We start from the raw sequence: 54,714 nt of genomic DNA on the forward strand, positions 1-54,714 counted from the left end.
ACGGGCGCCGACCGGGTCACCTGGTCGGCGCCCGTCGCGCTTGGCTTCGCGACCACCGCCACATAGTGTCAGTGGCTGTTGGCCGCCCGGCCCGGTCGGTACAGGAGACCCGGCCGGCACAGGAGACAGGCGAATCGGCGAGGCAATGACGCAAGCGGCGCTCACGCACCCCCCGGCGGCCCAGGCCCCGGCCCCCGCCGCCCCGGCACCGGCCCGGGGCCGGCTGCTCCGCCTGTCGGCCGACTGGTCCGGCTGGCTCGGGCCGATCGGCGTCGCGCTCTTCGCGGGCCTGCTGCGGTTCTGGAACCTCGGCTACCCCAACGCCTTCGTCTTCGACGAGACGTACTACCCCAAGGACGCCTGGTCGCTGCTGCGGCAGGGCTACGAGGGCAGCTGGCCGGACCACGCCAACGCCGACGTCCTGGCCGTCCCGCAGCACATCCCGCTCACCTCCGCGCCCGAGTTCATCGCCCACCCGCCGCTCGGCAAATGGGTGATGGCGATCGGCGAACAGCTGTTCGGCCTGCACCCCTTCGGCTGGCGGTTCATGACCGCCCTGCTCGGCACCGTCACCGTGCTGATGCTCGCCCGGATCGGCCGCCGGCTCTTCGGCTCCACCCTGATCGGCTGCACGGCGGCCCTGCTGATGGCGGTCGACGGCCTCCAGCTGGTGATGAGCCGGGTCGGGCTGCTCGACGGCATCCAGATGTTCTTCGTGCTCGCCGCCTTCGGCAGCCTCCTGATCGACCGCGACCACGTCCGCGCCCGGCTGGCCGGCATCACCGACGGCGACGGCGACGGCGACCGCGTCCGGCTCGGCCTGCGGCCCTGGCGGATCGCCGCCGGGGTGCTCCTCGGCGCCGCCTGCGCCGTCAAGTGGAACGGCGCGATGATCCTCGCCGCCTTCGGCCTGCTGACCGTCCTGTGGGACCAGTCCGGCCGACGCGGGGCCGGCGCCCGCCGCCCCTGGCGCTCGATGCTGCGCCGCGACGCCGTCCCCGCCTTCCTCGCCATGGTCGGCTCCGCCCTGGTGGTGTACGTCGGCGCCTGGGCCGGCTGGCTCGCCGGCGGCGGCAACGGCGAGGGCGGGTACGACCGGCACTGGGCCGACGGCCGCCCCGGCCTGTCCCCGGACACCTTCCTCGGCGTCCCGCTGCCGCAGGTGTCGATGAGCTGGGTGCCCGCGCCGCTGCGCAGCCTGTGGCACTACCACTCGCAGATGTACGACTTCAACACCGGGCTGAGCACCCCGCACACCTACCAGTCCAACCCCTTCAGCTGGCTGGTCGTCGGCCGCCCCGTCTCCATGTACTGGGAGCAGGTCCCGAACGGGCAGCACGGCTGCACCGCCACCGGCGGCTGCGCGTCCCAGATCCTCGGCCTCGGCACCCCGCTGCTCTGGTGGACGGCCTGCTTCGCCCTGGTCTACCTGCTGTGGCGCTGGTTCTTCCGCCGGGACTGGCGCTCGGGCGCCGTGCTGTGCGCCGTCGCCGGGATCTACCTGCCCTGGTTCCAATACCAGGAGCGGACCGTCTTCTCCTTCTACATGGTCGTCCTGGTGCCGTTCCTGTGCCTGGCCGTCGCGCAGATGCTCGGGGCGATCCTCGGCCCGGCCGGATGCAGCCCCGAACGCCGCCGGATCGGCGCGGCCGGCGCCGGGCTGATCGTGCTCGCCATCGTCGCCTGCTTCGCCTTCTTCTACCCGCTGTACACGGCGGAGGTGATCCCGATGACGTCCTGGCAGGACCGGATGTGGTTCACCAGCTGGATCTGACACCGGTGACCCTGTCCGCCGCGGGCGGCCAGCTGCTGCCCGTCACCCCGATGCTCGGGGTGGTCACCGCCGCCCTGCTGCTGGCCGCCGTCGCGGTCGCCGGCCGGGGCCTGCTCGGCCACGGGCACGCGGTGCTGCGGGCCGGACTGCGCGCGGTGGTGCAACTGGCCGCCGTCGCCGCGGTGATCAGCTGGGTGGTCGGCTCGCTCTGGTGGTCGGCGCTGTTCGTGCTGCTGATGTTCACCGTCGCGGTGCGCACCGCCGGGCGGCGGATGACCCCCGGCCCCGGCTGGGTCTGGGCGGCCGCGCCGATCGGCGCCGGCGTGCTGCCGGTGCTCGCCCTGCTGCTGGCCGTCGGGCTGCTGCCGGCCAAGGGCCTGTCCGTCATCCCCGTCGCGGGCATCCTGATCGGCGGCGCGCTCACCGCCACCTCGCTGGCCGGGCGGCGCGCCCTCGACGAACTGCGGCAGCGCCGCGGCGAGGTGGAGGCGGCCCTGGCGCTCGGCTTCGAGGACCGCGACGCCCGGCTGGAGATCTGCCGCACCGCCGCCGCGACCTCGCTGGTGCCCGCCCTCGACCAGACCCGGACGGTCGGCCTGGTCACCCTCCCCGGCGCCTTCGTCGGCATGCTGCTCGGCGGCGCCTCGCCCGTCCAGGCGGGGGCGGTGCAGCTGTTCGTGCTGGTCGGGCTGCTGGCGGTGGAGTCGGTGGCGATCGTGGTGGTGCTGGAGCTGGTCGGCCGGGGGCTGGTGAACGCGGGCTGGTGAGCGTGGGTTGGTGAGCGTGGGTTGGTGAGCGTGGGGTACCGGGCCGGGGCGGGTGCCGGACGGGGGCGGGGACCGGGCCGCCTTGGGCACCGGACGCGGTCGGGTACCCTTGAGCACGTTGAAGGGGAGTAGCCCTCCACCGGACCGTCGACATACTGGCCCTCACGGGCCCGGCGCCCGGGGCACCCGATCCTCCGGGGTCGGTGCCGGCGAGACCTTCGGCCGCAGTGCTGTGACCATGACCAGTGCTGTCGGGCCGAAGCGTCCCCTGACGGACCTGCGGAGGCCGGGCAGCCCGACCGAGGGACCCTTTCTGATGAGTTTGACCGTGGCCGCGCTGACGTTCGGCATCATCTTCCTGGCCGAACTGCCGGACAAGACCGCGCTGGCCAGCCTCGTACTCGGCACCAAGTACCGTGCCAGCTACGTCTTCGCGGGTGTCGCCGCCGCGATGGGCGTTCAGGTCGTCCTCGCCCTCGCCGCCGGGCACCTGCTCTCGCTGCTGCCGCACCGCTGGGTGGAGGGCGTCACCGGCGTGCTGTTCCTGGCCGGCGCGGCCATGCTGCTGTTCCACGGCGGGGGCGACGACGAGGAGGGGCACGCCGCCAAGGAGCCGTCCTCGAACAGCTTCTGGAAGGTGGCCGGGGCCAGCTTCGTGGTCGTCGCGGTCGCCGAGTTCGGCGACCTGACCCAGATCATGACCGCCAACCTGGCCGCCAAGTACGCCGATCCGCTGGCCGTCGGCCTCGGCGCCTGGCTGGCGCTGTGCGCGGTCGGCGGACTCGCCATCGTGGGCGGGCAGAAGCTGCTCAAGTACGTGCCGATGAAGCTGATCATCCGGGTCGCGGCGGCGATCATGGTGGTGCTGGCGGGCATCAGCATCTTCGGGGCGATCACCGGCTGACCCCTTGTTCGCGGGGCTCAGCAGCCCGGGTCGGCCTCCAGGGCGGCCCGGGTCTTCGGGCCGTAGACGTAGGTCTCGCCCTTGATCCGGTTGCTGGTCTGGTAGTCGCCGAGCACCGACCTGGTCCAGAAGTCGAAGGTGCCAGTGATCATCGACTTGTCGACGTATCCGCACTCGGCCGCCCACAACCGCTGCTGCATGTCCTTGACGTCAGCGCCGGTCATCCCCATCTGGAGCACCCGGGTGGTCGGGGTCGGCGTCGGGGTGGGGGTCGGCGTCGGAGTCGGCGTGGGCGTCGCGGTGGTGGGGGTGGGCGTGGGTGTCGGGGGCGCGGTCGGGGCGGAAGCCGGGGCCGGGGGAGCGGCGGCCGGGGCCTGGGTGGTCGGCGTCGGCGCCGGGGTGGCCGTCTTCGTCGGGCTCGGCTTGCGGGTGGGGGACGACGTCGGACTCGGCGCCTCGCTGGTCGGCGGCGGGGTGGCCGGGTCCGTCGGTGCCGGGGCGGTCGGCTCCACCGGCGCGGGCGCCAGGGTGGTGGGCAGCGGCTGCGCCTGCCGGGTCGTCGGCGCGGGCGAGGGCGTCACCGCGTACGCGATGCCGATGGTGAGCGCGACCAGGCCGGCGCCCACCCCGGCCAGCAGCAGCTTGTGCCGGGCCAGCGGGTTCTGCGTGGCCTGCTCGGCGGCTCTGCGCGCGGCCCGGCCGCTGACGGGCTCCGGCTCGGGCCCGGGCGTCGCGTGGTCGAAGGGGAAGACTCCGAGGTCGCCGCCGGACGCGGCCTGCGGGGCCGTCGCCACCGCGTAAGCGCCCGGCCCGGAGGCGGGCACCGGCGGCAGCACGGTGGTGGCGTAGGCGTCGGCGTCCGGCCCCAGCGGGGGAACCACGGGCGGGGCAGCGGCGGGCGGGGGCGCGGCGGGGTGGACGGGGGTCGGCTGTCCCGGGGCGACCGGCGGCAGGACGGCGGTCGCGAACGGGTCGACGGCGGGGACGTCCGCCACGGGCTCCTCGGCGACCTGGCCGACCGCCTGCGGCACGTACGGGCGGACCAGCGGCGGGCCTTCGAGGTGCGGGAGGACGGCCGTCTCGGTGAGGCTCGGGTCCGGGACGCAGCCGCACCCGGTGGAGCGTGCGGTGCCGCACGTCGGGCAGTGCTGGTCCGGCATCGGCCGGTCCTCCTCGGTTCTCGGGCGGTCTCCGTGCCCCGGGGCGGTTCCCGGGCTCACGATCGCGCCTGATTATGCAGGACGTCCCGGAGGGGGGACAGGGGCGTCCGGACCCGGGCGGGGGTGTTGTGCCGGTTGGTGGCGGTTGTCTCCCGAGGAACGGCCGGGGGGTGGCGGATGTCCCCGGCGCCGGCGGTCGGGTCGGTGCGGTGGGTGTGGTCGGCTCGGCTCGGTGCGTCCCGGGTCGGCAGGCCCGGAGGGTCCGCTCGGGCAGGCCCGGAGGCTACGTTCGGCTCAATCCGAGGGAGCAAACCGGGGCATTTCTGACAGCATGGTGAGCTGGGAGTGATCATCCGCACGGGCCCGCCGCCTCGGCCGGGGCCCGCGACCCTACGGAGCCGCCATGACGGACTCGCGCGCCGCGTCCGACCGCAGCCCGGCGTACGAGCCCGGCCCGCCGGAGGTCACCGCCCCCAACCTCTGGGTGCCGATCGGGGCCCTGCTGCTGGCGATGCTGCTCGCCGCCCTCGACCAGACCATCGTCTCCACCGCGCTGCCCACCATCGTCAGCGACCTCGGCGGCCTGGACCACATCTCCTGGGTGGTCACCGCCTACCTGCTGGCCTCCACCGCCGCCACCCCGCTCTGGGGCAAGCTCGGCGACATGTACGGCCGGAAGCGCTTCTTCCAGGCCTCCATCGTGATCTTCCTGCTCGGCTCCGTACTCTGCGGCATCGCCCAGAACATGGGCGAACTCATCGCCTTCCGCGCGCTGCAGGGCCTGGGCGGCGGCGGGCTGATCGTGCTCACCCAGGCCATCGTCGGCGACCTCGTCTCCCCCCGGGACCGCGGCAAGTACCAGGGCCTCTTCGGCGCCGTCTTCGGCGTGACCAGCGTCCTCGGGCCGCTGCTCGGCGGCCTGTTCGTCGACAACCTCAGCTGGCGCTGGGTCTTCTACATCAACCTGCCGATCGGCATCGTCGCCCTGGTGGTGATCGCCGCCGTCCTGCACGGCCAGGAGGTCAGGCGCCGGCACCGGATCGACTACCTCGGCACCGTGCTGATCGCCGCCGTCGCCACCTGCCTGGTGCTGATGACCTCCCTCGGCGGCACCACCTGGGGCTGGACCTCCTGGCAGATCGTCGGGCTCGGCGTGCTCGGCCTGGTGCTGCTGCTCGCCTTCGTCCTGGTCGAGCGGACGGCCAGCGAACCGGTGCTGCCGCTGCGGCTGTTCCGCTCCCGGACGTTCAGCCTGGTCGCGGTGATCTCCTTCGTGGTCGGCTTCGCGATGTTCGGCGCCCTCACCTACCTGCCGACCTTCCTCCAGGTCGTCATGCAGGTCTCGCCCACCCTGTCCGGCATCCACATGCTGCCGATGGTGCTCGGCATGCTGCTCACCTCGATCGGCTCCGGCCAGATCGTCGCCCGCACCGGCCACTACCGGATCTTCCCGATCGCCGGGACGGCCGTCACCACCGTCGGCCTGCTGCTGCTCTCCCGGCTCGACGAGCACAGCAGCACCACGGAGATGAGCCTCTACTTCCTGGTCTTCGGCCTCGGGCTGGGCCTGGTCATGCAGGTACTGGTGCTGATCGTGCAGAACTCCGTCGGCTACCAGGACCTCGGCGTCGCCACCGCCGGCGCCACCTTCTTCCGCTCCATCGGCGCCTCCTTCGGCGTCTCCATCTTCGGCACCCTGTTCGCCAGTGGGCTGCGCGACCGGCTCGCCGACGCCCTCACCGGCCTGCCGCTGCCGCCTGGCTTCCACCCCGAGGCCATCACCTCCGACCCACGGGTGATCACCCGGCTGCCCGCCGTCGCGCAGGAAGCCGTCCACCACGCGTACGCCGAGTCGATCACCAGGGTGTTCCTGTACGCGGTGCCCGTCGCGATGGTCGCCTTCGTGCTGTCGCTGTTCCTGCGCGAGCAGAAGCTGCGCTCCACCGCCACCGCGCCCGACCTGAGCGGATCCATCGGCCTCAACCCCGTCCAACGCTCGTCGCTGGACGAGATCGCCCGCGCGCTCTCGGTGCTGAGCTCCCGCGAGGCCCGGCGCGACCTCTTCCGGCGGATCACCGAGGGGGCCGGGCTGGACCTCCAACCCGCCTCCAGCTGGCTGCTGTTGCAGATGCACCACCACGGCTCGGTCGAGCCGGCCGAACTCGCCGAGCGGCGGATCATCCCGATCGCCGTCATCGAGAGCGCCGTCCGGGAAGTCGAGGGCCGGGGCCTCGCCGTCCGCAGCGGCGGGCTGCCGCTACGGCTCACCGAACCGGGGGCGGAGGCGGCCGTCAAGCTGGTCGCCGCCCGGCGCTCGCAACTCGCCGACCTGCTCGGCGACTGGGACGAGCAGCAGTACGCCGACCTCGCCGACCTGCTCACCCGCCTCAGTTCCACCCTCTGCGCCGACCGGCGCGACCGCCCCGACCGACCGGCCCACGAGCCGCCGTACCGGGGCGAGGGGCGGTCGTTCTAGCCCGCCTCGCAGGGGGTCTGGTGGGAGAGCCAGGTGACGGCGGCGGCGAGCGTGGGGTCGTCGTCCTTGCGGGGGTCGGCCGTTTCGACCGCCTCGTCCGGCTCGATCGGGCCCTCGTGCACCCTGCCGGTGCGGTCGGCCTCGGCGGCGCCGGTGAGCAGCAGGACGGCGCCGTCCGACAGCCGGTGGGCGGCGTTGCCGGTGGGCACCCCGTAGGTGGGCTGGCCGAAGCTGCGGGTGGCCGGGCGGCCGATGAAGGCGATGGCGACCGCCTCGCCCGCGCTGCCGGTCGCGCGGCCGGTGAGGACGGCGACGGGCGTTCCGGGCGTCTTGTCGTGGTGGGTGGGCGCCTTGTCGTGCTGGGTGGCGGGGGAAGCCTGCGGGGCGTCGTCCAGGTACGGCACGCCGTCGCGGACCGACCAGGTGCTGCGGGTGCCGTCCGCGGTGACGAAGGCGCCCAGCGGGCCGTCGCCGAGGACCGGCGCCGCGACGGCCAGCGGGGCCCACATCCCGCCCCCGGTCTCGTTGCGCAGGTCCACCACCCAGCCGCAGGCGCTCGCTTCGGCGACGGCGGCACGGCCGCGGGTGACGTACTCGGCGTAGGTGCGCTCCGATCCGTTCACCGCCGGGAGGGTCAACTGGGCTATTCGGCCGGGGAGTTGCCGGGTGGTCGGGGCGTTCACTGCCTCCGGGTCGGCGTCGACCCTCGCCGCCTGGTCGGGCGGGTAGAAGCGGCTGTGGTGGTCGTCGAGGGCGGTGACGGCGGCGCTGATCGCGGTGTGGGTGTCGGCCGGGGTGCGGGCCGTGGCCGCCTGGGCGAAGGCCTGGGTGCGGAGCTTCGGCCAGTCCACCTTCGAGGTGTTGAGGGACTTCCGCTGGATGAGGTCCAGGGCCTCGGAGAGGTAGCCGCGGGCCTCGGGGGACATGTGCTCGGGGGCTGGTGATTCGGGGGTCGGTGACTCGGGGGCCGGTGACTCGGGGGCCGGCGAGGAGCACGCCGCGAGCACCAGTACGGCCGCCGCCGCAACCGTCCGTCCCAGCCGTCTCATCCGCTTCTCCCTCCGCTTGCCCCTGGTTCGTGTCGCTCCTGATCCTCCCTCACGGACTCCCGAACCAGCGAGGGGTGTCGAGGCGGAACGGGTCGCCGGGGGCGAGCAGGCGCAGGGCCGTCTCCACCTCGCGCAGGCGCTCCTCGCCCAGGGTGGCGGACCACTCGGCGCGCAGCTCGTCGAAGATCCGGGCCGACCGGACCAGGCAGTCCACCCCGCGGGCGGTCAGCCGGACCACCTTGCGGCGGGCGTCGGCCGGGTCGCCGCCGCGCTCGACGTAGCCGAGCTGCTCCAGGTTCTCGACGGTCTTGCCGGCGGCCTGCTTGGAGACGCCGAGCCGGCGGCCGAGTTCGACGGCGGTGGTGCCGTGCGGTCCGATCGCCTGGAAGACGAAGCCGTGCATGGGCCGCAGGTCGGGGTGGCCCTCGCGGGCGATGCGCTCGTGCAGCTCGTCGATGATCGTCCGGAAGGCGAGCAGCAGGCGCAGCGGCAACTCGAAGCCGGGCGGGGCGGGTTCGCTCGTGGGTGCGCTGGTGGGTGTGCTCGCGGGCTCGCTTGACATAGGTAGACAACCTCATTGACCATATAGACAATGCCATTGACCATCTTAGGGGGTTCCCTCGCCATGCCCGTGATCCGCCACGCCGACGCCCGTCGCACCGAGACGCCGAACGCCGTCATGACCACCTACGCCTCACCCACCCAGGGCTCAACCGCCCTCGCCCTGTGGCAGGTCGACATGACGGCCGGAAAGAGCGGCCCGCTGCACGCCATGGACGTCGAACAGATCTGGACGCTGCTCACCGGCACCGCCATCGTCACCCTCCCCGACGGCCCGGTGCCCCTCACCGCCGGCGACACCTTCGTCCTCCCCGCCGACCTCGCCCGCCAGATCACCACCGCCGACGGCTTCACCGCCATCGTCGCCGGCCCGTCCCCCGCCCACGCCTACAACCCCGACGCCGTCACCCCCGAAGGCGCCTGCGGCCTCGCCCCCCGCGACGCCGAGCGCCTCCTCCCGCCGTGGATCGCCTGACCCGCGAGGCGGTCCGGCGGTCCGGGCACGGGTGCGGGGACGGTCGAGGGCCTACCCCTGACCGTCCCCGCCCGGTCCTCGCCGCTACTTCCGGTCGTCGATGTCGTCCTGGAGGTCGTCCAGGTTCTGCTGACCCTGCTGTTGGCCCTGCTGCTGGGTCTGGGCGGCCTTCTGCTGGGCGTCGTCCCCCTTCGGGGGCTTGCTGCCGAGGCGCGACTTTGCCTCCTCCTCCAACTGCTCGGCCTTGTCCCGGAACTTGTCGCCGATACCCATGGCTGTGCCCCATTCGGTTGGATTTCGGGTTCTCCAACCAGGCTTGCACGCACCTTCTCCGCCTGCACTTCGGGCAAGTTGCCGCAGAGCGTCACGATCGACAGACCCCGGATCGCCCGACCCGCGCGGTGTGAGGTGTAGGAGACTGCTGACCGCAGACAGTCACCGGACCGGCGGCCGCACCCGCGGCCCCGGCGGAGCAGAAGGAGCGGCATGTCCGTCGTCAAGATCAACGAATGTGTCAAGCCACTCACATAAGCTGCACGGCCGTCGAGGGAACTGTCGCCGAACGGCGAAGCTCCGCCCATGCGTCACGGGGGACGACGTATGGGCGGGGCTGTTTTCGGGGTCATGCGGGCGTGGACTGCCCACCGTTGCTACCCGGGTGGTCGTTCGGGTCGTGCCTTCTCGGCCGGTAGGGCCGATTCTTGGGCGTGTACCGGTACGGATCCGGTTGATCCGGGTAGACGGTCGCCCACTGGTCGCACCGGAAGCAGAAGCCTTGGCCTGTCTCCGGGTCGAACGCGACGGGCTGATCACACAGCGGACAGTCCACTACTCTCCTACGCGCTCAGGTCGAACTTCCCGCACCTGACGGCGTAGGTGAACTCCGCCCACGCCTCACGGGTCATGGTGACCACCTCACCGGGCCGCTCGCTGTCGCGCAAGGCGACGACGCCGGGGATGTTGGTGGCCACCTGCGGGCACGCCTTGCGCACCGTGTTCTGGCACGCCGCGATGGTGACGAACTCGAATTCGGGACGGGCGGTCATTGCACTGTCCTCTCTCTCGATCTTCCCTTGCGGTCCCCACCCTCTTGGAGTGGGAGTCTCAAATCCCCCAGCGGGAGCGGGCGTTGGCGATCGCCGTCGCGATCCTGAGGCGGGCCATGGTCGGCGAGTCGGGGACGGGCCCCAAGGGCGGCAAGGCGTCCTCCTCGGCGCTGTCCTGGTCGCCTTGGTCAACCGGGTACGGCACTGGTCCGCCCAGGAAACTCGTCCAGTCCGGCGGCAGGTACTCCGGCTCACTCGTCGGCATCGTGCACTACCGGGCATTCGCCGTCCGCGATGTGCTGCGCCCGCCTACGCGCCACGTTCCGCGCGATCGTGGGGAAATCCTCGGCCGGGTACTGCGCTTGCGCGAAGTCGAAGTACTGGCAGCCGGGGCACTGATCAGCGTTTGGGGCGGGCGTGTCCGGTCTCCGCCGAGCGATCTCACGAAGCGACACGCGCCACCGCCTTGCAGATGAGTTCGTGCGCCAGGCGGCGAAGTTCGATCTCGCGCAGCACCGACTGATCCGGAAGCTGGGGCGACTCCGCGAACGCGTGGTCGATCTTGTCGAAGGATGCGCACACGGCACACCTCGGCCGGCTGTCAGGCGGCGCCACTGGTCACGTCCTCCCACCCCAGCGGGGCGTACTTGAAGGGGTCCGGGGGACGCCGGTCGTCGTCCGCCTTGGCCTCGCGGTAGTCGGCGCGGCAAGCGGCGATCAAGGCCGGGCTGGCGCCCTTGCCGGGCGGTCGCCTGTGTCGATCGGCCTCGTGGTCCTCGCGTGTCATCGTCACCGCTCTCCGACTCCGATTCCGTGGTCCTCCGACTGTCAGCAGGCTGATCGTGCCCCGACCTTGTGAGCCATTGCGACGGCGTGAGGGCGTCACTCCGGAGTTGTGGCAAGACGTCACTTCGGCGTCGTTGGGCGACGTTTGGGCCTATCGTCTAGCCATGACTACGCCGAATGAGACCCTTCGGGCCGTACGCCTCGGGCTCCGTCTCAGTCAGGACGAGTTCGCGAAGCGGCTGCGGGCGGTCGGGGACGACCAAGGGGAGCCGAACGACGCCAGCAAGCGCCTTGTTCAGCGCTGGGAGTCGGGAGAGGTGCGGTATCCCCGCCCGGTGTACGTTCGAGCCCTTGAAGCTGTCACCAAGATTCCCGTTGACCGCCTCGGCTTCGACTCGCCACAGTTGCCGCCAAGGGTCAGCGTGGACGGTATGGGAGGGCACGACGTGACCAGTGATGAACCGGGCGTGCCCGTGCAGGCCGCGCCCACTCCTACCGGTGAGGACTACTCGGGGGTATGGGTCAGCCACTACGAGTTCTACAGCAGCAGTCGGGAGAACACGTTCACCGGCCTGCATCACGTCGTGCTGTCCCAGAGCGGGAACCGGATCACGGGGCGATCCCTGCCCGGTGCGTCGTCCAACCCTGACTCGCCACTGTCATTCGATCTCACTGTTGATCGGAACGTCGTGACGGGTTCCTGGGTGGAACAGACCGCGCAGGACGGCTACTACCAGGGGGCGAGGTACCACGGCGCCATTCAGTTGCTGGTCGACCCGACCGGCCGCCGCATGGCCGGCAAGTGGGTTGGCTTCGGCAAGGACTTCGACGTCAACTCCGGGCCGTGGGAACTGCGCCTGCTGGACAAGTCCACGGCGGACGACGTCCTGAGCCGCTACAGCGTGCCGCCGGAGGCGTAGCCCGCCTCACAGTGCAGACGGGGAAGAGTGCTCGCATCTGACCTCACCCGATAAGGGATGGGACGGTGCGGGGACTCTTCTCAGGAGCGCTGGGGACAGCCGTAACGCCCAGCCTTGCTGCCGAGGCGCGACTTCGCCTCCTCCTCCAACTGCTCGGCCTTGTCCCGGAACTTGTCGCCGATACCCATGGCTGTGCCCCATTCGGTTGGATTTCGGGTTCTCCAACCAGGCTTGCGCGCACCTTCTCCGCCTGCACTTCGGGCAAGTTGCCGCAGGGCGTCACGATCGACAGGCCCCGGATCGCCCGACCCGTACGGTGTGAGGTGTAGGAGACTGCTGACCGCAGACAGTCACCGGACCGGCGGCCGCACCCGCGGCCCCGGCGGAGCAGAAGGAGCGGCATGTCCGTCGTCAAGATCAACGTACTGACGGTTCCCGCCGAGCAGCGGGAGGTCCTGGAGCAGCGCTTCGCCTCCCGCGCCGGCGCGGTGGAGAACTCGGACGGCTTCGAGTGGTTCGAGCTCCTCCGCCCCGTCGAGGGCACCGACCAGTACCTCGTCTACACCCGCTGGCGCAGCGAGGAGGACTTCAAGGCGTGGATGGAGGGCCCCATGCAGGCCGCCCACCGCCCCGCCGCCCCGGAGGGCGAGGCCCCCAAGCGCCCCGCCGCCTCCGGCTCCACCCTCTGGTCCTTCGAGGTCGTCCAGTCCGCCGGCCCCAAGGCCTGACGCCTCACCGAGTGACCGACGCGCCCCGGGGCTTCCGAGCCCCGGGGCGCTCTGGGTGGCCCGTCCTGTCGTCGGCGGGTCGGGCGGAGCTTGCGGCGGGCGTGGGAGGGCAGTCGCGTGAGGGCTATCGGTGTTGGGGGCCGTAGAGGGCGGCGGGTGCGCCTGTTGTGAGGGCCCAGTAGCGGTCGCCGTAGGACCAGTGCCACCACTCGGTGGGGTAGTTGACGAGGCCGGCGCGGGTGAGGGTGTGGCTGAGGAGTTGCCGGTTGGTGCGGGCTTCGGGGGAGAGGTCGGCGGCGTCGGTGTAGCACGCTCCGGCGCTTTCCTCCGGGTTGGCGTTGACCCGGGTGCCGAGGTCGAGTTCGTGGCCGTCGGCGTCGGCCAGGGTGAGGTCGACGGCGGCGCCGGCGCTGTGTGGTGCGATCTCGGGCGGGGAGACGTAGCGGCTCGTGGCCGAGCGGAGCTGCGCGGCCGGCCAGTTGGGGTGCGCGGCGCGCAACTCGGCGGCGTAGTCGTCGAAGTAGCGGCGCTGGAGGGCCGGCGGGCGGTAGCCCTCGACGAAGAGCAGCCGCAGGCCGTCCGGGAGGTGCGATTGGGCGTCGAGGAGCCGGTCGAGGACGCCGGACCGCAGGTGGGCGAACGCCCCGGCGTCGTCGCGCTTGCGGCCGTCCAGCAGGAGTTCGTGCTCGCGTACGTCCAGGAGGCGGTCGCCACAGTCCTGGACGAGGACGGCGGCCACCTGCGGGTCGGACATGAGGATGATCTCGGTCAACAGGGTCTCCTGGGGAGGAGGGAGCGGCGGTGCGGGCCCGGCGGCCGGTGCGGTGTCCGCCACCGCCCCAGGCGGCGGGGCGGTGGCGGACGGGTGGTTCAGATGAGGGCGGCCTCGACCAGGTCGGCGGCCCTGGCCGCGCTGCCGCCGGCGCGGACCTCGCGGCTGAGCTCGGCCAGCCGGGCGGTCACCGCCGGGTCGCCGGTCAGCTCCAGTACGGCGGAGCGCAGCGCCTCCGGGGTGGCCTGGGGGGTGTCCAGCCGGCGGGCGACGCCGAGTTCGACCAGCCGGTCCGCGTTGTCGAACTGGTCGGCGGCCTGCGGTACCGCGACCATCGGCAGCCCGCAGTACAGGCCCTCGCTGCACCCGCCCATTCCGGCGTGGGTCACGAACGCGTCGGCCTGCTGGAGCACGGCGAACTGCGGCACCCACTGGTGCACTTCGATGTTGGCCGGGATCGTACCCAGTTCGGCCGGGTCGGTTGCCTGGCCGACCTGGAGCACGACGTGCCAGCCGGGCAGGTCGCCGAAGGCCTCCAGGCACGCGCGGTAGAAGTCGGGCTGGTGGGTGAAGGTGGAGCCGAGCGAGACCAGCAGCACCTTCTGCGCCCCCTCCGGACGGGTCCAACCGCCCTGGTGCTCGCGGGCGCCGAGGCAGGGCCCGGCGAAGGAGAAGATCTGGGGATCGACCAGCTCGATCTCGGGCTGGAGCACCCGCGGGATGAGCGCCAGCCCGCGATCCGGGCGCAGCATGTACCCGAACGGTTCGCCCGCCGGCACGCCGTTGTCGGCGAGCCACTGCGCGAACCGCTCCGGGATCTTCTCCGCCTCCAAGGCCTCCCGCGCCATCTCGAAGCGCGCCAGGTGGGAGTCCTCCCGGATGATCATGGACGGCGAGATCAGCATGGACGGCACGCCCCAGCCGTCGGCCAGCGCCCGGCCCGCGTACGCCATGAAGTCGTACAGGACGAGGTCGGGCCGGTCGTCGTGGAAGGCCTCGCGCAGTCGCGGCAGCATCGCCTGCGCCTCCTCGAAGATCATGGTGTGCACGCCGGCCCCGATGTTGGGGTCGACCCCGCCCTTGGCGATCGGCAGGGTCGTGTCGTGGGGCACGAGTTGGGCGCCGGTGGATTCGATCTGCCCGGCGAACGACGGGTCGTTGACATAGCTGACCCGGTGGCCGCGGGCGACCAGCTCCCGCATCACCTCCAGGCTGGGGTTGACGTGGCCGTGCGCCGGGATGTTCACCATGGCGATGTGTGCTGGTCGGGACATGTCGGGCCCTCTCCTCGTATGTCGCTAGGCGTCTGCGTTCGGCTGGCTGACTCGTCGTCAACTCGCCTTTCAGAACAGTACGTAACGTTGGCAGTCGTTGCGGTGACGAGGGGTGGGGTTCGGCCGAAGATCGGCCGGTGCGGAGGATCACATGGAGGTTCGCATGGAAGGTCGCGAGACGGGTCGGCCGAGGCTGTGCTGCGAGCAGTGCGCGCGGCTCATCCGTATGAGGAACCGGTCATCCACTTCCTGCCTTTGTACGAGCCGGGCGTCGAGCGATGACCGAGCTGGTCATGGCCACTCGTCGATGGCTGTGACCGGCGCGGTCGCTTCGTAGCGGACGGCGGGTTTGCCGTGTCGAGTCGCGATGGCTCGGTGCCTCTTGAAAGGTGTTGCCGCAGAGGCCCCTGGTTTACGCGTGCGGCTCTCCGTGCTCAAGGTAGGCGGTCTCGCCCTGTGCCCGGGCGGCGTATGCGGCGTGGACTCGGCGGGCGAGCCGGGGGATGAGGAGCACGTCGAGTTGGTCGACGTGGTGAAAGGAGTGCTCGCCGATCTCGACCTGGTCGACGGTGATGCGGTCGAGTTCGGCGGTCGGAAGAACCCCTCCGTCGAAGACGAAGAGGAGCTTGTCGCCCTCGGCGGGGTGGGGTGCCCAGTCGGCGACGAGCAGGCGGCCGATCGGCGGAGTGATGCCGAGCTCTTCCTTGACCTCCCGGGCCGCTCCCTCGCTGGGGGTCTCGCCCGCGTGCAGGTAGCCGCCTGGGATCTCCCAACCGGGCTTGTAGGTCGGCTTCACGAGGAGGATGCGGTTCTCCTCGTCGAAGAACAGCACACCGGCGGCGGTGCGCGGCTGGGCCAGGGCTTCGTGCGGGGAGTCGGTCACGGCGAGACTGTAGTCGCCGTGACGGAATCCCCTGGGCGGCTGGATGCGAGGCGTGCCCAATTCCCTTCTCCGGCTGCCTTGATCGACCCGGCGGCCCTACGCTGATGGCATGGCTGTGGATCCCGCTCTGCCCGTTGGCCGGCGCTGCGCGGGCCCGGCCGGGCGGGTGCCGCGCGCTTCAGCTGTCTCAGCTCCGGCCTGTGCGCCCCGGGGCTTGGTCCCGGGGCGCACGTTGTCAGTTCTGCTCTGTGACCGGGGCCAGTACGGGGCGAAGCAGGTCGAGGACGTGGGTCCAGTTGTACTTGTCGCGACCTCCGCCGGATTTCGGCTTGTGGGGGATGTAGTCGCCGATCAGGACGCCCATCGAGCGGAGTCGTTCCAGGCTCTCGCTGTACGCAGGGTGGGCTGCTTGGGCCGAGTTGACGTAGGGCTGAACGGCAGTGGGGATGCCGAGCCCGTACGCCTCGCAGAGAATGCCGAGCGCAAGGGTGTCGGATATCCCAGCGGCCCATTTGTTGATGGTGTTGAACGTGGCGGGCGCTACGGCGATGGCGTCCGCCGGGGGAAGGGGCCGGGGAATTGCGGGAGTGCGCCAAGCCGAGCGGATCGGGTACCCGGTCTGGCGCTCGACGGCTTCCGGGTCGATGAACCCGAGCCCATGGGGGGTGGCGATGACGCCGACCTTCCAGCCTTCGGCGTGGGCGGCGCTGATCAAGGTGCCGACGTCGTCCGCGATGCCCGAGGCGCAGACGACGACATAGAGGAACGGCTCGCGTTGGTCGGTCAAGTCTGGACTCCCAATTCCTGGCAGAAGCAGCGAAGTTCCGGGACAGCGCCGACGGATGTCTTCCGGCGCACAGCTCTTCGCGATTCTGGGCGCCCCGCATCCCACGGCCAGTCTGCCGTGTCGGCTGTACGCCCGTGCGGACTCCACCCAGAGTGCGACCCGTCGCTCTGGACCGGGGATGCGTCGGTGCAGGAGGGGCCACCCCGCCCTCCGGAGGCCTGGATTCGGAGCGTGCTCAATTCTTTTCTCTGGCTGCCCGAGGAGACCCGGCGGCCCTACGCTGGTGGCATGGCTGTGGATCCCGCTCTGCCCGTTGGCCGGCGCATCCAGTACTACCGGGAGCGTGCAGGGAAGTCTCGTCCGGTGTTGGCCGCGCTGCTGGGGCGGTCGCCGAGTTGGCTGAAGCAGGTGGAGAACGGGGCGTTGCTGCCGCCGCGCCTGCCGATGCTCGTGCGTATCGCTCAGCACTTGGGGGTTGATGATCTCTCGTTGTTGACGGGCGACGGCAGCATGCCCAGGGCGCTGTACTCAGGCGTGGAACACGCGGCGCTGGACTCCGTCCGGCGGGCGGTTGACGGTGCGCAGCTCGGGTCGGCCGGTGGGCCGGTGCCCAACCTCGACCACATCGAGGTCCAGCTGGCGAACGCCTGGCGGACCAGGATGACCAGAGGCGACCACCGGACCGCCTTGGCGGAGTTGCTGCCGGCGCTCGTGTCGGCGGCCTCCCTGGCAGCTGCGCATCAGGACTGCGCCGATCGGCGTCGGGCGGAGGTGATGTACGCCGGCGCACTGAACCTGACGCAGATGTATGCGGCCTTCCAAGGGGACGGCAACCTGGTCTGGCGGGTCGCCGAACGGGCGCTGGCCACCGCACGGGCATCGGACGACCTGCGGGCGATCGCGCAGGCGTGCTGGTTCCTGGTGGAGGCGTTCCGGAAGTCCGGCCAGTGGGACAGCGCCCAGTCACTGACCGAGGGAGCTCTTCGCCTGCTCGACCCCGTCCGCGGGGATTCTCCGGAACTGGCCTCGGCGTGGGCGGACATGGCATTCCACGCCGCCATCACGCATGCGGTCGCCGGTGAGGCCGGTGAGGCCTGGGGCTGGATCGACCGTGCGGCAGCCGTTGCCGAGCGCCTTCCCGCAGGCTTCTGGAGCGCCCCGACGTCGGGCTCCCGTCAGGCGGTCGGGTTGCACTCGGTCACTGTGGCGGTCGAGCTTCGCCAGACCGGTACCGCGCTTCGGTGGGCCCGACGGTTGCCGGTGGCCGAGGTCACGGCGATTCCGCGCCGTGGTCGCCATCTGATCGAGGTTGCGCGGGCACACGCCCTTCGCGGGGAATCGGCGTCCGTGGTGGAACTGCTCACGGACGCCGTTGCGGTCGCGCCCGAGACGGCCCGGTGGAACGAGGAGGCGCGGGCCATGGTCCGAGGGTTGATTGATGGCCGTTCGCCGGTCCAGGAGGCCGGGCGTCGACTCGCCGAGTCGATCGGGATGGCCGCATAGCGGGCTGCCGGAGTTGGTGGCAGAAACCCTACCCCTTCGCACAGTGACGAACCCGTAGCGTTGAGTGACGTTCGGGTTCGGTGCGTAAGGGAGTGTGCGAATGGCGCAGGACGGAATCGCCGCCGCGAGGGCGGCCAGGCTGTCGCGGCAGGAGGTGCGGGAGCTGGATCCGGCCGCCACGCACGGGTACGGCATCCGCTGGGACCCGGCGGCGCGTTGCTACCGCGTACGTGACGAGCAGGGTGGCGAGTGGTTGCGGGACGGCGACGGAACCATTCGGGCCTTCGTACGGTTCGAGGCCGCGAACAGCGAGTGGCTGTGGCTGCGGCGTGAGCACCTGGAAGCCCGCGTACGTGAGGCGAACTGGGCGTCCCGGTGGAACTGATGGAGGCGGGGCGCGATACCGCTTCGGGGCCGGTCGGCGACTGTGCGCAATGCGCCGAACTGGCCGTTCGGGAGGCGGAGTCCGCGGCCCGGTTCGACTACTCCGGTGCCGTTGAGTTTGTCGACGTCGTCTGGTCGATGGCCCGCGTGCAGGGCCGCAGCCCCGCCGGAGAACGATGCTGCGATCACGTGCACAGGCCCGGGGCGACCCGCGATCTCTGTCAGGTGCTCGGATGCCGCCCGGATGTCGTTGGCGATGGCGGCGATCGTGATGTCGGAGAAGCGCCCGGCGCTCGCGCCGTGGGCCCGCAGATCGAAGCGCAGGCAGGTGATGCCGGCGGCCGCGAGGCCGGCCGCCAAGCGGTCGAAGAACCCGCCCTCTTCGCGGGTGACGCCAGCTCCGTGGGTGAGAACGGCGAGTGCTGCTGGGTGAGTTGGGGAGGGAGTGACCGTGCCGAACAGTTCCGTGCCGTCCAGTGACCGGAACGTGGTTTCGTAGTCGGCCATGAGTCGAACGTAGCAACTCGCCCATGATGTGGGGCGTGTTCCGGGCTTGTGGGCCTGGGGCGCGCTGGGGGGTGTGCGCTTGCGCCGCCCGTTTGGGTGATGTGGTGGGGAGTTTGACGCTCAGTTAGCGCATTACGGTGATCATTGGGTCGGCGCGGGCGTTCGGAGGGACGGCCTGTGCGCGGCAAAAGTGAGCCCCGGCGGTGCGCTAACACCCCGGGGAATGGCACTAGGAGTAAAGGGCTCCCGAATGCACATTCATCGTATCCCGAAGCACTCGCCCGGGTACACGATCCTCGACAACGGCCACGTCGTCCGGAAGCACTCGCTGAGTTGGGCGGCGCGTGGGTTGCTCAGCTACCTGCTCAGCCTGCCGGACGGTGCGCGGGAGGACATCCGGACGCTGGCGGCGAAGAGCGTCGAGGGCCGGGCGACGGTGGCGCGGGCGCTCCGTGAGCTGGAGGCGGCCGGGCACTACGTGCGGCGGACGCAGCGGGATCCGGTGACGGGGCAGGTGCGGACGATCGTCTCGGTGCACGAAGTGCCGGTGACGGGCAAGGCGGTTCACACCGTGCCGCCGCTTCCCGTGTCCCCGGCCGCCGGTGGGCCCGGAGCTGGGGTGACGTACGCCGGGAAGGCGGGAAGCCCTTCCGGAAAGGTGATGGGGAAGGAAGCGGAAGTTCCCTCCGTCCCTCCGTCCGGGAAGTTGACGGCGGGCATGGCGCTGCTGCTCGAACTCGGGCGCAGGGAGCCCAGGATGGCGCTGGCGGGCAAGCCGCTGTGCGACCAGGCCGCGCGGGTGGAGGGGCTGCTCGCGGGCGGGTGGAGTAGGGAGGCGCTGGCGGGGATTCTGGCCGCGCCCTTGCCGGAGAGGGTCACGCACAGCGTGGGGGCGGTGCTGGCGGGGCGGTTGGCGAAGGTGCCGCCCGTTCCGTTGACCCCGCAGGGCGGCGGCGGGTCGGGGCCGCGTCGGCATGAGTGCCCCGGGCGGGACGGCTTGTGCGGGCGGCCCGTCGCGGGTGTCGGGCAGGTCTGCGGGGAGTGCCGGGCTCCGCGCGTGTCGCGGGCCTTGCCGTAGTCGACCAGGGGGCGGGGCTGCGGAGTTCACCTGCTCGGCGGCCGGGAGTCCGGCGGCCGGAACGTCACCGGCGCGTCGAAGGCGGCCCGGCGGGTGGCGCGGCGCAGGGCACGCAGGACGGCGGTGCCAAGGGTGAGGCAGAGGACGACGGTGAGGGCGGCGCGGGGGAGGTCCCAGCCCAGCGACGTGGTGAGGCAGTAGGCGGCGAAGCGGACCAGGTTGGCGGGCAGCGGGTCGCCGGGGACGAAGGAGATGGAGCCGGAGAGCCCGGCGATGTACGGCCAGCCCTGGAGGTTCATGATCGTGCCGTAGAGGACGGAAGCCAGCGCGCCGTAGCCCGCGAGCAGCCAGAGCTCGCGCCGGCCGCGCAGGCGCGCGGAGCCCGGGAGGAGGCCGGCGCCGAGGCAGACCCAGCCCATGGCGAGCATCTGGAACGGCAGCCAGGGCCCGACGCCGCCGGTGAGCAGCGCGGACGCGAACATCGACAGCGAACCGAGGACGAAGCCGAAGCCCGGCCCGAGCACCCGGCCGGACAGCACCATGAGGAAGAACATGGGCTCCAGCCCCGCCGTGCCCGCGCCGAGCGGCCGTAGTGCCGCGCCCGCCGCCGCCAGCACCCCGAGCAGGGCCACGGACTTGGCGTCCAGGCCGGGCGCGCCGCCGCCCGCCGTGCGGCCCTCGGAGATCTGGGCGATGACGACGGCGAGGAGCAGCGGCAGCAGGAGGGCGAACAGCCAGGGGGCGTCGGTGGCGTGGCCGACCAGGGCGGACTTGGTGGAGGCGAGCAGCGGCCAGCCGAAGGCCGCCACGCCGACGAGGGAGGTCAGGAGCAGGACCGCTACGGATCGGCGGCCGAGGGGCACGGGGCGACCGGCAGGAGCACCGGAAGGAGCGGGGCGGCTCATGCGCTCAGTGCCTCCGCGACCTGGCGGACGGTGAGCCATGGGCCGGGTGCCAGCACCTTGGCGACCTGCGGGGCGAACGCGGGGGAGGAGACGACGACGTCGGCCGTCGGGCCGTCGGCGACGATCTCGCCCTCGGCCAGGATCGCCGTGCGGTGGGCGAGTTCGGCGGCGAGTTCGACGTCGTGGGTGGCGAGCAGGACGGCGTGGCCTTCCGCCGCGAGGTCGCGCAGGATCTCCACCAGCCGGGCCTTGGCGGCGTAGTCGAGGCCGCGGGTCGGCTCGTCGAGCAGCAGCAGCGGGGGCCGGGCGGTGAGTACGACGGCGAGCGCGAGGGTGAGCCGCTGGCCTTCGGAGAGGTCGCGCGGGTGGGCGGTGTCGGCGATGCCGGGCAGCAGCCGTTCGACCAGGGCGCGGCAGGTGCCGGGGGTGGCGTCCGCGTCGGTGTCGGCGGCGGCGCATTCGGCGGTGACGCTCTCGCCGTAGAGGAGGTCGCGCGGGTCCTGCGGGACGAGGCCGACCTGGCGGATCAGTTCGGCCGGGCGGGTGCGGTGCGGGGTGCGTCCGCCGACCGTCACCCGGCCGGAGGCGGGGGCGTGCAGGCCGACCAGGCTGCCCAGCAGGGTGGACTTGCCGGCGCCGTTGCGGCCCATCAGAGCGGTGATCTCGCCTGGGTGCAGCGCCAGGTCGACGCCGCGCAGGGCCTGGACGGGGCCGCGCCGGACGGCGAGGCGTTCGGCGGCGGCGATCGGTGCGTCGGTCGAAACGGTTGGAACAGGGGCCGCGTCCGGGTGCAGACCGTCCAACCGGGAGCGGAGCCCGGCGGCCTTGCGGCGGGCGTCACGGACGGACAGCGGCAGCGGCCGCCAGCCGGCGAGCCGCCCGAGGCCGACCACCGGCGGGTGCACCGGCGAGTGCTCCATCACCTCGGCGGGCTCGCCGAGGACGGGCGGGGCGCCCGGGGTGAGCAGCAGCACCTGGTCGGCGTACTGGACGACGCGCTCCAGCCGGTGCTCGGCCATCAGCACGGTGGTGCCGAGGTCGTGCACCAGCCGCTGGAGGACGGCCAGCACCTCCTCGGCGGCGCCCGGGTCCAGCGCCGAGGTGGGCTCGTCGAGGACCAGGACGCGCGGGTGCACGGTGAGCACCGAGCCGATCGCGACGCGCTGCTGCTGGCCGCCGGAGAGGGAGGTGAGGGCGCGGTCGCGCAGGTCGGCGAGGCCGAGCAGGTCGAGGGTCTCCTCGACCCGGCGCCGCATCACGTCGGCGGGCAGGCCCAGGGACTCCATGCCGTAGGCGAGTTCGTCCTCGACGGTGTCGGTGACGAAGTGCGCCAGCGGGTCCTGGCCCACCGTGCCGACCAGGTCGGCGAGTTCGCGCGGCCGGTGCTCGCGGGTGTCCCGGCCGCAGACCGTGACCCGGCCGTGCAGGGTGCCGCCGGTGAAGTGCGGGACGAGCCCGCTCACCGCGCCCAGTAGGGTGGACTTGCCGGAGCCCGACGGGCCCACCAGCAGGCAGAGTTCGCCTTCGGGGACGGTCAGGTCGACGTCCGCGACGGCGGGGGCGGCGGCGTCCGCGTACCGGACGGAGACCTGCTCGAAGGTGATCACGAAGCCCTCCGGGGCGGGGTCGGGGCGGCGAATGCCGGTACCAGGCCGAGCAGTACGGCCAGCACGGCGGCCAGCGGCAGTGCGGGGACGGTCGGCGGGACGACGGTGGGCGCGAAGGCGGCCGGGTCGCGCGTGGACAGGTAGATGGTCAACCCGGCGACGGCGGCGCCCGATCCGGCGGTCAGCCACTCGGGCAGTGCCCAAGGGTCGGGCCGGTAGCGTGTCCTGACGGATCGTCGGCTGCCGAGTAGCAGTCCGGCGAAGGCGGCGGCCAGGCCCAGCAGCAGCACCGGCGGCGCCCAGCCCGCGCCGCCCGCGGTCAGCAGCCCGTACGCGGCCAGGCAGATCCCGAGCAGGCCGGCCAGGGTGAGCGCGGCCGTCGCCCGGGCGAGTCGGCGCGGGACGTCCGCGGTGCGGCCGAAGCCGCGGGTGTCCATCGCCGCGGCCAGCGCCACCGAACGCTCCAACGCGCCCTCCAGGACGGGCAGTCCGACGCTCAGCACGGCGGCGATCCCCCGGTCGGTGCGGCCGCGCAGGCGGCGGGCCGCCCGCAGCCGGCGGACGTCCGCGACCAGGTTCGGCGCGAAGGTCATCGCCACCACCACCGCCACGCCCGCCTCGTACAGCGCGCCGGGCAGGGCGCGCAGCAGTCGGGCTGGGCTGGCCAGCGCGTTCGCGGCGCCCACGCAGGCGAGCAGGGTGGCCAGGCGCAGCCCGTCGTACAGCGCCGCGAGCAGTCCCTCCACGGTCACCCGGCCGCCGATCCGCACTCCCTGCGCCCAGGTGGGAAGCGGCACTTCGGGCAGTGTGAACAGCACGTGCGTGCCCGGAATCGGCGAGCCGAGCAGTACCGCGAACACCAGCCGGATGCCCAGCACCAGCAGGCCCAGTCGCAGGAACGCGCCGTACGAACGCGACCAGGGCGCGTCGCCTCGCCGGGCCGCGACCACGTACCCGGCGACGGCGGCGAGCAGCAGCAGGATCACCGGATTGGTGGTGCGGGTCGCCGCCGCGCCCAGCCCGAGCGCCCACAACCACCAGGCCCCGGGGTGCAGTTGCCGGGGTCCGGTGGGCGGTCGGGTGGTGCGGGCGGTGCTCATGGGTCAGTCCAGGTGAAGGGGTCCGGAGGGGTGCGGGAGGGGGGAAGAAGGGCTCGGGAGGCGTCAGGAGGTGCGGCGGCGGCGCGCCTGCCAGACGGCACCGCCGGCCAGCACGGCGATCAGCGCGCCACCGGCGATCAGGCCGACGTCCGGGCCGGAGTCCGGGCCGGAGTCCGGGCCGGAGTCCGAGCCGCCGCCGTCGCCGGACGGGTCGGCCGGCTTGGCCGCCGACCCGAGCTGGTCGGCGCACCCGGCCTTCGGGAAGCCCGCGATGGCGCAGAGCAGGCCGTTGGCGTCGTAGCGCAGCGGCGGGGCGACGGCGGCCAGCACCTCGGCCGAGGTGGCGTTCGAGACGACGCTGGCGCACGCGCTCCGCTGCTCGGGCGGCGCCTCGCCCGAACCGGAACCGGAACCGGAAGCCGAGCCCGAGCCCGAGCCCGAAGCCGAGCCGGAGCCGGAGTCGGTGGCCGTGCCGAAGTCCAGCACGACCGCGACCCGCTTGCGGCCCGCCTGCGCGGGCGTGTCCGCACAGACGGCGGCGAAGTCGCCCGCCGTCCGGGGCCGTGCCGCATCCTGCCCGCCGTCCGGACTCACCGCGAACCGCCACCCGTCCACGGCCCCGTCCGGCGGCACGGCGACGGCCGGCCCCTGCTGCTGGTACAGCCACCCGTCGCCGCCGGCACGCCAGAACGACCAGTACCGGTATCCCGTCGCTGCCTCCGCCGGCGCCCCGGCGGAGGCGACCAGCAGGAGCACCGCACCGAGCATCGCACCGAGCAGCGAGCCGAGCCGCGAGCCGAGAGCGCGGCGGCCACGGCGGCGGACCAGGCGGCCCAGGCGCGCGGGGCGGGGTGTCACAGGCTCTGGCCGCGCTTGCGCTGGAGGCTGAGGAGGAGGCCGCCGCCGAGGCCGACGAGGAGGCCGACGATGATCAGCCAGTACTGGCCGATGCCGTCGTCCTTCTTGGGCGCCGCCGTCGTCGGGGCGGTGCCGGCGGTGGCCTTGAGGGCCGGGCCGAGGGCGGTGAGCTCGGCGGTCAGCGGGGCGGTGTCGCGCTGGGCGGCCTGGGTGACGAGCAGGAGGCTGGCGGTGGCGGCGGCGTCGGTGCCGCCCTTGGTCCAGCCGGCGCCTTCCTTGGCGAGCCAGTCGACGGCGCCGGCGGCCTGCTGGGGGTGGCCGCTCTGGATGAGGCCGAGGGCGGCCCAGGCGGTGGCGTTGTAGTCGGGGGTGGGGGCGGCGCCGGGGGTGGTGAGGGTGAGGTGGTTGCCGCCCGCGGCGAGCTGGGCGGTGAGGTACGCCCCGGCGGCCTCGCCGGAGTCGGCGTGCGCGACCGGAGCAGCCGCGGTGGAGGCGGCGGCGGAGTCGCAGCCGAGGGCCTTGGGCGCGGCGTCGGTGCGGGCGGTGGTGGCGACCGGGAGGTGGCCGCCGGCGGCGGCGAGCGAGGCCTGGGCGCTGGCGAGGGCGTTGGGGGCGAGCGCACCGGAGGACGGGTCGGGCTGGTAAGCGAAGGCGCCGCGCTGGTCGGCGGGGGCGGCGCAGCCGAGCTGGAAGAGAGCGAGCCCGTCGAAGGCGTTCTTGCCCGCCTTGGCGACTCCGGCCGGGTCGGTCTTCGCGGCGAAGAGGGCGTTCACGGCGAGGCCGGTGGAGTTGGCGTCGCCGGGGCTGCCGGGGTTGTAGGGCCAACTGCCGTCGGCGTTCTGGGTGGCCTTGAGCCACTGGACGCCCTTGTCGACGGCTTCCTGGTGCCCGCCGAGGGCGACGAGGGCCTGGACGGCGACGGCGGTGGCGTTGCTGTCCTCGGTCTTGGGGTCGCAGGCGGCGCCGGCGGCCCGGAAGGAGGGCCAGCCGCCGTCCTCGCACTGCTGTCCGGTGAGCCAGCCGACGGCGGAGTCGGCCGGGGTGGCCTTGGCCGCCGCGAGCGCGGTGAGCGCGAGGGACTGCCGCCAGACGCCGTCGTACGTCGGGTCGCCCTTGCCGTAGAGGCCGTCGGGGACGGCGGCGGCGGTGGGCGCGGGGCTGTCGGCGAGGGCCGGTCCGGCGGTGGCGCCGGCGAGGAGCGCGGCGGACAGGGCGGCGGCGCCCAGACGGGCGGCGGTGAGCATGGTGGAGGTGTGCCTTTCGGTGAGCGGTGGTGGCCCGGCGGGGCCGTTCCGTAGTCCTCGACGGTGCCGGGCGGTGCGCGTGGCGGGCCCGGGCTGGCCGCTCGCCCCTCCACGGGCGGTCCGACTCGCCCGGGCCGTCACGGGGGCCGGGCTCACGGTTGCGGGGTCAGCGCCGGATTCGCACCGGCTTCCCCCGGGGGAGGGACGGGATGAAGTTGTGCTGTCCGTCGACTCTAACCGCCGGGGGCGGCCGGCCCCTCCCGCCCGGGCAGGAACAGGTTCCAGTCAGGGCAGGGTGAGCAGCCGGGCCGCGGTGTGCAGGTCGGCCCGGACCTCGGCGATCGAGGCGCGGCCGGAGAGCCAGGCGACCAGGGCGGAGTGCCAGGTGTGCTCGATCACCCGGACGGCCGCGCGCTGGCTCTCGCTGGGTGGCCCGGACTGGCCGATGGCGTCCAGGATGAGCTGGCCGGTGGCGGTGCTGACCTGGTCCACCTCGGCGCCGACGGAGCGGTCCGCGAAGGACAGGGCCCGGACCATCGCCTCGGCGAGCAGCGGCTCGCGCTGGAGCGCGTGGAAGGCGCGGGTGAGTGTGTCGGCGACCCGCGGGGCCGGTTCGGGGTCGGTCGGCGGGTGGCGCCGGATGTGCTCCTGGAGGCCCTGCAACTGCTCCAGCATGACCGCGACCAGCAGGTGCACCTTGGAGGGGAAGTACCGGTAGAGCGTGCCGAGGGCGACCTGCGCGGTCTCCGCGACCTCCCGCATCTGGACCGCCTCGTACCCGCCCCGGGCGGCCAGGGCGGTGGCGGCCCGCAGGATCCGGCGCCGGCGTTCGGCCTGGCGGGCGGTCAGCGGCGGCTCGCCCGGCTGCGCGGGGGGCGGGGTGGTGGGGCTCGTGGAGGTGGTCGGCGGCGGCAAGGAGTGCTCCCGGGGCGCGTGGGTGGCGGCGTGCTCCACAAGGTCGGCAGGGTCGGCGTGGCGGGAATCACCAGCCCTGGCTCCTGAGGGAAAGCTACGGGCCGGTATCTTCGAGGTCTCTCATTGTTCACATGGTCGATGACGAGTTCCACAGCCACTGAAACCTGATCTACTTTAGCGACCGGCGGCAGCGCCGTCGCCAACGCAGAGACAGCAGCAGCACAGGAATAGCAGCTAGAGATGAGGGCCCGAGGATGACCGCGCAGCCGCTGCGGATTGCCCTGCTGTCGTACCGCGGGGACCCCTTCTGCGGCGGTCAGGGCGTGTACGTGCGCCACCTCTCCCGTGAGCTGGCCAGGCTCGGCCACCACGTGGACGTGATCGGTGCCCAGCCGTACCCGGTGCTGGACGAGGTCGACGGCCCCGGTTCGGTGCGCCTGGTCGAGCTGCCCAGCCTGGACCTCTACCGCGCCGAGGACCCGTTCCGCACGCCCGCCCGCGGCGAGTTCCGCAGCCCGGTGGACGTGCTGGAGTTCGCCACCATGCGCACCGGCGGCTTCCCCGAGCCGTTGACCTTCTCGCTGCGCGCCCGCCAGTACCTGGCCCGGCACAAGGGCCGCTACGACGTGGTGCACGACAACCAGACGCTCGGCTACGGCCTGCTCGGCCTGGCCCGGCACGGTTTCCCGCTGGTCACCACGATCCATCACCCGATCACCGTGGACCGGCAGTTGGAGCTGGACGCGGCCACCACCCGGGTCAAGCGGCTGTCGCTGCGCCGCTGGTACGCCTTCACCCGGATGCAGCGCCGGGTCGCCGCCCGGCTGGACCACGTGATCACCGTCTCCGGCACCTCGCAGCGCGAGATCGCCGAGCACCTGGGCGCCGCGCCGGGCGCGATCTCGGTGGTGCCGATCGGCGCCGACACCCGGCTCTGGTCGCCCTCCGAGGAGATCGCCCGCGTCCCCGGACGGATCGTCACCACCTCCAGCGCGGATGTCCCGCTCAAGGGCCTGGTGTTCCTGGTGGAGGCGCTGGCGAAGGTGCGCACCGAGCGCCCCGCGCACCTGGTGGTGGTCGGCAAGCCGCAGAAGGAGGACGGCCCGGTGGCGGAGGCGGTGCGCCGCTTCGGGCTGGCGGACCACATCGAGTTCCGCAGCGGTCTGACCGACCAGGAGCTGGTCGACCTCTACCGCTCGGCCGAGGTGGCCTGCGTGCCGTCGCTGTACGAGGGCTTCTCGCTGCCCGCCGCCGAGGCGATGGCCACCGGCACCCCGCTGGTCGCCACCACCGGCGGCGCGATCCCCGAGGTGGCCGGGCCGGACGGGGAGACCTGCCTGGCCGTGCCGCCGGGGGAGCCGGACCGGCTGGCGGCGGCGCTCGGCCGGCTGCTGGACGACCCGCGGCTGCGCGCCCGGCTCGGCGCGGCCGGCCGGGAGCGGGTGCTGGCCCGGTTCACCTGGGCGCGGGCCGCCGAGCTGACCGCCGACGCCTACCGGGCGGCGATCGCCACCGGCGCCGGCGCCCGGGCCCGCTCCGGGCCGGGCTGGCGGTACGTGCCCTGAGTCGCTCCGGCCGCCCTGCGCGGCGCCCGCCCGGCGGCCCCGGCCGCCCGGTGCGGAGCGGTAGCGGATCGAACTGACGCGGCGTCAAGTCCGCTTGGTAGCAAAAGGAATGGGAGCCCTGCAGTGCTGACCGTCGATTTCTCGCGCTTCCCGCTCGCCCCCGGCGACCGGGTGCTCGACCTGGGCTGCGGCGGGGGCCGGCACGCGTTCGAGTGCTACCGCCGCGGCGCCAACGTGATCGCCCTCGACCAGAACGCCGAGGAGATCGCCGAGGTCCAGAAGTGGTTCGCCGCGATGGAGCAGGCCGGTGAGGCCCCGGAGGGTGCGTCGGCGGTCGCGATGGAGGGCAACGCGCTGGCGCTGCCGTTCGAGGACGACTACTTCGACAAGATCATCATCTCCGAGGTGATGGAGCACATACCGGACGACAAGGGCGTGCTCAACGAGATGTTCCGGGTGCTCAAGCCGGGCGGGCTGCTCGCCGTCACCGTGCCGCGCTGGCTGCCCGAGAAGATCTGCTGGACGCTGTCCGACGAGTACCACGAGGTCGAGGGCGGCCACATCCGGATCTACCGGGGCGACGAACTGCTCGGCAAGCTCAAGGACGCCGGCCTGGAGCCCTACGGCACCCACCACGCGCACGCGCTGCACTCGCCGTACTGGTGGATCAAGTGCGCGGTCGGCGTGAACAACGACAAGGCGCTGCCGGTCAAGGCCTACCACCAGCTGCTGGTCTGGGACATCGTCGGCACCCCGGTGATCAGCACCCTCACCAAGGCCGCCGAACGGGCGCTCAACCCGGTCATCGGCAAGAGCTTCGTCGCCTACGCGTCCAAGCCGCGGCGGACCGAGCCCGGGCGCGTGGACGCATGACCGCCGCCGTCCCCGAGGCACTGCTGCTCGACGGGGTGCTCGACGCCGAGCAGGCCGCCGGCACCGTCCGCAGCATCCTGGCCGAACAGCTTCCCGACGGCGCCATACCCTGGTTCGCTGGCCACCACCTCGACCCGTGGGACCACACCGAGGCCGCCATGGCCCTCGACACCGCCGGCGAGCACGCCGCCGCCGAGGCCGCCTACCGCTGGCTCGCCGCCACCCAGAACCCGGACGGCTCCTGGTACGCCGCCTACACCGACGGCGCCGTCACCGACCGGGCCAAGGAGACCAACTTCTGCGCCTACGTGGCCGTCGGCGTCTGGCACCACCACCTCAGCGCCGGCGACGACGCCTTCCTGGAGTGGATCTGGCCCGTCGTCCGGCGCGCCCTGGACTTCATCGTCGGCCAGCGGCTGCCCGGCGGCCCGATCGCCTGGCGCCTCGACGAGGACGGCACCGCCACCGACGAGGCGCTGCTCACCGGCTCGTCCAGCATGCTGCACGCGCTGCGCTGCGGGCTGGCCATCGCCGAGTACCTGGAGGAGCCGCAGCCCGACTGGGAGCTCGCCGCCGGCCGGCTGGGGCACGCCATCACCCACCACCCCGAGCGGTTCCTCGACAAGGGCCGCTACTCGATGGACTGGTACTACCCGGTGCTCGGCACCGGACTGCGCGGCGACGCGGCGCTGGAACGGATCGACCGGGACTGGGACCGCTTCGTCGTCCCCGGCCTCGGCGTGCGCTGCGTCAGCGACCGCCCGTGGGTGACCGGCGGCGAGAGCGCCGAACTCGCCCTCGCGCTCTGGGCGATCGGCCGCTCCGACCGCGCCGTGGAGATCCTGCGCTGGATCCAGAAGCACCTGCGGCACGAGGACGGCTCCTACTGGACCGGGTACGTCTTCGAGGACGACGCCGTCTGGCCGGAGGAGCGCACCACCTGGACGGCCGGCGCGCTGCTGCTCGCGGTCGCCGCGCTCGGCGGCGACCCGGCGACGGTCGCGGTCTTCGGCGGGGAGCAGTTGCCCGCCGGGCTGGTGGTCCAGGACTGCTGCTGAGGCCCGTAGCCGTGGCCGATGCCGGTGCGAACGGCTGAGGCCCGCACGACGGTTGAGGCTCGTACGGGCAACGCGAAGGGGTGGGACCGGAGAGATCCGGTCCCACCCCTTCGTCGTACCGGCGGGGGCGTCAGCCGCGCTGGATGCCCGAGGTGTCGGCCAGCAGGCCGACGGTGCCGTCCTGAAGCTGGGCGACCAGCGCGCTGCCGCGCTGCTCGACCGCCAGGTACCAGGTGCCGGGCACCAGCTCGCCGACGGGGGCGCCCGCCGGGTTGTCCTTCGACGCCAGCGAGCGCGGGGCCGGGACGGCGAACCAGAACGGTGCGAAGTCGGCCGCCGGGGCGGCCGGGGTCGGCTGCGGCTGCGCGGCCGGGACCGGCTGCGGGGCGGCGGCCGCGTCCTGCGGCTGGCCGGCCTGCACCGGCTGCGGCTGGCCGGCCGCCGGGTAGCCGTAGCCACCGGGCTGGGCGCCGTACGCCGGGGCCTGGTTCGGGTCCTGGCCCGGGGCCGGGTAGCCGTACTGGCCGGGCTGCACCGGCTGGCCCGGGGCCGGGTAGCCGCCCTGGTAGGGGACGGCCGCCGGACGGTCGGCGACCAGCGGGGCCTTCAGCGCGGGCACCAGCGGCGCGGCCGCGGCCGCACCGGCCAGCACGATCAGCGCGATGAGGCCGAGCCAGGCGCCGAAGCCGTGCCCGAAGCTGCCGCCGGACGGGCCGCCGCCCAGCGACCACAGCGCCGTCCACAGCGCGACGACGGCGAAGGCGATGCCCCACTGGTCCAGCCGCAGGCCGAGCACCTGGCGCCCGGCCGCGGCCTCGCCCTGGAAGCGGTGCAGCAGGATCAGCACCGCGGCGGCGATGCCGAGCAGGTAGATCGACGGCAGGATGGGGAACAGCTGGGTGCTCCACGCGTTCTGCGATGTGTCGCCGCAGTACCGGCCGGTGCAGTCCACCGTCCAGTAGGGCAGGAAGGAGGCGATGAAGAGCAGGACGGCCGCGCCGGCGACGGCGGCGTCTCCCCTGGTGAGAGCGCGCAGATTCACTAACGTTCCCCTCGTTGACGTGTCGTGGACGGCGGTTCGTGCGGTCGGGCTGACCGGCCGAAACTCCCGAACGGACCAGAAGCCTAGGCCCAACCGCACCGCCGGTGCACGGCGGGACCGGGAATGGGGCGAAGTCGTTGCCAAAGGCGCGACCCGGGCGGCGCGCACGCCGTCGGCCGCCCCGGCCCAACTTCCTTACCGGGTGGTCAGATACGCCGTCAGCGCGTCGGCGATCCCCTGGGCCGCCCGCTGCCGCCACTGAGGATCCGTCATCCGTTTGGCGTCCACCGGGTTGCGCATGTTACCGCACTCGATGAACACCTTCGGCACCGTGGACAGGTTCAGGCCCCCCAGGTCGGAGCGGGTGTCCAGGCCGTCGCTCGCGGTGTAGTCCGCGTACGGCTCGCCCGTCGCGGCGCGGAAGCGCTCGCGCAGCAGCAGGCCGAGCCGGCGCGACGGCTCGACGATCGCCGAGTTGTCCGCCTTCCCGGCCGCCACCTTCGCCGGGAGGATCACGTGGAACCCGCTGCCGCCCGCCGGACCGCCGTCCCCGTGCACCGACAGGGCCACGTCGGCGTGCGCGTCGGCGCCGGCCCGGGCGCGCTCGTCGATGCAGGGGCCCCACGGACGGTCGCCGTCCTGCGCCAGCACCACCGTCGCGCCGCGGGCGGCCAGGATGGCGCGGGCCCGGTGGGAGACGTCCAGGGTGTACTCGGCCTCGGTGTAGCCGGAGTTGGTCTCGGTGCCGGTGGTGTCGCACTGCTTGCGGGAGTTGCCGATGTCGACCAGGCGGTTGATCTCGGCGGTGTGCGCGGAGTTGCCGGGGTTGTGGCCGGGGTCGAGCAGGATGGTGCGGCCGGTGAGCGCGGTGGGGGAGACCGGGGCGTCCGACGGGGCGGGTGTGTTCGACGGGGCGGGCGTCGTCGGGGTGGTCGGGGGCACCGGGGTCGTCGGCGTCTGGGCCGGGGTTCCCGGTGTGGCGGTTCCCGGGGTGGTGGTGCCCGGTGTGGCGGTTCCGGCCGGGGAGGTGGCCGGCGCGGCGGTGCCGCCCACCGCCGCGGAGTGGCCGAGGGACTGCCAGCCCAGCCAGCCCGCCAGGCAGAGCGGAACGGCCGCGCCCACCGCCGTGGTGGCGCGCAGCAGGGTGGAACGGCGGGGCGGTCGGGAGTTCGGGCCGGTCACGGGTGGATCAGATCCTGTCCTGGGTGCGCGGGGTGAGGCCGTACGTGTCGGCGATCGGCTTCCACTTGCCCGCGAAGTCCTTCTTCGCCTGGGTGGCCTGCGGGTTGAGCTCGTCGGCCCGCTTCTTGTCGGCGGTGTTCGGGGCCGAGCCCGAGCAGCCCTGGCCGGCGACCGCCCGCGCCCAGCTCGCGTACGCCCGGTCGATGTCGGCCGACAGCTGCCAGGCGGACTTCAGCGACGCCATCGCGTCCGCGCCGCCCGGCACGTCGGAGGCGCTCAGCTTGGCGAGCTTGCGCAGCAGTTCGTCGCGCTGCTTGGCGCCGTTGTCGAACACCTGCGCCGCGCTCTCGATGTCGGCCTTCGCCGGGCAGCTGCTCACCTTGGCGACCGCGCTGCCGATCGGGGCCTTCGCGCTCTCGCCCTCGGTGAGCAGGCCGTCCAGGGCCTGTGCCTGCGTCTTGGCGTTGGCGCCGGCACCGCTCGCGGTCGGGGACGGCGCCGCGGCGGACGAGGCCGGGTCGGTGGCGCCGTTCGGCGCGGCGTCCGTACCGGTGGGCGCCGGGCCCGTCGGCGGGTTCCCGGTGGACGTCGCGGAGGCGGACGGCGGGGCGGGCGAGGCCTGGTCCTTCTTGTCGCCGCTGTTCTGGGCGGCCACCAGCAGGCCGCCGCCGACCGCCACCACCAGGAGCAGCGCGAAGCCGATCAGCAGCGGTGCCTTCCGGTTGTTCGGGCGGTCCCCGTCGTCCGGGTCCTCGTAGTCGGCGGGGTAACCGGAGGGGTAGTCGGCGGGGTAGTCGGGCTGTCCCTGGTACGGGACGTACGGGGGCTGCTGCGGGCCGGCGGGCGGCTGCGGCGGGTACACGTAGCCGGGGCCGGGGGCCTCGCCGGACACGTAGCCGGGCCCCGGGGTCTGCGCGGACGCGTGGGAGGGGAACGGCGCCGGCGGCGGCACGGACGGCGGCTTCGGGGCGGCCAGGTACGGGCGGGCACCCAGCGGCGGGCCCTGGTCCCCGACGGCGCCGGTGGCGGGCGGCAGCGCGGCCCCGTCCTGCGGTGCGGCCCCGGGGCGCGGTGCGGCGGGCTGGGCGGGGGCGGGCTGCGCCGGGGTGGGCTCGGCGGGTCGCTGCGGGCCGCGCACCCAGCCGCCCGCGCCGCCGCGCGCGGTGGGGTCCCAGACTGCCGGAGCGGTGTTGTGCTGGTCCGTCATGTGCCGCTAGCCCCCACCGTCCGCCGATGCTCTGCCTGGTGCTGCGCGGACACCGTACCGTTCGAACCTCCGCCCGACAGCTCCGGCACGACGTTAGAGCATCCGTGCAGGACTGTGGGGCCGCTCGGCGGATCGGGCGGCGGATCGGCTGGCGGATCGGGCGGTGGGCGGCGGGTGGTGAGCGGCTAGCTCGCGGCGGTCCGGCGCAGGACGCGCAGCGAGCCCGTCACCGAGACCTCCTCGAAGCCCTCGGCCAGCGCCCGCAGGTACACCCGGTACGGGGCCTGGCCGCCGTCCGCCGGGTCCGGGAACACGTCGTGCACCACCAGCAGCCCGTCCGGCGCCAGGTGCGGGGCCCAGCCCTCGTAGTCGCCGGTCGCGTGCTCGTCGGTGTGCCCGCCGTCGATGAACACCAGGGCCAGCGGCCGGCCCCACAGCGCCGCGATCCGCGGCGAGCGGCCCACCAGCGCCACCACGTGCTCCTCCAGCCCGGCGGCGTGCAGCGTCCGGCGGAACCGCGGCAGGGTGTCCATCAGCCCCACCTCCGGGTCCACCAGCGTCGGGTCGTGGTACTCCCAGCCGGGCTGCTGCTCCTCCGAGCCGCGGTGGTGGTCCACCGTCAGCGCGGTCGTCCCGGTCTCCCGGGCGGCAGCCGCCAGCAGGACCGCCGAGCGACCGCAGTAGGTGCCGATCTCCAGCACCGGCAGCCCGGTGCGCCGCGCCGCCGTCACCGCCGCCGCGTACAGCGCCAGCCCCTCGTCCACCGGCATGAATCCGGTGGCCGCCTCGAACGCCGCCAGCACCTCGGCCGCCGGGCGGACACTCTCCAGCAGGTCGGACATGACGGTGCTCCTCGGGCTCGGGACGTGCGCGAACGCGTTCGCCCCGGACCCTACTCGACGGTAGAGGGGCGGACCACAGCGGCCCTGGAACGTGTTCTAGTCGGGTCGGGTCGCCCGTGTCAGAATCGGGCCCGACCGTGGAGAACCGAGCACACGAGGCACACCGGGAGCAGCCCCATGCGCGCAGCCGTCCTGCACAAGACCGGCCAGGAGACCCTTGACGTCCGGGAGGACGTGACGGCCGTCGGCTTCGGGCCGGGCGCCGTACGGGTCCGGATGCGCGCTGCCAGCCTCTGCCACTCCGACCTCTCGGCGATGAGCGGCGTCCTGCCGCAGCCCGCGCCGTTCGTCCCCGGGCACGAGGGTGCCGGGGAGGTCGTGGAGGTCGGTGAGGGCGTGGCCGGCCTCGCCCCCGGCGACCGCGTGGTGCTCTGCTGGATGGCGCCCTGCGGCCGCTGCGCGCACTGCGAGCGGGGCCGCGGCCACCTGTGCATCGCCAGCCTGCGGCGGCTCGGCGCGCCCGGCTTCCGCTTCGAGGACGGCGGCGCGGCGGTCGAGGCCTCCGGGTTCTACGGCACCGGGGCGTTCGCCGAGGAGGTCGTGGTCGCTGCGGACGCCGTCATCAAGGTGCCCGCCGACCTGCCGTACGAGGCCGCCGCGCTGATCGGCTGCGGGGTGACCACGGGCGTCGGCGCCGCCGTCAACACCGCCCGGGTCGAACCCGGCGCCTCCGTCGCGGTGATCGGCGCGGGCGGGGTCGGGGTCGCCACCGTGCAGGGTGCCCGGGTCTGCGGCGCCGCCCGGATCACCGTCGTCGACCCGGTCGTCTCGCGCCGCGAGCGGGCACTGGCGTTCGGCGCGACCGAGGCGATCGCCCCCGAGGACCTCAGGGCGACGGCGAAGGGCCTGCCCGGCGGCGGCTTCGACTACGTCTTCGAGGCCGTCGGCCGGTCCGCCACCGTCCGGGCCGGCTACGACGCGGCCCGGCGCGGCGGCGCGGTCGTGGTGATCGGCGCCGGCGCGCAGGACGACCTCGCGCAGTTCACCATGGGCGAGCTGTTCTTCAACGAGAAGCGCCTGCTGCCCTCGCTCTACGGCGGGGCGCCGGTGGCCCGCACCATCGCCCTGGTCGTCGACCTGTGGCGGGCCGGGCGGATCGACCTCGACGGCATGATCAGCCACCGCGTCGACCTGTCGGACGTCAACGAGGCGATCGCCCAGATGCGCAGCGGCGAGGCGCTGCGCACGGTCGTGACGCTGGGGCGCTGAGCCGCGGGCCCTGCCCGAACGCGACGAGGGCCCGCCGGGGGGTGCTCCCCCTGACGGGCCCTTCCGGTGCGGGTGTGCTCAGCCCCGGTCCGCCGCGGCGCGGTGCCGGCCGTGCGGGTCGGCCTCGGGCTTGTCGTCGGCGGCGGAACGGCCCCGGTGCCGGCCGTGCGACGAGGTGTACCCGGCGGTGCTCTCGTCGGCGTCGGTCCCGTTGGCCGCGGGTCCGGTGGAGGCGGTGAGGGTGTCGGACATCAGAAATCGTCTTTTCCGTGCGGAGGGTGCAGGTCATCGGCGCCCGGCCGGCGCTTGGCGGCGCGCGGTCGGGTCCCCGATCGGGCGCTCGGTACGCGCCACAGCCGGTGATCGCGGCCCGTGCCCCGGCCACCATAACGGCCGGAACGGACGAGATCCTATCGAGATCATGACGCGCGACCCGCCGTCGAACCCAGCCAGTGACCGACCAACTCGCGGTACAGCGGGGACAGCACCTGAAGATCGCCGTGCCGGGCGAGCACCCCCCGCCCGCCGTCCAGCAGCAGCACCCGGTCCGCGCGCAGGGCCGAACTGATCCGGTGCGCGACCACGACGAGAGTCCCTGGCCGGGCGGCGAACGCCCGCTCGACCCGCTCCTCCGCACGCGGGTCCAGATGGCAGGTCGCCTCGTCCAGCACCACGACCGGCGCCGGCGACAGATACGTCCGCACCAGCGCGAGCAACTGCCGCTCCCCGCCCGACAGCACGCCCGGATCGCGCAGGACGGCCTCCGGGCCGCCCAGCCGCGCGACCACCTGATCGGCCCCCAGTACGCGGACGGCACGGGCGAGTTGCTCCTCCGTGGCCTCCGGGGAGAGCCAGGTCAGATTGGACCGCACCGGCCCCGGGAACACGTACGCCTCCTGCGGCACCAACGCCACCAGTCGCGCCCGCGCGGCCCCCGCCAGCCCGTCCGGCCGCACCCCGCCCACCGACACGGCCCCGCCCGTCGGCGTCAGCACCCCGGCCAGCAGGGCCGCCAGCGTCGACTTCCCCGCCCCGCTCACCCCCACCACGGCCACGTGCTCCCCGGGCGCGAACCCGAACTCCAGCCCCTCCAGCACCGGCGCCCCGGCCCCGCCGTGCCCGTACCTCAACCCGCTGACCCGTACCTCCGGCTCCTGCCCCGCGGCTCTCCCCGGCAGCGCGCTGGGGGCGGTGTCCGCCGGCGGGTCGATCGTGGTGGCCGCCAGGCGGTCCAGGACGACGGCGAGGTTGAGCAGCCAGCCGCCGACCGTACCCGCCAACGTCCGCACCGCCGGGTCGAGTTGCTGCAGCAGATAGGTCGCGACGCCGAGCAGTTCGCCGGGGGTCAGGGCCTCGCGGGCGAGCAGCCACGGCGCGGCGGCGAGGACGGCCAGGGCGGGCAGCCGGCCGCCGAGGGCCACGACCAGCGCGCGCAGGGCCGAGGCCCGGCCCAGGGCGCGGGAGGCAGCGGCGCTCGCCCGGGCGGCCCCGGTCAGTGCCTCGGCGACCTGCTCCCGGGTGCCCGTGGCCTGCACGTCGCGCAACCCGTGCAGCGCCCGCCCCGCCTCGGCGGCCAGCCGCTCCTCGGCGAGCACGACCGCGTGCCGCCGCGCCACCAGCGGGCGCAGCAGACGGGCGAAGAGGAACCCGGCGGCGAGCAGCGGCAGCAGGACCAGCGGCAGGACGACGGGCGCCAGCAGCGCCAGACCGGCCAGGGCGGCGACCAGGGTGACCCCGACGCCGCGCAGGGTGCGCAGCAGGGTGGCGGTCAACTGCCTTGCGGACTCGACCTGTTCGGTGAGCCGGGCGACCTCGGCCGGATCCGCCGACGGCCGGGCGAGCGCGCTGTGGACCACCCGCTCGACCAGGGCGTCCCGCAGCGGCTCCACCACCCCCGCCAGGTGCGGGAACCCGGCCCGCGCCGCGTACGCCCGGACGGCCATCGAGGCGCCGAACCCGGCCAGCCAGGCCACCCCGGCCCCCGGCCGCCCGGCCAGGAACCCCTGGTCGACGGCGGCCGAGACGAGCAGCCCGGACAGCAGCGGCGGCAGCGCCTCCACCCCGGACCACCCGAGCAGCCGGAGCAGCGGCCCGCGCGTGACGGCCAGTTGCCGGAACAGCAGCACCCACCCGGGGGAGGCGGACGCCGGAAGTCGACGACGCCGACTTCCGGTGCCGGGCGGTCGGCCCGCGCCGGGCCGGTGCGGGGCTCCGGCTGTTGCGGGCCGTCGGCGATGCCGACTCCTCGTGCCGGGCGCCGGGGCGGGCGGTTGCGTGGGAAGTCGAGAGGGCCGACTTCCTGCGCCGCCGTCGGGCGGGGTGCGGTGGCGGGCCATCAGACGGCGGCCGTCTGGAGGGCGGTGTCCGACAGGGCGGCGCGGTAGTCGGGGTAGGCGAGGAGGGTGGCGTGCGGGGCGAGGGCGCGCAGGCGGCCGGCGTCGAGCCAGGCGACGAGGTCGGCGCGGGCGGCGACGCCGGCGCGGTGGGCGACCACCAGCCGGGTGCGACCGAGGGTGGCGCGGTCGAGGGCCTCGGTGACCAGGTGCTCGGTGGCGAGGTCCAGGCCCGAGGTGGCGTCGTCGAGGACGACGACCCGGGCGGGCTGGGCCAGGAGCCGGGCCAGGCCGAGGCGTTGCAGTTCGCCGCCGGAGAGCCGGAGTTCGTCGAGCGGGGTGTCCCAGCCCCGGGGCAGCCGCTGGAGGAAGCCGTCCGCGCGGGCGGCCGCCGCCTCGGCGGGGCCGGCGCCGGCCAGCGCGTCGCGGACCGTACGGCCGATCAGGGCGGGCCGGGCGAAGGCGTAGCCGACCGCGTGCCGCAGTTCGGACGGGGCCAGCGCGTCCACCGGGACGCCGTCGATCAGTACGGCGCCCTCGTCGGGGTCGCGCAGCCGCCCGGGCAGCGCGGCCAGCAGGGACTTGCCGGAGCCGGAGCGTCCCACCAGCGCGACCGTGCGGCCGCCGGGGATCGTCAGGTCGAGCGGGCCGAGCAGCACCCGGTCGCCGTCGCGCACCACCACGCCGCGCAGGACGACCTCCCCGTAGCCGTCGGCGGGGAGGGCCGCCCGGCCGGGTTCGGCCGGGCGGACGGCCAGCAGTTCGTCGGCCCGGGCCTGCCCGGCGCGGGCGTGCGCCACCGCGACCAGCGCCTCGACCTGTTCGAAGAGCCCGGCGCCGAGGGCCGCCCAGCCGGCCGCGGCGGCGAGTGCCCCGGGAGCCAGGGTGCCGCCGGCGAGGAGCGCCCCGGCGGTGGCGAGCACCGCGACCTCGACCACCGCGATCAGCAGGGTGGCCTGCCAGGCGGTGCGCCGCTGCGCCGCCCAGAGCGCGAGCCCGGCGGCGGACAGGTCCGGTAGCGGCGCCAACACCCGTGCCGCCTCACGCTGTTCGGCGCCGGCGGCGTGGATGCTGCGCAGTCCGGTGAGGGCGTCGCTGAGCCGGGCAGCAAGGTCGGCCTGGACCTCCTGGTAGCGGGCGAACACCGGCCCGGCCTCGCGCAGGAAGAGCCGGATCAGCACCACGCCGGGGACGACGCCCGCGAAGAAGGCGAGCGCCAGCCACGGTGACAGCAGCCCGAGCCCGACGATCGCGCCCGCCGAGGTGAGCAGCGCCGTGGCCGCGCCGAGGACGGCGGGCAGCCGGCCGCCCGCGTCGCCGGCCGAGCCCAGCAGGCGGGCGGCGAGGTCGCCGGGCGGTGGTCCGTGGCGGAGCCGGCCGCCGGGTCCGAGGGCGAGCAGGTGGCGGACGAGGCGCCCGCGCAGGGCGGCGGTGGCCTCGGCGGAGCAGGCCGGGGCGGCCACGGCGGCGGTGGCGTCGGCCGCGGCGGCCACGCCCAGGACGAGGGCGAGCCGCACGAAGGCGCCGGACTCGGGCCGGTGGCCGAGGGCGGCGTCGACGGCCGCGGCGAGGGCGGCGGGCAGGGCGAGCGTGGTGGCGGCCCCGACCGGCAGGGCGATGCCGAGTGCGAGGGTCCAGCCGGTGGGGCGGCGGGGCAAGTCGGAGCTCCCGTCGGAACGTCGGGTCGGGGGTCGGGCATGTGCGGGGAAACGGACGGTGCCGTCCCCGCCTGTCCGGACAGGCGGGGACGGCACCCACGGCTCACCGCCTGGATCAGCTGTTGGTGAAGATCAGGCAGGTGAGGATGAGACAGGTGTACTGGCAGCCGGCGCCGTGGCCGGTCAGCTCGACGGACTCGGTCTCCGGCAGGTCCTGCAGCGCCGCGAGGTCGGTCTCGAAGTCCACCATGTTCTCCATGATCGGGTTCCTCCCCTGGAACTATGCCCGCCGCGATCTGCCTGCGGGCATCGGGTGTCGCCCCCGGGCGGCTCGGTCCGCCGCGCCGGGGTGGTGCCCCGGGCCGCGTCGGGCCCGGGAGTCTGTGTGTTGAGGTGTCGACGTCCTGATGAGGTGTCGAGGAGTCGAGGTGTCGATGTCCTGAGGTGTCGAGGAGTCGAGGTGTCGACGTCCTGAGGTGTCGAGGAGTCGACGTACCGAGGTGCCGGGGCTCCGGTCAGCCCGGTCGGCCGGTCCGCAGGAACGCGGCCAGCAGCTCGTGCAGCACGGCCGCGCCCTCCTCGGCGAGCACCTCGTGGCCCGATCCGGCCGCCTCGACGTACCGGAAGTCCGCGCCCTCGACCCGGCCGATCCGCAGCAACTCGTGCCGCAGCGAACGGGACTGGCTCACCGGCACGACCTCGTCCCGGTTGCCGTGCACCACCAGCAGCGGGGCGCTCAGCCGGTGCGCCAGCTGGAGGACGTCGCGCGGGCCGCGGGCGTCCGTGATCGGTTCGTCGCCGGCCAGCCGGGTGGTCAACGCCCGTACGGGGGGTGCCGCTTCGGCCAGCAGCCGGGCACCGGACAGGAACGGTGCGACCACCGCGCAGCGGGACACCTGCTCGGACGGCGCGTGCGCGGCCGCCAGCAGCGCCAGGAACGCGCCGTAGCTGACCCCGAACAGGGCCGGCGGCTCCAGCCCGAGTGCCGCGCGCTGGCCGGCGATGCCGTCCAGCAGGTACAGCACGTCGTCCAGGTCGGGCCCGCCCCAGGCGCCCCGGATGGCCATCGCGTGCGCCACCCCGTAGCCGGTGGAGCCGCGCTGGTTCGGTGCGATCACGGCCAGGCCCTCGGCGGCCATCCGCTGAAGGGCCGGGTCGAACTCCAGCCGCCAGGCGTCCGCCGGGCCACCGTGCAGCGCCAGCACCAGGTGCGGGCTGCTCAGCCAGGTGTCCCCGCCGTACACCACGGCCTCCAACGGCCCGGCCGGACCGGCGAGTTCGAGGCTCTGTGCGGGCTGCCAGCGGCCGCCGTCCCCGGGGGTGGTGCTGCCGTCCACCCGCCAACCCGGCGGCTGGGTGCGGGGGGTGCGCGGACCGCCGGGCTGCCAGGGCAGCACGGTGTCCCGCCACGGGCCGGGCAGGCCGGAGCCCAGCGGCGCCAGTTGCAGCGGCAGCGGCATCGGCATCGGGCCGGACCCGGCCTTCGCCGGGCCGTGCGCCAGCAGCGCGTCCACGTCCAGGGCGGCCAGCGCCGCCGGGTGGTCGGGCGAGGAGTACGGAAGCCGCAGCGCCGCCCCGCCCCAGTGGCCGACCGCGCCGAGTCGGCCGGGCGGCACCGGCAGCTGGTCCAGCCGGCCGGCGGCGGCCCGCCACAGGGCGAGCGCGGAGCCGGCGCCGTGGTCGACCTGCACCGCCACCTGCGGGCCGTCCGCCGTCCGCCGCAGCGCGACCGGCCGCAGGAACATGCCCGCGACGTGCAGGCACTCCGGGAACCGCAGCGGTTCGCCGCCGCCCAGCACACCCCAGCCGAGCCGGTCGGTGCCCGGCGCGTCGCTGCGCACCATCGCGAACCGGCTGTCCGGGTCGAACAGCACCAGCCGGTCGTTGCTGCGCTCGCCGATCTCCAGCAGCGGGGTGGTCGTGCCGCTGCGCAGGTCCAGCACCACGGTGCGGACGAGCCCCGCGTTCACCCGGTCCAGCGCCAGCAGCGCCCCGGCGCTGTCCAGCCAGGCGCCGCCGCCGTGCAACCCCGGGATCTCGGCGACCCGTTCGGGCTCGCTGCCGTCCGTCCGCACCAGCCAGACGGTGGTCGCCGGGCGGGTGTCCGTCCCGAGGGCGAGCGCCACCGGCGTCCGAGGACCGGCGCCGTGGGGCGTCGGGACCGGCAGCAGCCGCAGCCCGGGCATCCGGATCGTGGCCATCTGCTGCTCCACGGCGCCGTTCTCGCCGTACGAGAGGCGGACCAGGTCGTGCCGCTCGCCGTCGTGCCGGCAGACCAGCACCGAGCCGTCCGGCAGCGCGACCAGTTGCGAACGCAGGCTCTCCGACCGGTTGCCGGACAGCGGCAACGCCAGCGGGGTGGCCGGCCCGCCGTCCGAGGGCAGCCGCCAACTCTCCACGTACCAGCCGCCGTCGGCGGCCGAGGCGAGGCAGGCGGCGTGACCGCCGTCGGCGGAGAAGGTGAAGCTCAGTCGGCGCAGCGCCTGCGCGACGGTCCGGGTGGCCACGTTCATGCCCCGCTCACCCCGCTGCCTGTGCCCTGGAGCCGGCGTACGGCGGGCGGAGCCGGATCCACCCAGAGTCGGGGGCCGCCGTGCCGAAGCCGCAGCAGGAAGGCCAGCGCGCCCGCCGCGCCGGTGCCGTAGCCGGCCGCGCAGCCCGTCCCGGTCTCGTCCGGCAGCACCAGCAGGCCGCCCCGCAGCGCCGACCGGGCAGCGATCAGTTGCGCCAACTCCTCGGCGCCGGAACGGAATTCCGGCTCGTCGGCGACCTCGGCAAGGTCGAGCAGGTACTCGCCGTCGCCGGCCAGGCCGTGGCAGGCGCTCACCCCGCCGTGCCAGCGCCCGGCCAGTACGGCCCGCCCGGCGGCCAGCGCCAGCCCGTGCGCGGTGGCGTCGCCGGTGGCCCGCCAGAGGCGCAGCAGGAAGGTGCCCACGCCGGACGAGCCGCTGCACCAGTGCGCCAGCCGGACGCGGTCCGGATCGCCCGCGCTCTGCGGCCACCAGGCGCTCTCGCGCGGCGCGTCCCAGCGGACGGTCGCGGCGAGCGTGTGCCCGGCCTCGACGGCGCCGGCCAGCAGGTCGCGGTCGCCGGTCGCCTCGGCGGCGGCCAGCAGGAAGGCGCCCACACCGGCCACGCCGTGCGCGAAGCCGAGATGGGTGATCCCGGCGAGCGCCGAGTCGAAGTCCGCCGGCACCGGCCACACCCGCCCGTACGGCTCGCGCCGGGCGGCGGCGAGCAGGGCGTGGCCGCAGTGGGCGGCGCGGTCGAGGAAGGCCGGGTCACCGGCGGCTTCGGCGGTGAAGCCTTCGGCAGCAAAGCGGAGTTGGGTGAACCCTGAGCCGGCCGCGCCGTGGCAGACGTCGGGGTTGGGCCACTCGACGGGGATCCGCCGGGCGAGCGCGGCGGCCCGAACGGCCAGCCCCTCGTCGCCCAGCGCCCGGGCGGCGTCCAACAGCGCCCAGGCCGTCCCCGACCGCCCGAAGTGCAGCCCGGGCAGCACCACCGGCTCGGCGGCCAGGCGCCGTTCGATCCACCCGGCGGCCGTCCGGGCCGTCCGCGCGGCCTCCGCGCGCACCCCGCCCGGCAGGCCCTCCGCCGCCACCGCCCGCGCCAGCACCGCCAGCACCCCGGCGGCGCCGTGCTGCACATTGCACGGATCCGTCCGCTCCCCGGCGGGCACGACCGGCCACAACCGGTCCCGCCGCAGCGGCGTGGCCGTGACGGCCAGCTGCCGCAGGCCGTCGCACAGCACCCGGTCGAGGAGGCCGGCCGACGCGCGGCAGGCGGCGTCCGGGGCGGCGCCGTCGGGTCGGACGGTAGCCCGGGGGCCGCCGGTCGTGGCGGTCGCATCGGTCGCGGAACGGTCGTCGTGGGCGTCGCCGGAGTGCTCGGCGGGCGTGGCCCGGTGGGCCGCGGCGCGCCACGGCGGAGCGGTGGCGGCCCGGATGGCACCGGCCCTGGCGGGCGCGGCACTGCTGTCGGCGGCTCGCTGCGGGGGTGCGGTGGCGGCGGCGCCGGTCGGGCCGGCGGCATGCGGGCCGTCGGGGCGCCCGGTGTGCGTGTTCCGCCGGTTCGGTGCCTGCCACAGGGGAGTGACGGCGGCGATGGTGTCGTGGCCGTGCACGGCACCAGGGGTTCCGCCGCCGTCGGCCGGGTCCGGGTGCGTGTCTCCGCTGCGCCGGGCGCCCGCGGTGGCTCCGCCCGCGAGTTCCGCCCTGACCTGGGCGAGGCTCCAGCGCTGCCCCGGCTGTTCGGCCCGGAGGCCGAGGATGGCGGGGGCGAGGCGGCGGGCGGTGGTGCCGGTGCGGGCGGCGAGGGCGAGCCAGCGGCCGAGGCGTTCGGTGACCGGGCGGGCCCGGGGGAGGTCGTCCGGGAGCAGCGGGTCGTGGCCGGTGGCGAGGAGGAAGAGCAGGCCGCCGAGGGCGTACAGGTCGACGGCCGGGTCGGCGACGCAGGTGCCGTCGTGGACGAGGCCGAGCCGGCCGGGCCCCTGTTCGGGGGCGCGGTAGCCGGGGGTGCCTGCGGAGCCGGCGGGGCGGCCGGTTTCGGCGGCGAGTTCGAGGTCGACGAGCCGGAGGCGGCCGTCGGGGCGGACCATCACGTTGCCGGGGGAGAGGTCGCGCAGGACGAGCCCTTGGGCGTGCACCTGCTCGACGAGGTCGAGGAGGGCGTGCGCGACCGGTCCGGCTTCGGCCCAGTCGACGTCGGGGCTGCCGTCGCGCCGCAGCCGGGCGGCGACCCACGCGCCGAGCGGCTGTCCGGCGATTCGTTCCTGCACGAGGAAGACGGAGTCGTCCCGTTCGATCAGTTCGATCGGGTGGGGTGCCAGGCCCTGCCCGTCCAGCCGGGTCAGCAGGGCGGCCTCGTGCCGCAGGGCGTCGCGGGCGTCGGTGCCGGCCCGGTCGATCTCGATGTGCGCGCGGGCCTGCTTGACCACGACCTCGGCGCCGCTCGCGGCCTCCCGGCCGAGGAAGACCCCGCCCTTGGTGCTGTGCCGTACGGCGGCGGTGATCGCGTACCGCTCGGCGAGCAGCACGCCCGCGCCGCGCTTCGCCCCCGGCCGGGCCGCACCGGTCGCCAGCGGGTCCCGGGCCCAGGACGGCGCCCGGTAGGAGGCGCCGCGCACGTCCTCGGCCCGTTCGCCGTCCGGCCCGTGCAGGACGGAGCGGTACTCCCCGTCGTGGCCGAGCTCGGCGCGGGCCGCGAAGGCGCCGTACCGGTAGTGGACCAGGCTGCCGGGCCGGTAGGGGCGGTCGGAGAGCACGACGGGCCCGGGCAGTCCGGCGGTGGCCCGGTCGAGTCCGGCGGCCAGCCGCCGGAACTGGGCGTCGTCGGCCGGGTAGACGGTGATGAACTTGCCCGCTGAACCCCGATCGCTGTTACGGGAGTTGAGTTCGCGCAGCCGCTGCTCCCCGGCGGCGAACTTGAACGGGCACGGGTCGTCGGCGAGGGCCCGTACGACGGCCGCGAGCACCGCTTCGCCGACCGCCGAGGCCGCGCTGACGTGGAGCTTCCAGCCCTGCTCCGGGAGTGGAGCCGACGCGGGCGGCCTGGCCGTGCACCAGAAGCCCCCGGCGGTGACCTCCCAGTCGCCGCCGCCTCCCCGGCCGCCGGCGTCCGCCAGCGCCGCCCGCGTCGTCTCCGGCCACGGTCCGGCCGCATCCGGCCCGTGGCCCGCCGATTCCCCGCCCCCGGCCGTACGCAGCGATGTGCCCGCCGCCATTCGCCACCACATCCCTTCGTCTCGTCCGCCGCCCGCGGGTGCCCACTGCTCCGGCACCCGGGCGTGCGGCCCGGCCTGATCGGCTTCCTCGGAAGGAGCGGGAGTGCCGCCCCTGAACGGGAGTGCCGCCCCGGTGCGGCGCACCGCCCTGGTACGGCGGTGCCGCGCCTGGGGCAGGAGCCCCGGCCGCGCCCGCCCCGGGCCCGGTCTCGCCAGGGCCCGTGTCCGGCGGAGCGCCTTCCCGACCCCCGGTCGGGGCAACTGTCGGGGCAACTCCCGTTCGCAGGACTGAAGTTACTTTCGAGGCGGGAGTGGCTCAACGTAGAGCCGGTCACTTCACTCGTAAGGGTGATCAGGAGGCGGTTTCGAATTCGTGCGAGGGCTCCCGTGTGAGCAGTGGGCGCCGGGCGCACGGGCGCGTGCGACCGGCGCCGGCCCCTCCCGGGCGCCCCCGCCGCAGGTTGACGCGCGTCCGTACGCCATCGGCACCCGTGTCCGAGCCGCGCCGCCACCTCGCCGCCGCCGCACACCCGCCGCCATCCCCGCCGCACTGCCGCCCCGCCGCCGTCCAGGTCGCCGAACGGCCGAGGCCCGACCGCCCCCGCGCGCACGGTAGTCTCGACAGGTGCCGAAACTGTCCGACGTCATCACCGCGCTCGAAGAGGTCTACCCGCCGCAGTGGGCGGAGGCCTGGGACGCCGTCGGCCTGGTCTGCGGAGACCCCCAGGCCGAGGTCGGCCGCGTGCTGTTCGCCGTCGACCCCGTGCAGGCGGTCGTCGACGAGGCCGTCGAGTGGGGCGCCGACCTGGTGGTCACCCACCACCCCCTCTATCTGCGCGGCACCACCAGCGTCGCCGCGACCACCTTCAAGGGCCGGGTGGTGCACACGCTGATCAGCAACGGCATCGCCCTGCACGTCGCGCACACCAACGCTGATCACGCCGACCCCGGCGTCTCGGACGCGCTCGCCGAGGCCGTGGGCCTGCGGGTGACCGGCCCGCTGGTGCCGGACCCGACCGACCCGCTGGGCCGCCGCGGCACCGGCCGGATCGGCCTGCTGGAGCCCCCGCTGCCCCTGTCGGCCTTCGCCGCGCAGGTGGCCGAGGGCCTGCCGGCCACCGCCACGGGCGTCCGGGTCTCCGGCGACCCGGACCGGCTGGTGAGCCGGGTCGCGGTGTGCGGCGGCTCGGGCGACAGCTTCTTCGCCGAGGTGCGGGCGGCCGGGGTGGACGCCTACCTCACCGCCGACCTGCGCCACCACCCCGCGTCCGAGGCCGCCGAGGCGGCGCCGGTCGCCCTGGTCGACGCCGCGCACTGGGCCACCGAGTGGCCCTGGCTCGCCCTGGCCGAGCGGGCCCTGCACGCCGCCGCCGACCAGCGCGGCTGGGCCGTGGAGACCAAGGTCTCCCACCGGGTCACCGACCCGTGGACCGCGCACGCCCCCATGTCCTTCACCGCCTGACCCGATTCACAGGAGCCTTCCCCTTGAACGCCGCGCCCGCCGACCAGATCCGCCTGCTCGACCTCCAGGCCTTCGACTCGAAGCTCGACCAGCTGGCCCACCGGCGCCGGAGCCTGCCCGAGCACGCCGAGATCGAGAAGGCCTCCGCCGACCACACCGCGCTCAAGGACCTGGTGGTCGCCGCCGAGGCCCAGCAGGGCGACACCACGCGCGAGCTGACCAAGGCCGAGCAGGACGTGGAGCAGGTCCGCGCCCGGGCCGCCCGCAACCAGCAGCGCCTGGACTCCGGCGCGATCACCTCGCCGAAGGACCTGGAGAACCTCCAGCACGAGATCGGTTCGCTGGCCAAGCGCCAGGGCGACCTGGAGGAGATCGTGCTGGAGGTCATGGAGCGGCTGGAGAGCGCCCAGACCCGGGTCACCGAGCTGACCGCGCGCCTCCAGCACTCCACCGTCGTCCTCACCGAGGCCGAGACCCGCCGGGACGCCGCCTTCGCCGAGATCGACACCGAGGCCGACAAGGTCAAGCGGGACCGCGAGACCGTCGCCGCCGTCGTCCCCGCCGACCTGCTGAAGGTCTACACCAAGCTGCGCCAGACGCAGGGCGGCGTCGGCGCGGCCCGCCTCTACCAGCGCCGCTGCGAGGGCTGCCGCACCGAGTTCTCCATCACCGAGTTCAACGCCATCAAGGCCGAGCCGGCCGACAAGGTGGTCCGCTGCGAGAACTGCTCGCGGATCCTGGTCCGCACCGCCGATTCGGGCGCCTGACCCGGTGGCGGCTCGCTTCATCGTCGAGGCGGACGGCGGGTCCCGGGGCAACCCGGGGCCGGCCGGCTACGGCGCGGTGGTCCGGGACGGCGACACCGGGCAGATCATCGCCGAGGCCGCCGAGTTCATCGGCCACGCCACCAACAACGTGGCCGAGTACAAGGGCCTGATCGCCGGCCTCAAGGCGGCCCGGGAGCTCGACCCGGACGCCTCGGTGGACGTCCGGATGGACTCCAAGCTGGTCGTCGAGCAGATGTCCGGGCGCTGGAAGATCAAGCACCCCGACATGCAGCCGCTCGCCGCCGAGGCCCGCACGATCCTCCCGCGCGCCCGGGTGACGTACACCTGGATCCCACGCGAGCGGAACAAGGACGCCGACCGGCTCGCCAACGAGGCGATGGACGCGGGCAAGGCCGGCCGCCAGTGGGAGCCCCGGCCGCGGGCCGCCGCGGTGGTGGACGAGCCGCCGCTGGAGACCGCCGCCCCCAAGGCCGGCTGGGCCGCCCCCGCCGACCTCGGCACCCCGACCACCTTCGTCCTGCTCCGCCACGGCGAGACCGCGCTGACCCCGCAGAAGCGCTTCTCCGGCAGCGGCGGCAGCGACCCGGAACTGTCCGACAAGGGCCGCTGGCAGGCCGCGCGGGCCGCCGAGGAACTGGCCGCCCGCGGCAGCATCCAGGCCGTGGTGGCCTCGCCGATGCGCCGCACCCGGGAGACCGCCGAGATCGTCGCCGCCCGGCTCGGCCTGGAGGTCCGGTACGAGGACGGGCTGCGCGAGGTCGACTTCGGCGACTGGGAGGGCCTGACCTTCGTCGAGGTGCAGGAGCGCCACCCGGAGGACCTGGCGGCCTGGCTCGGCTCGGCGAAGGCCAAGCCCACCGGCAGCACGGAGAGCTTCACCACGCTCACCCACCGGGCCGGCGTCGCCCGGGACAAGATCATCGCCCGGCACCCCGGCAGGACGGTGCTGGTGGTCTCCCACGTCAGCCCGATCAAGACGCTGGTCCGGCTGGCGCTCGGCGCCCCGCCGGACGCGCTGTACCGGATGGAGCTGTCCGCCGCCTCGTTCTGCGCCGTCCAGTACTACGCGGACGGCAACGCCTCGCTGCGGCTGCTCAACGACACCTCGCACCTGCGCTGAACGCCCGGGGCTGAACGCCCGGCTCCGGGGGGGGGCGCCCCCCCGGAGCCGGGCTCAGTGCACCTCGGTGACCACCACGTCCAGCTGCCACGGCTTGCGCGCCGTGCCTTCGGCGGCGAGCTCCACCCGGTGCCCCAGGCCCCGCAGCGCGTCCAGCAGCTCGCCCGGCGTCTTCGGTTCGATCCCCGCGACCAGCAGGTCCCGCACCAGGCGCCCCTTGGTCGCCTTGTTGAAGTGGCTGACGACCGTGCGCTTGCCGTTGCGCTCCTGGAGCACCCGGACGGTCGCCGTCCGGGAGGCCACCTCGCCGGCCGGCTTCCACGCCGCCGCGTACGCCGAACTGCGCAGGTCCAGCACCAGCCCGTCCGTCACCTCCGGCAGCACGGACGCCATCGCGCCCCGCCAGTACGCGCCGAGCGCCCCCGGGCCGGGCAGTTTCACGCCCATCGAGCAGCGGTAGGGCGGAATCCGGTCGGAGATCCGCACGGCTCCCCACAGACCGGAGAAGACCAGCAGCGACCGCTCGGCCCGGCCGTACGCGGCCGCGTCCAGCGTGGCCAGACCCAGGTTGTCGAACAGCACCCCGGTGTACACCTCGCCCGCCGGACGGGCACCCGCCGCCGGCAGCCCGGCATTGCGGGCGATCTCGCCGCGCAGCCCGGGGCTGAGCCCCAGCACCTCCGCGGCGGTGTCCTCGTCACCCCGGCAGAGGCCGACCAGCGCGTCCAGCACCTCGCCGCGCGCGGCCGTCAGCCCGGGCAGCGACAGCCGGTCGAGCGCCACCGGCACCCCGTCCCCGGACGCGGCCTTGCCCTCCGAAGGCGGCAACAGCACCAGCACAGCGGACTCCTCAACACTCTGTGGCGGATGAACCCCGCCACCCTACGCAAAACCGGCCCGCCCCGGGCGGCCCGTCCGGCCGCGGCTACTCGGCGCCACCGGCCCCCGCGACCACGGCCGCCCCGGCCGCGAGCGCCAGGCAGAGCGGCGAGTAGTACCGGGTGTCCAGCCGCTTGAACCGCTCCGACCGCTCGACGACCCTCCCGAACAGCACCAGGCCGCCGGCGCCGCGCGCCAGCATCACCCCGGCCACCGCCCGCACCCCGGCCCGCCGCAGCCGCCGCGGCCCCACCGCCGGCAGCACCCCGGCCTCCGCCCCCACCAGGTACGCGGCCGTCCCGAGCAGCCCCGCCACCGCGACGCAGGCCGCCGGGGACGGCGCTCCGTCGCCCGCGCCGACCACGGTGTCCGCGAACTCCTCCGGCGTCCGCAGCGGCCACGGCGTCACCGCCCACACCGCGTGCAGCGCCCCCGTCGCCGCCAACACCCCGGACACCGCCGCCCCGGTCGCCTTCACCACACCCATCGCCCGAACCCCCTTCGTGAACGACCACTCGACCCCACCCTACGAGCGCTCACACCCGTGCCCCACCCCGCCCGGGCCCCGCCCGGGAACGGAAATCCGCTGGGGCCGCCCGGCGTTCGCCACTACGGTGAGCAGCGAGGAGAGTGAGCGAGATGACCCTGCGACCCCTGGACCTGGTGCCCGGCGACGACGACGCCGTGGAGGAGTCCCTGTCCGTGCGCCTGCCCGCCGGCCTGCCGGCGGAGACCCGGCAGGCCCTGGAGTTCGCGGTGCGGGCCGCCGCCGAGGCCGTGATGGCCGGGCGGGTGCGGGTGACCGAGGCCCCGGCCGGGTCGGACACCGCCGAGCTGGCCTTCGAGGTCCGCCAGTCCGAGGTGCCGGACGCGCTCACGGAGCAGTCGCAGGAGCCCGGCCAGCAGAGGTCCGATCAGCAGGGGCCCGGCCAGCAGAGCAGGTCCGAGCGCCGGGCCGCCATGGTGGCCCGGATCCGCGCCGCCAACGCGGAGACGCTGGAGAGGCTCAAGGACCTGTGACCGAGTACCTGGACCTGGAGGACGTCACCTACCTGGCCGGCGGCCCGGAGAACATCCGGGACCTCGGCGGCCTGCTCTCGGCGATCGCCCGCCCGCAGGCGAGCCTGTTCGGCGGGGACGCCTACCCGGACCCGTGGACCAAGGCCGCCGCCCTCGGCCAGAGCCTGTCCCGCAACCACCCGCTGATCGACCGGAACAAGCGCACCGCCTTCGAGGCGATGCTGCTGTTCCTGGACTACAACGGCGAGCCGTACACCGACCCGCACCCGGACGACGCGGTGGCCTTCATGCTCCGGCTGGCCACCGGCGGCTACGACGACGCCGTCGTGCTCGCGGGCAAGGACCTGAAGTCGCTGCTGGGGCGCTGAGCCCAACAGCACCGGCAGTCCAGTGCCACCGGCCGCCCGGCGCGTCCGGCGGGGTGATCCGTCCGGAATCACCCGATTCGCCCTACGCTGCCTGCATGCCTCGCCGAAAACTGCGCGTCAAGGCCGCCGACTCCGCCCGGATCAACACCGAACTGACCGAACTCCGCGCCCGCCTGGAGATCCACACCGAGTGGCCGGAGCCGGTGCTGGCCGAGGCGGAGGAAGCGGCCGAGCGCCCCCGGCTGCCCGAGCACGACGCCACCGACCTGCCGCTGTTCACCGTCGACCCGCCCGGCTCGCGCGACCTCGACCAGGCCATGCACCTGCTCCACCGCCCCGGCGGCGGCTACCGGGTGTACTACGCCATCGCGGACGTCGCCGCCTTCGTCCGCCCGGGCGGCGCCATCGACGCCGAGGCCCGCCGCCGGGTCGAGACCCTGTACTTCCCGGACCACCGCGTCCCGCTGCACCCCACCCGGATCTCCGAGGACGCCGCCAGCCTGCTGCCCGGCGAGCCCCGGCCCGCCCTGCTCTGGCAGCTGGACCTGGACGCCGACGGCGCCGTGGTGCTCGCCGACCTGCGCCGCGCCCTGGTCCGCTCGCACCGCCGCCTCGACTACGCGGCCGTCCAGCGCGCGGTGGACCTCGGCGGCGCCGACGAGCAGCTCGCCCTGCTCGCCACCGTCGGCCGGCTGCGCGAGGAGCAGGAGCGCGCGCGGGGCGGGATCAGCCTCCCGGTGCCCGAGCAGGAGGTCGAGGAGACCCTGCACGGCTACGTCCTCGGCTACCGCGCGCCCGGCCCCGCCGACGGCTGGAACGCGCAGATCTCGCTGCTCACCGGCCTGGCCGCGGCCGACCTGATGCTCGACGCGGGCGTCGGCCTGCTGCGCACCCTGCCCGCCGCGCCCGCCGCCGCGTACGAGCGGCTGCGCCGGATCGCCTCCGCGCTGGACGTGGACTGGCCGCGGACGCTCCCGTACCCGGAGCTGATCCGCTCCCTGGACCCGGACGCGCCGATGGACGCCGCCTTCCTCAACGCGTGCACCGGCCTGCTGCGCGGCGCCGGCTACCACGCCTTCGACGAGTCCCGGGGCCTGCCCGCCCCGGCCGACCCGGGCCACGCCGCGCTCGCCGCGCCGTACGCGCACTGCACCGCGCCGCTGCGCCGGCTCGGCGACCGCTTCGCGCAGGAGGTGTGCGCGGCGGTGGCGGCGGGGGAGGAGGTGCCGGACTGGGCGCGCGAGGCGCTGCCCGCCGTGCCGGGCCTGATGGCGAGCGGGGACCGCCGCGCGGCCGAGGTCGAGCGGGCCTGCGTGGACCTGGTGGAGGCGGAGCTGCTGGCCGGCCGGGAGGGCGAGGACTTCACCGCCGTGGTGATCGACGTGGACGAGCGGCGGCCCGCGGCCGGCACCGTGCAGCTGCGCCGGCCCGCCGTCCGGGCCCGCTGCGACGGCGCCGATCCCGGGGTGGTGCTGCCGCTCGGCGGGCTGATCCGGGTCCGGCTGACGCAGGCCGACCCGGTCACCCGCACCGTCCGCTTCGCCGCCGTCTGACCCCCGGGCTTCCACGCGCCCCCGGCGCTCCCCCCGGCGCCGCCACCCGGACGGTCCGTCACATGGCCCCCGGGCACCGTCCAGGTGGGAGGATCGGTCCCGTGCCCGAAGCCCAGCCCTCCGGCGCCCCGGGGCGCCGCCGCCGACTGCTCGTCCTGGCGATCTGCTGCCTGAGCCTGTTCATCGTCGGCCTGGACAACACCGTGGTGAACATCGCCCTGCCGGCGATCCAGCGGGACCTGGACGCCCCGGCGTCCGGGCTGCAGTGGATCATCGACGCCTACACCCTGGTCCTGGCCTCGCTGCTGATGCTGTTCGGCTCGGTGGCCGACCGCTTCGGCCGCCGCCGGGTGTTCCAGACCGGGCTGCTGTGCTTCGCGCTCGGCTCGCTGCTGTGCAGTCTGGCGCCGAGCCTGGAGTGGCTGGTGGCGTTCCGGGCGTTGCAGGCGGTCGGCGGTTCGATGCTGAACCCGGTGGCGATGTCGATCATCACCAACACCTTCACCGACCCGAAGGAGCGGGCCCGGGCGATCGGCGTCTGGGGCGGCGTGGTCGGCATCTCGATGGCTCTCGGCCCGCTGCTGGGCGGCTTCCTGGTGGAGGGCGCGGGCTGGCCGTCGATCTTCCTGATCAACGTTCCGGTCGCCGTGGTCGCGATGCTCCTGACCGCCCGTTACGTCCCGGAGTCGCGCTCGCCCCGGCCGCGCCGGCTGGACCCGGTCGGGCAGCTGCTGATGATCGTCCTGCTGGGGTGCGGCACCGCGGCCATCATCGAGGGCCCGGGCAGCGGCTGGACGTCCCCGCTGATCCTCGGCCTGGTGGCCGTCGCCGTGGCCGCGCTGGTCGCCTTCCCGCTGTGGGAGCGGAGGGTGGCCGAACCGCTGGTGGACCCGCGGTTCTTCGCCAGCGCGCCGTTCACCGGCGCCACCGTCACCGCGGTCTGCGCCTTCTCGGCCCTGGGCGGCTTCCTCTTCCTCAACACGCTCTACCTGCAGAACGTCCGGCACTACGACCCGTTCGAGGCGGGCCTGTGGACGCTGCCGATGGCCGCGATGATGCTGGTCTGCGCGCCGCTGTCCGGCCGGATCGTCGGCAGCCGGGGCCCGCGCGGGCCGCTGGTCGCGGCCGGGCTGGGCCTGGTCGCGAGCGGGCTGCTGCTGACCAGGCTGGCCGCCGACTCCCCGGCGGCGCTGCTGCTGGCGGCGTACGCGCTGTTCGGCTTCGGCTTCGGCATGGTCAACGCGCCGATCACCAACGCGGCAGTCTCCGGCATGCCGCGCGCCCAGGCGGGGGTGGCCGCGGCGGTCGCCTCGACGAGCCGCCAGATCGGCCAGTCGCTGGGGGTGGCGGTGATCGGCACGGTCGTCACCTCGGCCGTGGTCGGCCCGGTGGCGACGGGCTTCGCCCCGGCCAGCCACGCCGGCTGGTGGATCCTGGTGGGCCTGGGCGGCGCGATCCTCCTCCTCGGCCTGGCCACCACCACCCCGTGGGCGACCGCGACCGCCGTCCGGGTGGCCGCCCGCCTCGGCGGCGAGCCGCCCGCGGTCCGCTCCGGTGTGCGGGAGGCCCCACCCGAGCGGCTACGATGACCACTACGGCGGAAGAGCCGGCCGGGCGGTCGCGACGGGTCCCTGACCCGCCGAGGAACGTCCGGGCTCCACAGAGCAGGGTGGTGGGTAACGCCCACCCGGGGTGACCCGCGGGACAGTGCCACAGAAAACAGACCGCCCACCGCTTCGGCGGCGGGTAAGGGTGAAACGGTGGTGTAAGAGACCACCAGCGACCGGGGTGACTCGGCCGGCTCGGTAAACCCCACCTGGAGCAAGGTCAAGATCGGTGCCCTCGGGCGCCGTGCGCGGATGACCGAGGGCTGCTCGCCCGAGTCCGCGGGTAGACCGCACGAGGCTGTCGGCAACGGCAGTCCTAGATGGATGGCCGCCTCCCCGGGCCGCGCGAGCACCCCGGGAGACAGAACCCGGCGTACAGGCCGACTCTTCCGCCGCCCCAGCTCGACTGAGGCCCCCTGATCTGCGAAAACGCAGGTCAGGGGGCCTTTTTCGTGAGGCCGCCCCAGTCGTGCGAGCACCTGGGGAGACGGAACCGGGGGTACCGGCCGACTGTTCCGCTCGCCCGCCGTTACGCGGGGCGGGCGCCGACGGCGTCGCGGATCTGGTCGCCGAGACCGCCGTTGACGCGGGCGCAGTTGGCGCAGCAGAAGAAGCGGCCGGCCACTTCGACGCCGTGGCCGACGATGCGGACCTGGCACTGCTCGCAGCGCGGCGCGAGCTTCTCCATCGCGCACTCGAA

General features: G+C 74.4%; 52 protein-coding genes, 1 other RNA gene and 1 riboswitch (1 of these 54 cut by a window edge). Of the genes, 21 read left to right on the plus strand and 32 right to left on the minus strand.

From position 1 onward, the window contains the following. The first annotated feature begins 145 nt into the window (after positions 1-145). The 3 genes from AB0O82_RS06400 (at position 146) to AB0O82_RS06410 (ending at position 3,445) form a co-directional block, all read left to right on the plus strand. Positions 146-1,774 (plus strand): phospholipid carrier-dependent glycosyltransferase, encoded by a 1,629-nt coding sequence (locus AB0O82_RS06400; RefSeq protein WP_363580766.1) that lies wholly within the window; start codon positions 146-148, stop codon positions 1,772-1,774. A gap of 50 nt (positions 1,775-1,824) precedes the next feature. Then, positions 1,825-2,541 carry an ABC transporter permease gene (locus AB0O82_RS06405; RefSeq protein ID WP_363580974.1) on the plus strand — a complete coding sequence of 239 codons (717 nt, stop codon included), beginning with the start codon at positions 1,825-1,827 and terminating at the stop codon, positions 2,539-2,541. A gap of 313 nt (positions 2,542-2,854) precedes the next feature. Continuing rightward, positions 2,855-3,445, plus strand: a complete 591-nt coding sequence (locus AB0O82_RS06410; protein ID WP_350878273.1) for a TMEM165/GDT1 family protein — start codon at positions 2,855-2,857, stop codon at positions 3,443-3,445. Positions 3,446-3,462: 17 nt separating this feature from the next. Here AB0O82_RS06410 and AB0O82_RS06415 read toward each other — a convergent pair whose 3' ends face one another. Further along, a complete protein-coding gene (locus tag AB0O82_RS06415; protein WP_363580768.1) occupies positions 3,463-4,605 on the minus strand; it encodes a peptidoglycan-binding domain-containing protein in 1,143 nt (380 codons plus the stop codon). A gap of 403 nt (positions 4,606-5,008) precedes the next feature. Here AB0O82_RS06415 and AB0O82_RS06420 point away from each other — a divergent pair, with 403 nt between their 5' ends. Beyond that, complete coding sequence (locus tag AB0O82_RS06420; RefSeq protein ID WP_363580769.1) at positions 5,009-7,081, plus strand: MFS transporter; 2,073 nt, start codon at positions 5,009-5,011, stop codon at positions 7,079-7,081. Here the strand turns inward: AB0O82_RS06420 and AB0O82_RS06425 are convergent. Both AB0O82_RS06425 and AB0O82_RS06430 read right to left on the minus strand, forming a co-directional pair. Then, on the minus strand, positions 7,078-8,130 hold the full coding sequence (locus AB0O82_RS06425; RefSeq protein ID WP_363580771.1) for a S41 family peptidase: 1,053 nt from the start codon (positions 8,128-8,130) through the stop codon (positions 7,078-7,080). The two genes, AB0O82_RS06420 and AB0O82_RS06425, sit on opposite strands and share 4 nt — an antisense overlap. A 49-nt stretch (positions 8,131-8,179) precedes the next feature. Then, positions 8,180-8,692, minus strand: coding sequence for a MarR family winged helix-turn-helix transcriptional regulator (locus AB0O82_RS06430; protein ID WP_363580773.1), 513 nt, complete (start codon positions 8,690-8,692; stop codon positions 8,180-8,182). A gap of 63 nt (positions 8,693-8,755) precedes the next feature. Between AB0O82_RS06430 and AB0O82_RS06435 the strand changes: the two genes are divergently transcribed. Next, positions 8,756-9,166: a cupin gene (locus tag AB0O82_RS06435; RefSeq protein ID WP_363580775.1), complete on the plus strand. Its 411-nt coding sequence runs from the start codon at positions 8,756-8,758 to the stop codon at positions 9,164-9,166. 84 nt (positions 9,167-9,250) lie between these two features. Here the strand turns inward: AB0O82_RS06435 and AB0O82_RS06440 are convergent, their stop codons facing one another. The 5 genes from AB0O82_RS06440 to AB0O82_RS06460 all read right to left on the minus strand — a co-directional run bounded on the left by AB0O82_RS06440 (position 9,251) and on the right by AB0O82_RS06460 (position 11,005). Continuing rightward, a complete protein-coding gene (locus AB0O82_RS06440; protein WP_363580777.1) occupies positions 9,251-9,439 on the minus strand; it encodes a hypothetical protein in 189 nt (62 codons plus the stop codon). 563 nt (positions 9,440-10,002) lie between these two features. After that, positions 10,003-10,212, minus strand: coding sequence for a DUF397 domain-containing protein (locus tag AB0O82_RS06445; protein ID WP_363580778.1), 210 nt, complete (start codon positions 10,210-10,212; stop codon positions 10,003-10,005). Between the two features lie 58 nt (positions 10,213-10,270). Beyond that, the gene (locus tag AB0O82_RS06450; protein ID WP_363580780.1) at positions 10,271-10,477 is read right to left on the minus strand and encodes a hypothetical protein; all 207 of its coding nucleotides are present in this window, start codon (positions 10,475-10,477) and stop codon (positions 10,271-10,273) included. Positions 10,478-10,653: 176 nt separating this feature from the next. Then, positions 10,654-10,794 carry a hypothetical protein gene (locus AB0O82_RS06455; protein WP_363580782.1) on the minus strand — a complete coding sequence of 47 codons (141 nt, stop codon included), beginning with the start codon at positions 10,792-10,794 and terminating at the stop codon, positions 10,654-10,656. 19 nt (positions 10,795-10,813) lie between these two features. After that, positions 10,814-11,005 (minus strand): hypothetical protein, encoded by a 192-nt coding sequence (locus tag AB0O82_RS06460; protein WP_363580784.1) that lies wholly within the window; start codon positions 11,003-11,005, stop codon positions 10,814-10,816. Positions 11,006-11,162: 157 nt separating this feature from the next. Between AB0O82_RS06460 and AB0O82_RS06465 the strand changes: the two genes are divergently transcribed. Next, the gene (locus AB0O82_RS06465; RefSeq protein ID WP_363580786.1) at positions 11,163-11,918 is read left to right on the plus strand and encodes an XRE family transcriptional regulator; all 756 of its coding nucleotides are present in this window, start codon (positions 11,163-11,165) and stop codon (positions 11,916-11,918) included. A 401-nt stretch (positions 11,919-12,319) separates the two neighbouring features. Next, positions 12,320-12,646: an antibiotic biosynthesis monooxygenase gene (locus tag AB0O82_RS06470; RefSeq protein ID WP_363580788.1), complete on the plus strand. Its 327-nt coding sequence runs from the start codon at positions 12,320-12,322 to the stop codon at positions 12,644-12,646. 124 nt (positions 12,647-12,770) lie between these two features. Here the strand turns inward: AB0O82_RS06470 and AB0O82_RS06475 are convergent, their stop codons facing one another. From AB0O82_RS06475 to AB0O82_RS06490, 4 genes are all read right to left on the minus strand, one after another. Beyond that, positions 12,771-13,418 carry a M15 family metallopeptidase gene (locus AB0O82_RS06475; protein WP_363580790.1) on the minus strand — a complete coding sequence of 216 codons (648 nt, stop codon included), beginning with the start codon at positions 13,416-13,418 and terminating at the stop codon, positions 12,771-12,773. A 98-nt stretch (positions 13,419-13,516) separates the two neighbouring features. Continuing rightward, the gene (locus AB0O82_RS06480) at positions 13,517-14,692 is read right to left on the minus strand and encodes a macrolide family glycosyltransferase (protein ID WP_363580792.1); all 1,176 of its coding nucleotides are present in this window, start codon (positions 14,690-14,692) and stop codon (positions 13,517-13,519) included. Between the two features lie 412 nt (positions 14,693-15,104). Beyond that, positions 15,105-15,575: an NUDIX hydrolase gene (locus tag AB0O82_RS06485; RefSeq protein ID WP_363580794.1), complete on the minus strand. Its 471-nt coding sequence runs from the start codon at positions 15,573-15,575 to the stop codon at positions 15,105-15,107. Positions 15,576-15,810: 235 nt separating this feature from the next. Further along, a complete protein-coding gene (locus AB0O82_RS06490) occupies positions 15,811-16,362 on the minus strand; it encodes a flavoprotein (RefSeq protein ID WP_363580796.1) in 552 nt (183 codons plus the stop codon). 288 nt (positions 16,363-16,650) lie between these two features. On the opposite strand from AB0O82_RS06490, the gene AB0O82_RS06495 reads away from it, so the two are divergent. After that, entirely contained in the window at positions 16,651-17,865 is a 1,215-nt protein-coding gene (locus AB0O82_RS06495) for a helix-turn-helix transcriptional regulator (RefSeq protein WP_363580798.1), read from the plus strand. 219 nt (positions 17,866-18,084) lie between these two features. On the opposite strand, the gene AB0O82_RS06500 is transcribed toward AB0O82_RS06495, so the two are convergent. Then, positions 18,085-18,756 (minus strand): alpha/beta fold hydrolase, encoded by a 672-nt coding sequence (locus AB0O82_RS06500; RefSeq protein WP_363580800.1) that lies wholly within the window; start codon positions 18,754-18,756, stop codon positions 18,085-18,087. Positions 18,757-19,006: 250 nt separating this feature from the next. On the opposite strand from AB0O82_RS06500, the gene AB0O82_RS06505 reads away from it, so the two are divergent. Continuing rightward, the gene (locus AB0O82_RS06505; RefSeq protein WP_363580802.1) at positions 19,007-19,834 is read left to right on the plus strand and encodes a helix-turn-helix domain-containing protein; all 828 of its coding nucleotides are present in this window, start codon (positions 19,007-19,009) and stop codon (positions 19,832-19,834) included. A gap of 26 nt (positions 19,835-19,860) precedes the next feature. Here AB0O82_RS06505 and AB0O82_RS06510 read toward each other — a convergent pair whose 3' ends face one another. The 6 genes from AB0O82_RS06510 to AB0O82_RS06535 all read right to left on the minus strand — a co-directional run bounded on the left by AB0O82_RS06510 (position 19,861) and on the right by AB0O82_RS06535 (position 26,463). Beyond that, positions 19,861-20,739 carry an ECF transporter S component gene (locus tag AB0O82_RS06510; RefSeq protein ID WP_363580804.1) on the minus strand — a complete coding sequence of 293 codons (879 nt, stop codon included), beginning with the start codon at positions 20,737-20,739 and terminating at the stop codon, positions 19,861-19,863. Continuing rightward, positions 20,736-22,346 carry an ATP-binding cassette domain-containing protein gene (locus tag AB0O82_RS06515; RefSeq protein ID WP_363580806.1) on the minus strand — a complete coding sequence of 537 codons (1,611 nt, stop codon included), beginning with the start codon at positions 22,344-22,346 and terminating at the stop codon, positions 20,736-20,738. Before AB0O82_RS06515 ends, AB0O82_RS06510 begins: the two co-directional genes overlap by 4 nt. Then, on the minus strand, positions 22,343-23,446 hold the full coding sequence (locus tag AB0O82_RS06520) for a CbiQ family ECF transporter T component (protein WP_363580808.1): 1,104 nt from the start codon (positions 23,444-23,446) through the stop codon (positions 22,343-22,345). The genes AB0O82_RS06515 and AB0O82_RS06520 overlap by 4 nt, the downstream gene beginning before the upstream one ends. Positions 23,447-23,509: 63 nt before the next feature. Further along, complete coding sequence (locus tag AB0O82_RS06525) at positions 23,510-24,214, minus strand: SCO2322 family protein (RefSeq protein WP_363580976.1); 705 nt, start codon at positions 24,212-24,214, stop codon at positions 23,510-23,512. 86 nt (positions 24,215-24,300) lie between these two features. Next, on the minus strand, positions 24,301-25,548 hold the full coding sequence (locus tag AB0O82_RS06530; protein WP_363580810.1) for a prenyltransferase/squalene oxidase repeat-containing protein: 1,248 nt from the start codon (positions 25,546-25,548) through the stop codon (positions 24,301-24,303). 117 nt (positions 25,549-25,665) lie between these two features. Further along, positions 25,666-25,741, minus strand: a riboswitch (cobalamin riboswitch). Between the two features lie 92 nt (positions 25,742-25,833). Beyond that, entirely contained in the window at positions 25,834-26,463 is a 630-nt protein-coding gene (locus AB0O82_RS06535) for a TetR family transcriptional regulator (RefSeq protein ID WP_063351068.1), read from the minus strand. Positions 26,464-26,717: 254 nt separating this feature from the next. Between AB0O82_RS06535 and AB0O82_RS06540 the strand changes: the two genes are divergently transcribed. The 3 genes from AB0O82_RS06540 (at position 26,718) to AB0O82_RS06550 (ending at position 29,959) form a co-directional block, all read left to right on the plus strand. Continuing rightward, complete coding sequence (locus AB0O82_RS06540) at positions 26,718-28,028, plus strand: glycosyltransferase family 4 protein (RefSeq protein WP_079135554.1); 1,311 nt, start codon at positions 26,718-26,720, stop codon at positions 28,026-28,028. A gap of 123 nt (positions 28,029-28,151) precedes the next feature. Next, the gene (locus tag AB0O82_RS06545) at positions 28,152-28,901 is read left to right on the plus strand and encodes a methyltransferase domain-containing protein (protein ID WP_363372252.1); all 750 of its coding nucleotides are present in this window, start codon (positions 28,152-28,154) and stop codon (positions 28,899-28,901) included. After that, positions 28,898-29,959, plus strand: a complete 1,062-nt coding sequence (locus AB0O82_RS06550) for a prenyltransferase (protein ID WP_350885009.1) — start codon at positions 28,898-28,900, stop codon at positions 29,957-29,959. The genes AB0O82_RS06545 and AB0O82_RS06550 overlap by 4 nt, the downstream gene beginning before the upstream one ends. 130 nt (positions 29,960-30,089) lie before the next feature. Here AB0O82_RS06550 and AB0O82_RS06555 read toward each other — a convergent pair whose 3' ends face one another. From AB0O82_RS06555 to AB0O82_RS06570, 4 genes are all read right to left on the minus strand, one after another. Continuing rightward, positions 30,090-31,001 (minus strand): hypothetical protein, encoded by a 912-nt coding sequence (locus AB0O82_RS06555; RefSeq protein ID WP_363580813.1) that lies wholly within the window; start codon positions 30,999-31,001, stop codon positions 30,090-30,092. A gap of 195 nt (positions 31,002-31,196) precedes the next feature. Next, complete coding sequence (locus AB0O82_RS06560; RefSeq protein ID WP_363580815.1) at positions 31,197-32,183, minus strand: N-acetylmuramoyl-L-alanine amidase; 987 nt, start codon at positions 32,181-32,183, stop codon at positions 31,197-31,199. Between the two features lie 7 nt (positions 32,184-32,190). After that, positions 32,191-33,390, minus strand: a complete 1,200-nt coding sequence (locus tag AB0O82_RS06565; RefSeq protein ID WP_363580817.1) for a hypothetical protein — start codon at positions 33,388-33,390, stop codon at positions 32,191-32,193. 185 nt (positions 33,391-33,575) lie between these two features. After that, entirely contained in the window at positions 33,576-34,232 is a 657-nt protein-coding gene (locus tag AB0O82_RS06570) for a class I SAM-dependent methyltransferase (protein ID WP_363580819.1), read from the minus strand. Positions 34,233-34,409: 177 nt separating this feature from the next. On the opposite strand from AB0O82_RS06570, the gene AB0O82_RS06575 reads away from it, so the two are divergent. Continuing rightward, entirely contained in the window at positions 34,410-35,501 is a 1,092-nt protein-coding gene (locus tag AB0O82_RS06575) for an alcohol dehydrogenase catalytic domain-containing protein (RefSeq protein ID WP_363580821.1), read from the plus strand. Between the two features lie 78 nt (positions 35,502-35,579). Here the strand turns inward: AB0O82_RS06575 and AB0O82_RS06580 are convergent, their stop codons facing one another. The 6 genes from AB0O82_RS06580 to AB0O82_RS06605 form a co-directional block, all read right to left on the minus strand. After that, positions 35,580-35,753 carry a hypothetical protein gene (locus AB0O82_RS06580; RefSeq protein WP_363580823.1) on the minus strand — a complete coding sequence of 58 codons (174 nt, stop codon included), beginning with the start codon at positions 35,751-35,753 and terminating at the stop codon, positions 35,580-35,582. 167 nt (positions 35,754-35,920) lie between these two features. Next, positions 35,921-37,627 (minus strand): ABC transporter ATP-binding protein, encoded by a 1,707-nt coding sequence (locus AB0O82_RS06585; RefSeq protein ID WP_363580825.1) that lies wholly within the window; start codon positions 37,625-37,627, stop codon positions 35,921-35,923. Positions 37,628-37,836: 209 nt separating this feature from the next. Next, entirely contained in the window at positions 37,837-39,492 is a 1,656-nt protein-coding gene (locus AB0O82_RS06590) for an ABC transporter ATP-binding protein (RefSeq protein ID WP_363580827.1), read from the minus strand. Positions 39,493-39,607: 115 nt separating this feature from the next. Continuing rightward, complete coding sequence (locus tag AB0O82_RS06595) at positions 39,608-39,751, minus strand: VenA family class IV lanthipeptide (protein WP_159398410.1); 144 nt, start codon at positions 39,749-39,751, stop codon at positions 39,608-39,610. A gap of 256 nt (positions 39,752-40,007) precedes the next feature. Then, complete coding sequence (locus AB0O82_RS06600; RefSeq protein ID WP_363580829.1) at positions 40,008-42,005, minus strand: alpha/beta fold hydrolase; 1,998 nt, start codon at positions 42,003-42,005, stop codon at positions 40,008-40,010. Next, positions 42,002-45,217 (minus strand): lanthionine synthetase LanC family protein, encoded by a 3,216-nt coding sequence (locus AB0O82_RS06605; RefSeq protein ID WP_363580831.1) that lies wholly within the window; start codon positions 45,215-45,217, stop codon positions 42,002-42,004. Before AB0O82_RS06605 ends, AB0O82_RS06600 begins: the two co-directional genes overlap by 4 nt. 625 nt (positions 45,218-45,842) lie before the next feature. Here AB0O82_RS06605 and AB0O82_RS06610 point away from each other — a divergent pair. From AB0O82_RS06610 to AB0O82_RS06620, 3 genes are read left to right on the plus strand one after another with little or no spacing between them, the layout of a single operon-like run. After that, on the plus strand, positions 45,843-46,679 hold the full coding sequence (locus AB0O82_RS06610) for a Nif3-like dinuclear metal center hexameric protein (protein ID WP_350885034.1): 837 nt from the start codon (positions 45,843-45,845) through the stop codon (positions 46,677-46,679). A gap of 23 nt (positions 46,680-46,702) precedes the next feature. After that, the gene (locus AB0O82_RS06615) at positions 46,703-47,446 is read left to right on the plus strand and encodes a C4-type zinc ribbon domain-containing protein (RefSeq protein ID WP_363580833.1); all 744 of its coding nucleotides are present in this window, start codon (positions 46,703-46,705) and stop codon (positions 47,444-47,446) included. Between the two features lie 4 nt (positions 47,447-47,450). After that, on the plus strand, positions 47,451-48,587 hold the full coding sequence (locus AB0O82_RS06620) for a bifunctional RNase H/acid phosphatase (protein ID WP_363580835.1): 1,137 nt from the start codon (positions 47,451-47,453) through the stop codon (positions 48,585-48,587). 54 nt (positions 48,588-48,641) lie between these two features. Here the strand turns inward: AB0O82_RS06620 and yaaA are convergent, their stop codons facing one another. Beyond that, a complete protein-coding gene (gene yaaA / locus AB0O82_RS06625; RefSeq protein WP_363580837.1) occupies positions 48,642-49,427 on the minus strand; it encodes a peroxide stress protein YaaA in 786 nt (261 codons plus the stop codon). A gap of 85 nt (positions 49,428-49,512) precedes the next feature. Continuing rightward, on the minus strand, positions 49,513-49,953 hold the full coding sequence (locus tag AB0O82_RS06630) for a DUF3995 domain-containing protein (protein ID WP_363580839.1): 441 nt from the start codon (positions 49,951-49,953) through the stop codon (positions 49,513-49,515). Between the two features lie 152 nt (positions 49,954-50,105). Between AB0O82_RS06630 and AB0O82_RS06635 the strand changes: the two genes are divergently transcribed. The 5 genes from AB0O82_RS06635 (at position 50,106) to rnpB (ending at position 54,406) form a co-directional block, all read left to right on the plus strand. Continuing rightward, positions 50,106-50,486, plus strand: a complete 381-nt coding sequence (locus AB0O82_RS06635) for a hypothetical protein (protein ID WP_363580841.1) — start codon at positions 50,106-50,108, stop codon at positions 50,484-50,486. Then, positions 50,483-50,854 (plus strand): Fic family protein, encoded by a 372-nt coding sequence (locus AB0O82_RS06640; RefSeq protein ID WP_063347370.1) that lies wholly within the window; start codon positions 50,483-50,485, stop codon positions 50,852-50,854. The genes AB0O82_RS06635 and AB0O82_RS06640 overlap by 4 nt, the downstream gene beginning before the upstream one ends. A 95-nt stretch (positions 50,855-50,949) precedes the next feature. Next, on the plus strand, positions 50,950-52,407 hold the full coding sequence (locus AB0O82_RS06645) for an RNB domain-containing ribonuclease (RefSeq protein WP_363580843.1): 1,458 nt from the start codon (positions 50,950-50,952) through the stop codon (positions 52,405-52,407). A gap of 101 nt (positions 52,408-52,508) precedes the next feature. Next, positions 52,509-53,996, plus strand: a complete 1,488-nt coding sequence (locus AB0O82_RS06650) for an MFS transporter (RefSeq protein ID WP_363580845.1) — start codon at positions 52,509-52,511, stop codon at positions 53,994-53,996. Between the two features lie 13 nt (positions 53,997-54,009). Beyond that, positions 54,010-54,406: RNase P RNA component class A (rnpB, locus tag AB0O82_RS06655), an RNA gene on the plus strand. Between the two features lie 137 nt (positions 54,407-54,543). On the opposite strand, the gene AB0O82_RS06660 is transcribed toward rnpB, so the two are convergent. Continuing rightward, positions 54,544-54,714: the 3' portion of a hypothetical protein gene (locus AB0O82_RS06660; protein WP_063347367.1), read on the minus strand. It continues 87 nt past the right edge of the window; only the last 171 of its 258 coding nucleotides appear in the window; its start codon lies off the right edge, out of view — the gene reads right to left on this strand; the stop codon is at positions 54,544-54,546.

This window comes from Kitasatospora sp. NPDC088264 (genome assembly GCF_040685715.1).
In the GTDB taxonomy this organism is placed as follows: Bacteria; Actinomycetota; Actinomycetes; order Streptomycetales; family Streptomycetaceae; genus Kitasatospora.

What these genes read in the sequence shown, in the direction of transcription:
- AB0O82_RS06400 (WP_363580766.1), top strand. Translation starts at nt 146, where the DNA reads ATGACGCAAGCGGCGCTCACGCACCCCCCGGCGGCCCAGGCCCCGGCC.
- AB0O82_RS06405 (WP_363580974.1), top strand. Translation starts at nt 1,825, where the DNA reads ATGCTCGGGGTGGTCACCGCCGCCCTGCTGCTGGCCGCCGTCGCGGTC.
- AB0O82_RS06415 (WP_363580768.1), bottom strand. Translation starts at nt 4,605, where the DNA reads ATGCCGGACCAGCACTGCCCGACGTGCGGCACCGCACGCTCCACCGGG.
- AB0O82_RS06420 (WP_363580769.1), top strand. Translation starts at nt 5,009, where the DNA reads ATGACGGACTCGCGCGCCGCGTCCGACCGCAGCCCGGCGTACGAGCCC.
- AB0O82_RS06425 (WP_363580771.1), bottom strand. Translation starts at nt 8,130, where the DNA reads ATGAGACGGCTGGGACGGACGGTTGCGGCGGCGGCCGTACTGGTGCTC.
- AB0O82_RS06430 (WP_363580773.1), bottom strand. Translation starts at nt 8,692, where the DNA reads ATGTCAAGCGAGCCCGCGAGCACACCCACCAGCGCACCCACGAGCGAA.
- AB0O82_RS06435 (WP_363580775.1), top strand. Translation starts at nt 8,756, where the DNA reads ATGCCCGTGATCCGCCACGCCGACGCCCGTCGCACCGAGACGCCGAAC.
- AB0O82_RS06440 (WP_363580777.1), bottom strand. Translation starts at nt 9,439, where the DNA reads ATGGGTATCGGCGACAAGTTCCGGGACAAGGCCGAGCAGTTGGAGGAG.
- AB0O82_RS06445 (WP_363580778.1), bottom strand. Translation starts at nt 10,212, where the DNA reads ATGACCGCCCGTCCCGAATTCGAGTTCGTCACCATCGCGGCGTGCCAG.
- AB0O82_RS06450 (WP_363580780.1), bottom strand. Translation starts at nt 10,477, where the DNA reads ATGCCGACGAGTGAGCCGGAGTACCTGCCGCCGGACTGGACGAGTTTC.
- AB0O82_RS06465 (WP_363580786.1), top strand. Translation starts at nt 11,163, where the DNA reads ATGACTACGCCGAATGAGACCCTTCGGGCCGTACGCCTCGGGCTCCGT.
- AB0O82_RS06470 (WP_363580788.1), top strand. Translation starts at nt 12,320, where the DNA reads ATGTCCGTCGTCAAGATCAACGTACTGACGGTTCCCGCCGAGCAGCGG.
- AB0O82_RS06480 (WP_363580792.1), bottom strand. Translation starts at nt 14,692, where the DNA reads ATGTCCCGACCAGCACACATCGCCATGGTGAACATCCCGGCGCACGGC.
- AB0O82_RS06495 (WP_363580798.1), top strand. Translation starts at nt 16,651, where the DNA reads ATGGCTGTGGATCCCGCTCTGCCCGTTGGCCGGCGCATCCAGTACTAC.
- AB0O82_RS06500 (WP_363580800.1), bottom strand. Translation starts at nt 18,756, where the DNA reads ATGGCCGACTACGAAACCACGTTCCGGTCACTGGACGGCACGGAACTG.
- AB0O82_RS06505 (WP_363580802.1), top strand. Translation starts at nt 19,007, where the DNA reads ATGCACATTCATCGTATCCCGAAGCACTCGCCCGGGTACACGATCCTC.
- AB0O82_RS06510 (WP_363580804.1), bottom strand. Translation starts at nt 20,739, where the DNA reads ATGAGCCGCCCCGCTCCTTCCGGTGCTCCTGCCGGTCGCCCCGTGCCC.
- AB0O82_RS06520 (WP_363580808.1), bottom strand. Translation starts at nt 23,446, where the DNA reads ATGAGCACCGCCCGCACCACCCGACCGCCCACCGGACCCCGGCAACTG.
- AB0O82_RS06525 (WP_363580976.1), bottom strand. Translation starts at nt 24,214, where the DNA reads ATGCTCGGTGCGGTGCTCCTGCTGGTCGCCTCCGCCGGGGCGCCGGCG.
- AB0O82_RS06530 (WP_363580810.1), bottom strand. Translation starts at nt 25,548, where the DNA reads ATGCTCACCGCCGCCCGTCTGGGCGCCGCCGCCCTGTCCGCCGCGCTC.
- AB0O82_RS06540 (WP_079135554.1), top strand. Translation starts at nt 26,718, where the DNA reads ATGACCGCGCAGCCGCTGCGGATTGCCCTGCTGTCGTACCGCGGGGAC.
- AB0O82_RS06550 (WP_350885009.1), top strand. Translation starts at nt 28,898, where the DNA reads ATGACCGCCGCCGTCCCCGAGGCACTGCTGCTCGACGGGGTGCTCGAC.
- AB0O82_RS06565 (WP_363580817.1), bottom strand. Translation starts at nt 33,390, where the DNA reads ATGACGGACCAGCACAACACCGCTCCGGCAGTCTGGGACCCCACCGCG.
- AB0O82_RS06570 (WP_363580819.1), bottom strand. Translation starts at nt 34,232, where the DNA reads ATGTCCGACCTGCTGGAGAGTGTCCGCCCGGCGGCCGAGGTGCTGGCG.
- AB0O82_RS06575 (WP_363580821.1), top strand. Translation starts at nt 34,410, where the DNA reads ATGCGCGCAGCCGTCCTGCACAAGACCGGCCAGGAGACCCTTGACGTC.
- AB0O82_RS06580 (WP_363580823.1), bottom strand. Translation starts at nt 35,753, where the DNA reads ATGTCCGACACCCTCACCGCCTCCACCGGACCCGCGGCCAACGGGACC.
- AB0O82_RS06595 (WP_159398410.1), bottom strand. Translation starts at nt 39,751, where the DNA reads ATGGAGAACATGGTGGACTTCGAGACCGACCTCGCGGCGCTGCAGGAC.
- AB0O82_RS06600 (WP_363580829.1), bottom strand. Translation starts at nt 42,005, where the DNA reads ATGAACGTGGCCACCCGGACCGTCGCGCAGGCGCTGCGCCGACTGAGC.
- AB0O82_RS06605 (WP_363580831.1), bottom strand. Translation starts at nt 45,217, where the DNA reads ATGGCGGCGGGCACATCGCTGCGTACGGCCGGGGGCGGGGAATCGGCG.
- AB0O82_RS06630 (WP_363580839.1), bottom strand. Translation starts at nt 49,953, where the DNA reads ATGGGTGTGGTGAAGGCGACCGGGGCGGCGGTGTCCGGGGTGTTGGCG.
- AB0O82_RS06635 (WP_363580841.1), top strand. Translation starts at nt 50,106, where the DNA reads ATGACCCTGCGACCCCTGGACCTGGTGCCCGGCGACGACGACGCCGTG.
- AB0O82_RS06645 (WP_363580843.1), top strand. Translation starts at nt 50,950, where the DNA reads ATGCCTCGCCGAAAACTGCGCGTCAAGGCCGCCGACTCCGCCCGGATC.